At 69.2% G+C, this 56742-nt stretch carries 51 protein-coding genes, 2 tRNA genes and 1 other RNA gene (2 of these 54 running past the window's edge); 33 read left to right on the top strand and 21 right to left on the bottom strand.

The window, feature by feature from the left end; genetic code table 11:
- From ACTWQC_RS15975 to ACTWQC_RS15990, 4 genes are all read right to left on the bottom strand, one after another.
- Positions 1 to 425, bottom strand: the 5' portion of a protein-coding gene (locus tag ACTWQC_RS15975) for a MauE/DoxX family redox-associated membrane protein (protein ID WP_443316340.1). Its footprint begins 85 nt before the window's first position; only the first 425 of its 510 coding nucleotides appear in the window; the start codon lies at positions 423 to 425; its stop codon lies beyond the left edge, outside the window.
- A gap of 72 nt (positions 426 to 497) precedes the next feature.
- Positions 498 to 1067, bottom strand: coding sequence for an SRPBCC family protein (locus ACTWQC_RS15980; protein WP_443316341.1), 570 nt, complete (start codon positions 1065 to 1067; stop codon positions 498 to 500).
- A 390-nt stretch (positions 1068 to 1457) separates the two neighbouring features.
- Positions 1458 to 1739, bottom strand: coding sequence for a WHG domain-containing protein (locus ACTWQC_RS15985; RefSeq protein WP_443316342.1), 282 nt, complete (start codon positions 1737 to 1739; stop codon positions 1458 to 1460).
- A tRNA-Ser gene (locus ACTWQC_RS15990) sits at positions 1739 to 1826 on the bottom strand. Before ACTWQC_RS15990 ends, ACTWQC_RS15985 begins: the two co-directional genes overlap by 1 nt.
- A gap of 97 nt (positions 1827 to 1923) precedes the next feature.
- Here ACTWQC_RS15990 and ffs point away from each other — a divergent pair.
- The 10 genes from ffs to ACTWQC_RS16040 all read left to right on the top strand — a co-directional run bounded on the left by ffs (position 1924) and on the right by ACTWQC_RS16040 (position 12659).
- An RNA gene (gene ffs, locus ACTWQC_RS15995) (signal recognition particle sRNA small type) lies at positions 1924 to 2018 on the top strand.
- 69 nt (positions 2019 to 2087) lie between these two features.
- Entirely contained in the window at positions 2088 to 4622 is a 2535-nt protein-coding gene (locus tag ACTWQC_RS16000) for a DNA polymerase III subunit gamma and tau (RefSeq protein ID WP_443316343.1), read from the top strand.
- A 287-nt stretch (positions 4623 to 4909) separates the two neighbouring features.
- Positions 4910 to 5245, top strand: a complete 336-nt coding sequence (locus ACTWQC_RS16005) for a YbaB/EbfC family nucleoid-associated protein (RefSeq protein WP_443316344.1) — start codon at positions 4910 to 4912, stop codon at positions 5243 to 5245.
- 140 nt (positions 5246 to 5385) lie between these two features.
- Entirely contained in the window at positions 5386 to 5985 is a 600-nt protein-coding gene (recR, locus tag ACTWQC_RS16010) for a recombination mediator RecR (protein WP_443316345.1), read from the top strand.
- On the top strand, positions 5978 to 6649 hold the full coding sequence (locus ACTWQC_RS16015) for a DUF5063 domain-containing protein (protein ID WP_443316346.1): 672 nt from the start codon (positions 5978 to 5980) through the stop codon (positions 6647 to 6649). The genes recR and ACTWQC_RS16015 overlap by 8 nt, the downstream gene beginning before the upstream one ends.
- Positions 6650 to 6990: 341 nt before the next feature.
- Positions 6991 to 8277 carry an aspartate kinase gene (locus ACTWQC_RS16020; RefSeq protein WP_443316347.1) on the top strand — a complete coding sequence of 429 codons (1287 nt, stop codon included), beginning with the start codon at positions 6991 to 6993 and terminating at the stop codon, positions 8275 to 8277.
- A complete protein-coding gene (locus ACTWQC_RS16025) occupies positions 8274 to 9347 on the top strand; it encodes an aspartate-semialdehyde dehydrogenase (protein WP_443316348.1) in 1074 nt (357 codons plus the stop codon). The genes ACTWQC_RS16020 and ACTWQC_RS16025 overlap by 4 nt, the downstream gene beginning before the upstream one ends.
- Before the next feature lie 360 nt (positions 9348 to 9707).
- Positions 9708 to 10283 carry a SigE family RNA polymerase sigma factor gene (locus ACTWQC_RS16030; RefSeq protein ID WP_443316349.1) on the top strand — a complete coding sequence of 192 codons (576 nt, stop codon included), beginning with the start codon at positions 9708 to 9710 and terminating at the stop codon, positions 10281 to 10283.
- Positions 10280 to 11491, top strand: a complete 1212-nt coding sequence (locus ACTWQC_RS16035) for a hypothetical protein (RefSeq protein ID WP_443316350.1) — start codon at positions 10280 to 10282, stop codon at positions 11489 to 11491. The genes ACTWQC_RS16030 and ACTWQC_RS16035 overlap by 4 nt, the downstream gene beginning before the upstream one ends.
- Positions 11492 to 11798: 307 nt before the next feature.
- Positions 11799 to 12659: an SURF1 family protein gene (locus ACTWQC_RS16040; RefSeq protein WP_443316351.1), complete on the top strand. Its 861-nt coding sequence runs from the start codon at positions 11799 to 11801 to the stop codon at positions 12657 to 12659.
- A gap of 578 nt (positions 12660 to 13237) precedes the next feature.
- Here ACTWQC_RS16040 and ACTWQC_RS16045 read toward each other — a convergent pair.
- The gene (locus ACTWQC_RS16045; protein WP_443316352.1) at positions 13238 to 15058 is read right to left on the bottom strand and encodes a prolyl oligopeptidase family serine peptidase; all 1821 of its coding nucleotides are present in this window, start codon (positions 15056 to 15058) and stop codon (positions 13238 to 13240) included.
- Between the two features lie 209 nt (positions 15059 to 15267).
- On the opposite strand from ACTWQC_RS16045, the gene ACTWQC_RS16050 reads away from it, so the two are divergent.
- From ACTWQC_RS16050 to ACTWQC_RS16060, 3 genes are all read left to right on the top strand, one after another.
- Positions 15268 to 16050 carry a class I SAM-dependent methyltransferase gene (locus ACTWQC_RS16050; protein WP_443316409.1) on the top strand — a complete coding sequence of 261 codons (783 nt, stop codon included), beginning with the start codon at positions 15268 to 15270 and terminating at the stop codon, positions 16048 to 16050.
- A 154-nt stretch (positions 16051 to 16204) separates the two neighbouring features.
- On the top strand, positions 16205 to 16435 hold the full coding sequence (locus ACTWQC_RS16055) for a hypothetical protein (RefSeq protein ID WP_443316353.1): 231 nt from the start codon (positions 16205 to 16207) through the stop codon (positions 16433 to 16435).
- Between the two features lie 220 nt (positions 16436 to 16655).
- Complete coding sequence (locus ACTWQC_RS16060; protein WP_443316354.1) at positions 16656 to 17603, top strand: class I SAM-dependent methyltransferase; 948 nt, start codon at positions 16656 to 16658, stop codon at positions 17601 to 17603.
- Positions 17604 to 17684: 81 nt separating this feature from the next.
- On the opposite strand, the gene ACTWQC_RS16065 is transcribed toward ACTWQC_RS16060, so the two are convergent.
- A complete protein-coding gene (locus tag ACTWQC_RS16065) occupies positions 17685 to 18917 on the bottom strand; it encodes an amidase (RefSeq protein WP_443316355.1) in 1233 nt (410 codons plus the stop codon).
- Between the two features lie 595 nt (positions 18918 to 19512).
- On the opposite strand from ACTWQC_RS16065, the gene ACTWQC_RS16070 reads away from it, so the two are divergent.
- The 3 genes from ACTWQC_RS16070 (at position 19513) to ACTWQC_RS16080 (ending at position 22023) form a co-directional block, all read left to right on the top strand.
- Positions 19513 to 20304 (top strand): SDR family NAD(P)-dependent oxidoreductase, encoded by a 792-nt coding sequence (locus ACTWQC_RS16070; protein ID WP_443316356.1) that lies wholly within the window; start codon positions 19513 to 19515, stop codon positions 20302 to 20304.
- Positions 20305 to 20413: 109 nt separating this feature from the next.
- Positions 20414 to 20830 (top strand): GNAT family N-acetyltransferase, encoded by a 417-nt coding sequence (locus ACTWQC_RS16075; protein ID WP_443316357.1) that lies wholly within the window; start codon positions 20414 to 20416, stop codon positions 20828 to 20830.
- Between the two features lie 206 nt (positions 20831 to 21036).
- The gene (locus tag ACTWQC_RS16080; protein WP_443316358.1) at positions 21037 to 22023 is read left to right on the top strand and encodes an alpha/beta fold hydrolase; all 987 of its coding nucleotides are present in this window, start codon (positions 21037 to 21039) and stop codon (positions 22021 to 22023) included.
- A 33-nt stretch (positions 22024 to 22056) separates the two neighbouring features.
- Here ACTWQC_RS16080 and ACTWQC_RS16085 read toward each other — a convergent pair whose 3' ends face one another.
- A complete protein-coding gene (locus ACTWQC_RS16085) occupies positions 22057 to 22977 on the bottom strand; it encodes a LysR family transcriptional regulator (RefSeq protein WP_443316359.1) in 921 nt (306 codons plus the stop codon).
- A gap of 162 nt (positions 22978 to 23139) precedes the next feature.
- Between ACTWQC_RS16085 and ACTWQC_RS16090 the strand changes: the two genes are divergently transcribed.
- Positions 23140 to 24033, top strand: a complete 894-nt coding sequence (locus tag ACTWQC_RS16090) for an MBL fold metallo-hydrolase (protein WP_443316360.1) — start codon at positions 23140 to 23142, stop codon at positions 24031 to 24033.
- A 117-nt stretch (positions 24034 to 24150) separates the two neighbouring features.
- Here the strand turns inward: ACTWQC_RS16090 and ACTWQC_RS16095 are convergent, their stop codons facing one another.
- A complete protein-coding gene (locus ACTWQC_RS16095) occupies positions 24151 to 24354 on the bottom strand; it encodes an FAD-dependent oxidoreductase (protein ID WP_443316361.1) in 204 nt (67 codons plus the stop codon).
- Between the two features lie 93 nt (positions 24355 to 24447).
- Complete coding sequence (gene asnB / locus ACTWQC_RS16100; RefSeq protein WP_443316362.1) at positions 24448 to 25992, bottom strand: asparagine synthase (glutamine-hydrolyzing); 1545 nt, start codon at positions 25990 to 25992, stop codon at positions 24448 to 24450.
- 79 nt (positions 25993 to 26071) lie between these two features.
- Between asnB and ACTWQC_RS16105 the strand changes: the two genes are divergently transcribed.
- Complete coding sequence (locus tag ACTWQC_RS16105; RefSeq protein ID WP_443316363.1) at positions 26072 to 26833, top strand: IclR family transcriptional regulator; 762 nt, start codon at positions 26072 to 26074, stop codon at positions 26831 to 26833.
- Between the two features lie 76 nt (positions 26834 to 26909).
- Positions 26910 to 28232, top strand: a complete 1323-nt coding sequence (locus ACTWQC_RS16110; protein ID WP_443316364.1) for a hypothetical protein — start codon at positions 26910 to 26912, stop codon at positions 28230 to 28232.
- Between the two features lie 145 nt (positions 28233 to 28377).
- Here ACTWQC_RS16110 and ACTWQC_RS16115 read toward each other — a convergent pair whose 3' ends face one another.
- Both ACTWQC_RS16115 and ACTWQC_RS16120 read right to left on the bottom strand, forming a co-directional pair.
- Positions 28378 to 28947, bottom strand: coding sequence for a hypothetical protein (locus tag ACTWQC_RS16115; RefSeq protein WP_443316365.1), 570 nt, complete (start codon positions 28945 to 28947; stop codon positions 28378 to 28380).
- Positions 28948 to 29153: 206 nt separating this feature from the next.
- On the bottom strand, positions 29154 to 29819 hold the full coding sequence (locus tag ACTWQC_RS16120) for a TetR/AcrR family transcriptional regulator (RefSeq protein ID WP_443316366.1): 666 nt from the start codon (positions 29817 to 29819) through the stop codon (positions 29154 to 29156).
- Between the two features lie 134 nt (positions 29820 to 29953).
- On the opposite strand from ACTWQC_RS16120, the gene ACTWQC_RS16125 reads away from it, so the two are divergent.
- The gene (locus tag ACTWQC_RS16125) at positions 29954 to 30418 is read left to right on the top strand and encodes an ester cyclase (protein WP_443316367.1); all 465 of its coding nucleotides are present in this window, start codon (positions 29954 to 29956) and stop codon (positions 30416 to 30418) included.
- 64 nt (positions 30419 to 30482) lie between these two features.
- The gene (locus ACTWQC_RS16130; protein WP_443316368.1) at positions 30483 to 30977 is read left to right on the top strand and encodes a DUF3237 domain-containing protein; all 495 of its coding nucleotides are present in this window, start codon (positions 30483 to 30485) and stop codon (positions 30975 to 30977) included.
- A 98-nt stretch (positions 30978 to 31075) separates the two neighbouring features.
- On the opposite strand, the gene ACTWQC_RS16135 is transcribed toward ACTWQC_RS16130, so the two are convergent.
- Positions 31076 to 31531, bottom strand: coding sequence for a DoxX family membrane protein (locus ACTWQC_RS16135; protein WP_443316369.1), 456 nt, complete (start codon positions 31529 to 31531; stop codon positions 31076 to 31078).
- Positions 31532 to 31732: 201 nt separating this feature from the next.
- Between ACTWQC_RS16135 and ACTWQC_RS16140 the strand changes: the two genes are divergently transcribed.
- A complete protein-coding gene (locus ACTWQC_RS16140; RefSeq protein WP_443316370.1) occupies positions 31733 to 32968 on the top strand; it encodes an amidohydrolase family protein in 1236 nt (411 codons plus the stop codon).
- Between the two features lie 98 nt (positions 32969 to 33066).
- The gene (locus ACTWQC_RS16145; RefSeq protein ID WP_443316371.1) at positions 33067 to 33978 is read left to right on the top strand and encodes an FkbM family methyltransferase; all 912 of its coding nucleotides are present in this window, start codon (positions 33067 to 33069) and stop codon (positions 33976 to 33978) included.
- A gap of 84 nt (positions 33979 to 34062) precedes the next feature.
- Here the strand turns inward: ACTWQC_RS16145 and ACTWQC_RS16150 are convergent, their stop codons facing one another.
- From ACTWQC_RS16150 to ACTWQC_RS16170, 5 genes are all read right to left on the bottom strand, one after another.
- The gene (locus tag ACTWQC_RS16150) at positions 34063 to 34833 is read right to left on the bottom strand and encodes a glycosyltransferase family 2 protein (RefSeq protein ID WP_443316372.1); all 771 of its coding nucleotides are present in this window, start codon (positions 34831 to 34833) and stop codon (positions 34063 to 34065) included.
- Positions 34834 to 34838: 5 nt separating this feature from the next.
- Positions 34839 to 35627, bottom strand: a complete 789-nt coding sequence (locus ACTWQC_RS16155) for a GntR family transcriptional regulator (RefSeq protein WP_443316410.1) — start codon at positions 35625 to 35627, stop codon at positions 34839 to 34841.
- Between the two features lie 583 nt (positions 35628 to 36210).
- A complete protein-coding gene (locus ACTWQC_RS16160) occupies positions 36211 to 40233 on the bottom strand; it encodes an nSTAND1 domain-containing NTPase (protein WP_443316373.1) in 4023 nt (1340 codons plus the stop codon).
- 585 nt (positions 40234 to 40818) lie between these two features.
- Positions 40819 to 40892: transfer RNA gene (locus ACTWQC_RS16165), tRNA-Pro, on the bottom strand.
- A gap of 174 nt (positions 40893 to 41066) precedes the next feature.
- Positions 41067 to 41999: a metallophosphoesterase gene (locus ACTWQC_RS16170; RefSeq protein ID WP_443316374.1), complete on the bottom strand. Its 933-nt coding sequence runs from the start codon at positions 41997 to 41999 to the stop codon at positions 41067 to 41069.
- A gap of 274 nt (positions 42000 to 42273) precedes the next feature.
- Here ACTWQC_RS16170 and ACTWQC_RS16175 point away from each other — a divergent pair, with 274 nt between their 5' ends.
- Positions 42274 to 42837 (top strand): dihydrofolate reductase family protein, encoded by a 564-nt coding sequence (locus ACTWQC_RS16175; protein WP_443316375.1) that lies wholly within the window; start codon positions 42274 to 42276, stop codon positions 42835 to 42837.
- Between the two features lie 53 nt (positions 42838 to 42890).
- On the opposite strand, the gene ACTWQC_RS16180 is transcribed toward ACTWQC_RS16175, so the two are convergent.
- A complete protein-coding gene (locus ACTWQC_RS16180; RefSeq protein ID WP_443316376.1) occupies positions 42891 to 44243 on the bottom strand; it encodes a tetratricopeptide repeat protein in 1353 nt (450 codons plus the stop codon).
- Between the two features lie 172 nt (positions 44244 to 44415).
- Here ACTWQC_RS16180 and ACTWQC_RS16185 point away from each other — a divergent pair, with 172 nt between their 5' ends.
- From ACTWQC_RS16185 to ACTWQC_RS16200, 4 genes are all read left to right on the top strand, one after another.
- On the top strand, positions 44416 to 44997 hold the full coding sequence (locus ACTWQC_RS16185) for an ATP-binding protein (RefSeq protein ID WP_443316377.1): 582 nt from the start codon (positions 44416 to 44418) through the stop codon (positions 44995 to 44997).
- Positions 44998 to 45211: 214 nt separating this feature from the next.
- A complete protein-coding gene (locus ACTWQC_RS16190) occupies positions 45212 to 45448 on the top strand; it encodes a DUF7848 domain-containing protein (protein ID WP_443316378.1) in 237 nt (78 codons plus the stop codon).
- Between the two features lie 216 nt (positions 45449 to 45664).
- Positions 45665 to 45952, top strand: coding sequence for a hypothetical protein (locus tag ACTWQC_RS16195; protein ID WP_443316379.1), 288 nt, complete (start codon positions 45665 to 45667; stop codon positions 45950 to 45952).
- A 643-nt stretch (positions 45953 to 46595) separates the two neighbouring features.
- Positions 46596 to 48260 carry a hypothetical protein gene (locus ACTWQC_RS16200; RefSeq protein WP_443316380.1) on the top strand — a complete coding sequence of 555 codons (1665 nt, stop codon included), beginning with the start codon at positions 46596 to 46598 and terminating at the stop codon, positions 48258 to 48260.
- 58 nt (positions 48261 to 48318) lie between these two features.
- On the opposite strand, the gene ACTWQC_RS16205 is transcribed toward ACTWQC_RS16200, so the two are convergent.
- Positions 48319 to 49086, bottom strand: a complete 768-nt coding sequence (locus ACTWQC_RS16205) for a GntR family transcriptional regulator (protein WP_443316381.1) — start codon at positions 49084 to 49086, stop codon at positions 48319 to 48321.
- A gap of 158 nt (positions 49087 to 49244) precedes the next feature.
- Between ACTWQC_RS16205 and ACTWQC_RS16210 the strand changes: the two genes are divergently transcribed.
- The 4 genes from ACTWQC_RS16210 to ACTWQC_RS16225 all read left to right on the top strand — a co-directional run bounded on the left by ACTWQC_RS16210 (position 49245) and on the right by ACTWQC_RS16225 (position 52829).
- Positions 49245 to 49598 (top strand): SCO3933 family regulatory protein, encoded by a 354-nt coding sequence (locus ACTWQC_RS16210; RefSeq protein ID WP_443316382.1) that lies wholly within the window; start codon positions 49245 to 49247, stop codon positions 49596 to 49598.
- Positions 49598 to 50902 (top strand): FtsK/SpoIIIE domain-containing protein, encoded by a 1305-nt coding sequence (locus ACTWQC_RS16215; RefSeq protein WP_443316383.1) that lies wholly within the window; start codon positions 49598 to 49600, stop codon positions 50900 to 50902. Before ACTWQC_RS16210 ends, ACTWQC_RS16215 begins: the two co-directional genes overlap by 1 nt.
- Entirely contained in the window at positions 50899 to 51093 is a 195-nt protein-coding gene (locus ACTWQC_RS16220) for a hypothetical protein (RefSeq protein WP_443314036.1), read from the top strand. The genes ACTWQC_RS16215 and ACTWQC_RS16220 overlap by 4 nt, the downstream gene beginning before the upstream one ends.
- A 308-nt stretch (positions 51094 to 51401) precedes the next feature.
- Positions 51402 to 52829: a replication initiator gene (locus ACTWQC_RS16225; protein ID WP_443316411.1), complete on the top strand. Its 1428-nt coding sequence runs from the start codon at positions 51402 to 51404 to the stop codon at positions 52827 to 52829.
- 180 nt (positions 52830 to 53009) lie between these two features.
- Here the strand turns inward: ACTWQC_RS16225 and ACTWQC_RS16230 are convergent, their stop codons facing one another.
- Positions 53010 to 54515, bottom strand: a complete 1506-nt coding sequence (locus ACTWQC_RS16230) for a recombinase family protein (RefSeq protein WP_443316384.1) — start codon at positions 54513 to 54515, stop codon at positions 53010 to 53012.
- A 22-nt stretch (positions 54516 to 54537) separates the two neighbouring features.
- Here ACTWQC_RS16230 and ACTWQC_RS16235 point away from each other — a divergent pair, with 22 nt between their 5' ends.
- On the top strand, positions 54538 to 55002 hold the full coding sequence (locus ACTWQC_RS16235; protein ID WP_443316385.1) for a GatB/YqeY domain-containing protein: 465 nt from the start codon (positions 54538 to 54540) through the stop codon (positions 55000 to 55002).
- A gap of 247 nt (positions 55003 to 55249) precedes the next feature.
- Here the strand turns inward: ACTWQC_RS16235 and ACTWQC_RS16240 are convergent, their stop codons facing one another.
- Positions 55250 to 56742 carry the 3' portion of a transglycosylase domain-containing protein gene (locus ACTWQC_RS16240; RefSeq protein WP_443316386.1) on the bottom strand. It continues 757 nt past the right edge of the window, so only the last 1493 of its 2250 coding nucleotides appear in the window; its start codon lies beyond the right edge, outside the window; its stop codon occupies positions 55250 to 55252.

Raw genomic sequence — 56742 nt, forward strand, 5'->3', positions numbered from 1 at the left:
GCCATCGCGCGGTGCGGCCGGGACCGGTCGCGGCGGGCACCGTGCAGCAGTACGGCGGCGTAGAGCAGCACCAGCGCGTCCTGGACGAGGACGATCCAGCTCAGCGACTGCGACAGGTACACGCCGAAGCAGCCGCAGTTCTCGACGGTGAGCCCGCGGGCGTACGCCTGCACCGCCAGCGCGCTCCAGATCAACGACACCGCGGTGTACACCCACACCGGAGCGATCGCTCTCGAGCGCGGCCGGGTCAGGAACCAGGTGCCGCAGATCAGCTCCCCGATGATCAGCACCACGGCGAGGGCGGTCGCCGCACCGCCGGCCACCAGCCTGTAGGCGGCGAGGATGCCGGGCATCTCCTCGAAGGAGGCGAGCTGCCCGACCGCCATCGCCGTGAACACCGCGCCCAGCACGGTCCGCAGCACCATGCTCCGACGGTACGCGCCGGTCGGCAGGCTCTTACGTAAGCGCGCTCACCGGCTCCGACTCGCCTTGACCGGTCATCTGCGGGCCGCTCGCCGCTCCGCCTCGTCCTTGACCGACGCGAGCGAGGCCGCCACGGTCTCCTCCCAGCGGCGGGCCACGACCTGCCCCCACCGCTCGCCCAGGCTCCACAGGTCCGTGCCCATCTCGCCCCGGTACTCCAGCCGGGCGCCGGTCTCCTGATCGATGAGGACGAACGACTCGGTCACATGCGGCACGGGTCCGCGCACCAGACGGAAATCGACGCGCTCGGGCCGCGTGAACCGCACGGTCTCCACCGTCGTCGCCGTGATCCGGCCGCCCACGGGCGTGAAATGCGCGGCCAGCACCATGTCACCGCCGCGCTCCAGCACCTCGACCTTCTCGCGCAGCGCGTGGGTGGGGCGGCCCAGATACGGCTGTGCCACGACGTCGAAGACCAGCTCGCGTGGCGCCTGGATGTCGACCGCCCGGGGACCGAGCGGGCGCGTACGCCTGCCTACCCCAAGGTCGACCGGTACGGCTCCGGTCACCAGCCCGAGGTATCCCGCGGCCGCGACCCCGGCACCCGCGGTTGCCGCCACGCCAAGCCGTACCGGCCAGCCCATGTCCCGTCCCTTCCCTTGTCCCTTGAAGACGTGTCCCTTGAAGGTCCCATCCCTCCCTTGACCCGTTCGGCTCCGACGGTATGCCGCCCAGCCGTTACCCGCAGGGCGGGTTGTTCGGACTCGGTCCTCCGCCCCTCGGCCTGCTCGACCTACGCTGGAACAGAGGCCGAAGGGGAAGAGCGGCTATGTGCATCGAGAGGGGCCTGGACAGTGCCACGACCCGCGATGTCCTGACGGGGCAGGTCAGGCGGTTGGAAGCCCGTGCCTCCGAGGCGGAGGCCAGGGGGCAGGCGGGGAAGGCAGCCAGGCTGCGGGCCAAGGCCGAACGCTGCCGGGCCGCGACTCACTCGTCAGGGCGCCATCCACGTCCGGTGCGTCCCCGTGCGTGAGTCAGTGATGGGTCGCGAGGCCCAACGACCCGACCAACTGGGCCAGTTCCTCGCGGTAGAGCTTGTCCGGGTCGAGTGTCTGGGTGAGCAGGTGGCCGTAGATCTCCAGTGAGACCAGGCCGTGCAGGTGGCCCCATATGCGCAGGGCGAGCGCCACGGCGGCAGGCGGCAGGGCGTCGTTCGGCCAGGCTCGCCCGCGCCCGACCACGGCGACTGCAACCAGAGCACGACGAGGGCCCGGACCGTGGAACGGTCCGGGCCCTCGTTTTGGCTGGTCAGCCATGGCGGAGGATACGAGATTCGAACTCGTGAGGGGTTGCCCCCAACACGCTTTCCAAGCGTGCGCCCTAGGCCTCTAGGCGAATCCTCCGCCGGAAACAATACAAGACCGAAAGCAGTGCTCGCGAACCCGTTCCCAGGCCCCCACCCCTGGCCCGCCCACCCCCATCGATCCGCTAAGGTGGGGGTCAGCCCCTCACGCGGCGCTATATCACCGAACTCCCCCAGGGCCGGAAGGCAGCAAGGGTAAGTGAGCTCTGGCGGGTGCGTGGGGGGCCCTTGCGTGCCCGGGGGCCGCGGTGAGGGGTCGCGGCGCGGCCGGTTGTCGGCGGGGGCCGATATCGTCGTAGGCGTGTCGTCCCTTGCGCTGTACCGCCGCTATCGCCCCGAGACCTTCGCCGAGGTCATCGGGCAGGAGCACGTGACCGGTCCGCTGCAGCAGGCGCTGCGGAACAACCGGGTCAACCACGCGTATCTCTTCAGCGGGCCGCGCGGCTGCGGCAAGACGACAAGCGCCCGGATCCTGGCCCGCTGTCTGAACTGTGTGCAGGGGCCGACGCCCACGCCTTGCGGTGAGTGCCAGTCCTGCCGGGACCTGGCGCGGAACGGGCCCGGGTCGATCGATGTGATCGAGATCGACGCGGCGTCGCACGGCGGCGTGGACGACGCCCGGGAGCTGCGCGAGAAGGCCTTCTTCGGGCCCGCCTCCAGCCGCTACAAGATCTACATCATCGACGAGGCGCACATGGTCACCTCGGCGGGGTTCAACGCTCTGCTGAAGGTGGTCGAGGAGCCGCCGGAGCATCTGAAGTTCATCTTCGCGACGACCGAGCCCGAGAAGGTCATCGGGACGATCCGGTCGCGTACGCACCACTATCCCTTCCGCCTGGTGCCCCCCGGGACCCTGCGCGACTACCTCGCCGAGGTCTGCGAGCGCGAGGCGATCCCGGTCGAGGACGGCGTGCTGCCGCTGGTCGTACGGGCCGGGGCCGGGTCCGTACGTGACTCGATGTCCGTCATGGACCAGCTGCTGGCGGGCGCGGGCGAGGACGGCGTGACGTACGCCATGGCGACGGCGCTGCTGGGGTACACCGACGGGTCGCTGCTCGACGGAGTCGTCGACGCCTTCGCGGCGGGGGACGGCGGCGCGGCTTTCGAGGTCGTGGACCGGGTGATCGAGGGCGGGAACGACCCGCGGCGGTTCGTCGCCGACCTGCTCGAGCGGCTGCGCGACCTGGTGATCCTCGCTGCGGTGCCCGACGCGGCGGAGAAGGGGCTGATCGATGCCCCTGTGGACGTGATCGAGCGGATGCAGGCCCAGGCCTCGGTCTTCGGCGCGGCGGAGTTGAGCCGGGCGGCCGACCTGGTCAACGAGGGGCTGACCGAAATGCGTGGCGCGACGTCGCCGCGGCTGCAGCTGGAGCTGATCTGCGCGCGCGTGCTGCTGCCCGCGGCCTTCGACGACGAGCGCTCCGTACAGGCCAGGCTCGACCGCCTTGAGCGGGGCGCCGCGCTCGCGGGCGGCCTGTCAGGGGCGGGGGCCGGTCCCGCCATGGGGTACGTCCCGGGGCCGGACGCTCACGCCGCACCGCCCCAGGCGGCCGCCGGTCCTACGGGCCCGGCCGCGGCCCGCGCGGCTCTGCCACCGCGTGGCGGGGCGGCGGGCGGCGCGACAGCGGGCGGGGCGGCGGCTGCGGCGGGGGCGCAGCCTCCGGCCGGCCCGGAAGCACAGCCGCCTGTCGATGCCGGGGCGGCTGGTCAGGCCGCCCAGCGAGCCCAGGCCGGGGCCTGGCCCGCGGGCGCGCAGCCGGGGACTCCGGCGGCCGGGGCTTCTCCTGGTGCGGGGCAGCAACCCAGCGGCCAGGGCGGTGAGGGCGCTGAAGGCCCGGGCGGCCAACAGCCCGGCGCGTGGCCAGGCGCGGGGCCCGCTGACGGCCCCGCCGGGCACGGCGGTCCGAGCGGCGGTGCGGGGATGCGGCCCGGCGCGTGGCCTGCGCGTGCGCAGTCGGCCCCTGCACAGTCGGGCGGTGCGCCGGGCGGGGAGGCGTCGCAACAGGCAGGCGGTACTGGGGGCGACAACGCCGCAGCGCAGCCCGGCGCGTGGCCTGCCGGTGGGTCGCAGACTGCGGGGGCTCCGGCGGGCAGTGCTGCAGGAGCGGGCGGACAAAGGCCGGGCGCGTGGCCTGGTGGCAGTGGGGCATCATCGGGCGGTGCATCGGGGTCCGGTGCGCCCGCGGCCCAGTCGGGTCGGCCCGCCCAGCCGACTCAGCCCGCTCCCACCCCTTCTCCCGCTGCAGGCGGCCCCGCCCAGGGTGCCCTGCAGATCCGGCAGATGTGGCCCGACATCCTCGAGGCGGTCAAGAACCGGCGCCGCTTCACATGGATCCTGCTGAGCCAGAACGCCCAGGTCGCCGGGTTCGACGGCACCACCCTCCAGCTCGCCTTCTCCAATGCGGGCGCACGGGACAGCTTCGTCGGCGGCGGCAGCGAGGACGTGCTGCGGCAGGCCCTCAGCGAGTCGCTCGGCGTGCAGTGGAAGATCGAGGCGATCGTCGACCCGTCGGGCGGCGCGGCCGCGCAGGGCGGTGCGCCCGCGGGGCCGCGGCCCTCCGCTCCGGCCCCGCAGCCGCCCCCGTCCGCACGGCCCGCGGCGCCCCAGTCCACCCCCGCCCCCGCCGCGCGGCCCGCGGCTCAGGCTTCGGCCCCCGAGCCGAGGCCTCGCCCCGAGGCCAAGCCCCACCGCGAGCCGGAGCCCCCGCCGGTCGCGCCCGAGGACGACATGCCCGCCGAGGACGACCCGGACCTCGACGACACGGCCCTGAGCGGCCACGACCTGATCGTCCGCGAACTCGGCGCGACGGTCCTCGAGGAGTACACGAGCGAATAGGGGCCGCTATGCCGCTGCCCCGCTACGCCGCTGCCCCGTTACGCCACCGCCTCGCCACACCGCGTAACCGGCAGCCCGGCAACCCCTGAGAGCACGCCTCAGCCACCAAGGCCGCGGCCTCACGCACGCCCTCCGCACGCCCACACATACGCCCCCAACCCCCGCCCCATAGCAGGCGACCCCGCCGGGCCGACTCCTCCGCACGGCGTACGGCGCGGGGTCCCCGGAGCACGTAGGCTCGGGCTACCGAAGAAAGAAGAAAGTCGTCGAACGCCAGGAGCGAAGCCGTGATTCCCGGTGGTGGGCAGCCCGATATGCAGCAGTTGCTGCAGCAGGCCCAGAAGATGCAGCAAGACCTCGCCGCGGCCCAGCAGGAACTGGCCGAGACCCCAGTCGAGGGCTCCTCGGGCGGCGGCCTCGTCAAGGCCACAGTGACCGGTACCGGAGAGCTCCAGGGCCTGGTCATCGACCCGAAGGCCGTGGATCCTGAGGACACGGAGACCCTCGCGGATCTGGTTCTCGCGGCCGTACGGGACGCGACCGGCGCCGCGCAGGAACTCCAGGAGCAGAAGCTGGGCCCGCTCGCCCAGGGCCTCGGCGACATGCCGGGACTGCCCTTCTGAGCGTGAGCGCGAGGGCGCCAGAGCGTGTGAGCGCGGCGAGGGCGTGCGAGCGTGCCGAGCCCTGTGAGCCCGTACTGATCCGGTCCTTAGAACGGATCAACTAGCGTACGTAGCGGGAAAGAAGAAGGAGACGGCGTTCCGTGTACGAAGGCGTGGTCCAGGACCTCATCGACGAGTTGGGCAGGCTGCCCGGCGTCGGTCCCAAGAGCGCGCAGCGGATCGCCTTCCACATCCTCCAGGCCGAGCCCGCCGACGTCCGTCGGCTCGCCCACGCGCTGACCGAGGTGAAGGACAAGGTCAGGTTCTGCGCCGTCTGCGGAAACGTTGCGCAGGAGGAGCGGTGCCGGGTCTGCCAGGACCCGCGCCGCGACCCGGCGGTGATCTGTGTCGTCGAGGAGCCCAAGGACGTCGTCGCGATCGAGCGGACCCGTGAGTTCCGCGGTCGCTACCACGTACTCGGCGGGGCGATCAGCCCCATCGAGGGCGTGGGCCCGGACGACCTCCGGATAAGGGAGCTGCTGGCCCGGCTCGCCGACGGCACCGTCACCGAGCTCATCCTGGCCACCGACCCGAACCTCGAGGGGGAGGCCACGGCCACCTACCTCGCACGCATGGTCAAGCCCATGGGACTGAAGGTCACGCGACTGGCCAGCGGGCTCCCTGTCGGGGGAGACCTGGAGTATGCCGACGAGGTCACGCTGGGCCGTGCCTTCGAAGGGAGACGACTTCTCGATGTCTGACGCCACGCTCCACGACGCCAAACAGGACCCGGACGACTTCGCGGTGCAGATCGCCGACCAGGTCGAGAGCTTCATCGTCGCCGTCACGGAAGTGGCGAAGGGCGACGAGCCCGGCAGCGCGATCCCGTACCTCCTGCTCGAGGTGTCCCAGCTCCTCCTCGCGGGCGGCCGGCTGGGTGCGCACGAGGACATCGTCCCGGACGAGCGGTACGAGGCGGACACGGGCCCGGAGCCGGACGACGTCGACGAGCTGCGCGAGCGCTTCGCCGCCCTGCTCGACCCCGCGGACGTCTACTCCGAGGTCTTCGACCCGTACGTGCCGCGCAGCGCGCCCGTGGCCTGCCGGATCTCCGACGACCTGGCGGACATCATCACGGACCTGCGGCACGGCATGGCCCACTACCGGGCGGGCCGGGTCACCGAGGCCCTGTGGTGGTGGCAGTTCTCCTACTTCTCCAACTGGGGCCCCACCGCGTCGGCCGCGCTCCGCGCCCTCCAGTCGCTGCTGGCCCACATCCGTACGGACAGCCCGCTGGACGAGCTCGACGGCCTGGACACGGACGAGGCCGCGGCGGCGGACGACGGGTCGCTCGAGGAGGAGGCGGGCCGCGTGATGGCCGCCGAGATCGCCGCCCCGCTGGGGCTGAAGCCGGCTCGCCGGTAGCCAGCGGCCGTACCCACGGGCCGCAGCCACAGGCCGTACCCGTTGGTCGTACCCGCCCGCCTCCATCAGCGGCTCACCAGCACCGATCAGCACCCGTCAGCGCCCGCGGCGAGCACCCGGTCCGTGTGAACTGAATTACGTTCCCGTGTGCCTCGCCCGGCAGCGGGCAGGGGCCATCGCGGAGCGGGCACGGCGGTTGAGAGCTCTTTCGGTGATCACGTAGTGAGCATTGCGTCTCACGATGTGATACAGGGGTAGTTCATTCCGCCTGCTCGTTAGACTGAGCCGACCGAAGGATCCTGATTCGGGTCCCCGGAAAGACAGAGTTGCGAGGAGCGCACGTGGGCCTTGTCGTGCAGAAGTACGGCGGCTCCTCCGTTGCGGATGCCGAGGGCATCAAGCGCGTCGCCAAGCGGATCGTCGAAGCCAAGCGAACCGGCCACCAGGTGGTCGTCGTGGTCTCGGCGATGGGTGACACGACGGACGAGCTGATCGATCTCGCCCAGGAGGTATCTCCGATGCCTGCCGGGCGCGAGTTCGACATGCTGCTGACCGCCGGAGAGCGAATCTCCATGGCGCTGCTGGCGATGGCGATCAAAAACCTCGGACACGAGGCGCAGTCGTTCACCGGCAGCCAGGCGGGAGTCATCACCGACTCCGTCCACAACAAAGCGCGGATCATCGACGTCACGCCGGGCCGTATCAGGACCGCGTTGGACGAGGGCAACATCGCCATCGTCGCCGGCTTCCAGGGTGTGTCCCAGGACAAGAAGGACATCACCACCCTCGGACGGGGCGGGTCCGACACCACCGCGGTGGCGCTGGCCGCCGCGCTGGACGCCGAGGTGTGCGAGATCTACACCGACGTCGACGGGGTCTTCACCGCCGACCCGCGGGTCGTGAAGAAGGCCCGCAAGATCGACTGGATCTCGTTCGAGGACATGCTGGAGCTCGCCAGCTCCGGCTCCAAGGTGCTGCTGCACCGGTGCGTGGAGTACGCACGCCGATACACCATCCCGATCCACGTGCGGTCGTCGTTCTCCGGCCTCCGCGGCACGTGGGTCAGCAACGAGCCGCACGAATCGCACGGACAAGGGGACCAGCCGATGGAGCAGGCGATCATCTCGGGGGTTGCCCACGACACGTCCGAGGCCAAGGTCACGGTCGTCGGCGTCCCGGACAAGCCGGGCGAGGCAGCGACGATCTTCCGGGCCATCGCGGACGCCGAGATCAACATCGACATGGTGGTGCAGAACGTCTCGGCGGCCTCCACCGGCCTCACCGACATCTCCTTCACCCTCCCCAAGAACGAGGGCCGCAAGGCCATCGACGCGCTGGAGCGGGCGAAGAGCGCCATCGGCTTCGAGGCGCTGCGCTACGACGACCAGATCGCCAAGATCTCGCTCGTCGGCGCCGGCATGAAGACCAACCCGGGCGTCACCGCGACCTTCTTCGAGGCGCTGTCGAACGCCGGGGTCAACATCGAGCTGATCTCCACCTCGGAGATCCGGATCTCCGTCGTGACCCGCGCCGACGACGTCAACGAGGCCGTCCGCGCCGTGCACACGGCCTTCGGTCTCGACAGCGACTCCGACGAGGCCGTCGTGTACGGGGGTACGGGCCGGTGAGCGCCGCACCCGCGCCGGCGCCCAAGCCCACCCTCGCCGTCGTCGGCGCCACCGGCGCCGTCGGCACGGTCATGCTCGGCATCCTGTCGGAACGCGCCGACATCTGGGGCGAGATCCGGCTCATCGCCTCGCCGCGCTCGGCCGGCAAGAAGCTCACCGTGCGCGGTGAGGAGGTCGAGGTCATCGCGCTGAGCGAGGAGGCCTTCGAGGGCGTCGACGTCGCGATGTTCGACGTGCCGGACGAGGTCTCGGCGGAGTGGGGGCCGGTGGCCGCGGGCAAGGGCGCGGTCGTCGTCGACAACTCCGGCGCCTTCCGGATGGACCCGGACGTGCCGCTGGTCGTGCCCGAGGTGAACGCGCACGCCGCCCGGGTCCGCCCGCGCGGCATCATCTCCAACCCCAACTGCACGACGCTCTCGATGATCGTCGCGCTGGGCGCGCTGCACGCCGAGTTCGGGCTGAGCGAGCTGATCGTCTCCTCGTACCAGGCGGTCTCCGGCTCGGGCAAGGAGGGGGTCGACACCCTCCGCGAGCAGATCTCCAAGGTCGCCGGTACGGAGCTGGGCACGCAGCCCGGTGACGTGCGCCGTGTGGTCGGCGAGCTCGGCCCGTACCCGGCGCCGATCGCCTGCAACGTGGTTCCCTTCGCGGGCTCGCTGAAGGACGACGGCTGGTCCTCCGAGGAGCTGAAGGTCCGCAACGAGTCCCGCAAGATCCTGGGGCTGCCGGACCTGCGGGTCACCGCGACCTGCGTCCGGGTGCCCGTGATCACCACGCACTCGCTGACCGTGCACGCGCGGTTCGAGAACGAGGTCACGGTCGCCAAGGCGCACGAGATCCTCTCCACCGCGCCGGGCGTGGTGCTCTACGACAACCCGGCCGAGGGCGAGTTCCCGACGCCGGCGGACGTCGTCGGTACGGATCCGACCTGGGTGGGCCGGGTGCGGCGCTCCTTGGACGACCCGAACGCGCTCGAGCTCTTCGTGTGCGGCGACAACCTCCGCAAGGGGGCGGCGCTGAACACCGCCCAGATCGCGGAACTCGTCGCGTCCGAGTTCGCCGCGGCCTGAGAAGATCCGCGGCCGCTTCACCGCGTCTGTGAAGATTGTGTGAGCAAGTCGTTGGTCCGTACCACTTGATCTGCGGCCTTGGTCTGTTCGACTATTTCGCTCCCCGCCTACTGCAACCGGCAGTTGGGCGGGGAGCGTCTTTGCTGCCGTCGATCAGAGTCGCTGTGACAAATGGGGCATTCAAGAAAGAATGGTGCGCATGGGGGCATTTAATCCGTCGTCAAAAGCGGTGGCTCGCGCGTACAACCCTGACGGGGGGAAGTGTGTCCAACAGGCGTGGCAGAGGTTTTCGGCATTGCAGCGACTCATGGGGGCGGCGCGGCGGTTCTGCGTCCGATCCGTCCCCGCGCGACCGGTGGCATGCCGGTGATCGCGCCCATGCCCGCCGTGCCCCCCACCCGTATTCCGTCGCAGCGCGAGGGCTCTGACGACGCGATGACCGCGGGCACCACAGTCGACCACCTCACCGAGACCTACCGCGCCCACTACCGGTCGCTGCTCGGTCTCGCGGCCCTCCTCCTCGACGACACGGCCTCCTGCGAGGACGTCGTCCAAGAGGCGTTCATCCGCGTGCACTCCGCGCGCAAGAGGGTCCGCGAGCCCGAGAAGACCCTCGCCTATCTGCGGCAGACCGTCGTCAACCTCTCCCGCTCCGCGCTGCGCCGCCGCATCCTCGGGCTGAAGCTGCTCTCCAAGCCGATGCCCGACATGGCGAGCGCCGAGGAGGGGGCGTACGAACAGCTGGAGCGCGACGAATTGATCAAGGCAATGCGCGGTCTGCAGCGCAGGCAGCGCGAGGTCCTCGTGCTGCGCTACTTCGCCGACATGACCGAGGCGCAGGTCGCCGAGACGCTCGGCATATCGCTCGGCTCGGTCAAGGCGTACGGTTCGCGGGGGATCGCGGCGCTTCGCGTCGCCATGGAGGCCCCGGCATGAGCGAGAAGCACAACGGACCTGACGGCCCTGAGGGGCTGGACGGTCTGCTGCACGAACTGCGGGAGCTGAACGACCTGCGGGAACTGGGCGACCTGCAAGGTCAGTCCGGTCCGGCCGGTGAGTCCGGTCGTCAGTCCGGCTCGTCTGGTTCGGGTGGATCGTCTGGTTCGGACGAACGGCCGGACGAGGACTTGTACATGAACGGACCGGACGACGGATCGCGGGTGGACGAGGACGCGCTGCGGCGGCTGCTGCACACCGCCGTCGACGAACTCGAGCCCTCGCCCGCCGCCCTCGACCACCTGCGGCGCGCCATCCCGGCCCGGCGCGCCCGCAAAAGGCAAGCGCTGGTCGGCGCTGCGGCCGCCGTGCTGCTCGTCGGCACGGCCGTGCCCGCGCTGGTCCATGTCGCGCAGACCGGCGGCGTCACCGAGGACCGCCCTGCAAACGCCGGGCACGGCGAGCGGGCCCACGGAGGTGTCGCGGGCGGTGCCATGACCGACGAGGAGGACGGCGCGAAGGACCGGGAGCCGTCCGGGAAGGCCACCAAGGGCGGCGAGAAGGACGGCAAGAGCGGCAAGGAGGGCGGCACGTCCAAGCAGCCGGGCCGCAGCACGGCCGGGAGCGGGGCCGACCCGTCCGAGACCATGGCCGCCACCTCGCCCGTCTGCGCCCGCAGCCAGCTGACCAGCGGCGTCGCCTCACCCGGCACGATGGACGGCGCGAGCACGTTCTACGGCTCGTTCCGCGTCTCCAACACCTCGGGCGCGACGTGCGCGGTCGATGGCGGCGGGCTCGTCCTCGCGGCGGCGCAGGGGAGTGCCGACGGCAGCCGGATCAGCGTGGTCGACCACACGGCGGGAGACGCGGCCACCGGACTGCCCGACCCGGCCACCGCGCCGGAGCAGGTGATCCTGCAGCCGGGAGTGGCCTACGAGATCAAGTTCGCCTGGATACCGGCTGAGGAGGGCTCGGGCGGCTGCCCGAACCCTGGGGCTTCGCCGGACCCGGGCAGTTCGGGCAGCGCGGGCGAGCCGGGTGCGGAGCCCGCGGCGGAGACGGCCGACGACGACCCGGGTACCCAGCCCTCGGGCAGCGTCGAGCTCAGCCACACACCGCAGGCGGGCGACCCGGCTGCCGCGAGCGCCACGATCAACAACGCCTGTGCCGGCACGATCTACCGCACGGGAGCCCTGGAGGCGTCCTGAGCGGGGTGTGCCGAGCAGGGTTTCCTGAGTTCCTGAGCGCGGTTTCCTGATCGGGGTGTGCCGAGCGGCGGTGTCCTGAGCGCGGTGCGGCGCCCCGTGCGGCGGACCGACTCCGTGAGACCTCGGGAGGGGAGGAGCGCGGGGCGGGTCGGCCATCAAGGCCCGCCCCGCAGGCCGGGACTCCCCTCCATCCGTCCACCATCCGTGGCGGCGCGCCGTGTGCGCCCGCGGTACGCGGTGTGTCCCGGCCGCCCATGCGCCCACCCCCGGCGGGGGCCGCCCGGCCGGGGGCCCGTACCGTGGTGGTGTGTACCGGTTCCTGCTGACGCCCCGCTGGTGGGGGATCAATCTCTTCGTCGTGCTGGGCGTGCCCTTCTGCCTGTTCATGGGCAGCTGGCAGCTCGGGCGCTTCGAGGCGCGGGTGGACTCGCACCAGGAACAGCAGCGGGACGAGAGCGCCCACGCCACGGCGGCCGCCGAGCCGCTGGACGGCCTTCTGCCGGTCACCAAGGAGACATCGGGTCGGCTCGCCACCGCGACCGGTCACTACGACGACGAGCAACTTCTCGTCCCGGACCGCGAGTTGGACGACACGCGCGGCTTCTACGTCCTCACTCTGCTCCACACGGAGGGCGGCAAGGTGCTGCCCGTCGTACGCGGCTGGCTGCCCGGGGACGCCGATGTCGCGGCGGACCGCGCCCGCGTGCCCGCTCCGCCGCGCGGCGAGGTCACCGTGACCGGTTCCCTCCAGGCATCGGAGAACCAGGGCACCGACGGGGCCCACGCGGGTGGCGGCCTCCCCCAGGGCCAGGTCGGTCTGATCAGCGCCGCCTCCCTGGTCAACCTCGTGCCGTACCCCGTGCACGACGCCTGGGTCACCCTCCCCGAAGGCGAGACACCGGGTGCGCTGCGCGCGGTGCCCCCGGTCGCCGCCCAGGGCAGCGGCCTCGACCTCAAGGCCTTCCAGAACCTCGGCTACACCGGCGAGTGGTTCGTCTTCGCGGGCTTCGTCGTCTTCATGTGGTTCCGCCTCGTCCGCCGCGAGGCGGAGGCCCAGCGCGATCTCGCCCTGGGCCTGCCGGCCGATGGCGAGGCCATGCCCCCGGATGATCCGGCGTCGCCCCACTCCCCGGCGAAGCGCCCATCGGAGAGCAACCAACTCGCCTGAAGACAGGCCCCCGCAAACGCCCCAGGCCCGCAGGGGCCACACAGCGACCCGGCGGCAGGCCGCCCCCGCGGCGGCAGACCCGGGCCGGTTCACGACGCAGGCCCGGAGCACCACACGACGCGGGCGCTGCGGCTCACGACGCGGGCCCGGCGGTTCACGACGCCTGCGCGGTTTCACGACGCAGGCCCGGTCCGGTTCGCGGCGCGGGGCTGGGCCGGTTCGCGGCGCGGGGCTGGGCCGGTTCGCGATGCAGGTCGGGGGTGGCTCACGACGCGGGCCCGGTGGCTCACGACGCCGGGGCCGGTTCACGTCGCGGGTCCGGGCCGGTTCGCGTCCTGGGCCAGGCCGGTTCGCGACGCAGCCCGGGCCGGTTCACGTCCCAGGCCCGAGCCGGGTTCGCGATGCAGGTCGATGGCTCACGACGCCCGGTGGTTCACGTTGCGTGCCGGGGCCGCTCACGTCGCAGGCACGGGCCTGGGCCGGTTCGCGGCGCGGGCCCCGAGCGGCGCAGACGCGCGCGGCCGCCGCGCAGGGACGCGGCATCGGCCGCGCCCGGCGCGGGGCCGACGCCGCTCCCCCTACCGCGCCGGAGGCGAGAGGTGGCGCTCGGCGAAGTCGATCTCCAGTCGCAGCTGCTTGATGCGCTCCTCCACCACCAGCGACCCGTGCCCCGCGTCGTACCGGTACACCTCGTGCGGCACTCCCCTCTCCTCCAGCCTCCGGACGTAGTTCTCCACCTGGCGTATCGGGCAGCGCGGGTCGTTCACGCCCGCGGATATGTAGACCGGGGCCCGCACCTTGTCCACGTACGTCAGCGGTGACGACGCTTCGAACCGCTCCGGCACCTCCTCCGGCGTGCCGCCCAGCAGCGTGCGGTCCATCGCCTTCAGCGCTTCCATCTCGTCCTGGTACGCGGTGACGTAGTCCGCGACAGGTACGGCTGCCAGGCCCAGCGCCCAGGCGTCCGGCTGCGTGCCGAGCCCGAGCAGCGTCAGATAACCGCCCCACGAACCGCCCGCCAGCACCAGCCGCGCCGGGTCCGCGAGCCCCGACCCGACCGCCCACGCGCGCACCGCCGCGATGTCCTCGAGCTCGATGAGCCCGACCCGGTGCTTCAGCGCATCCGTCCATTCCCGGCCGTACCCGGTCGAGCCGCGGTAGTTGACCCGTATGACCGCGAAGCCGTGGTCCACCCAGGCCGCGGGCCCGGCGGCGAAGGCGTCGCTGTCGTGCCAGGTCGGTCCTCCGTGGATGTCGAACACCGTGGGGAAGGGCCCTTCGCCCTCCGGCTTCTGCACGAGCGCGTGCACCCGGCCGCCCGGTCCCTCCACCCACGCGTCCGTGACCGGCACGGACCCAGGGGCCTTGAAGCCGGGAGGGTCCAGGACCGTCCGTCCCGTCGTCGACCGGACGGCCGGAGGAAGTGCCGCCGAGGACCACAGGTACTCGACCGACCTGTCGGGGCGCGCCGCCGCGCCAGACACCGTCCCCGCCGGGGTCTCCAGCCGTATCAGCTCGGCGGTGGCGAGCTCGTACCGCCACAGCTCGCTGCGCGCCTGGTGGCTGTGCTCGATCAGCAGCGCCGAGCCGTCCGGATACCAGTCCGCGCCGACATCGCCCGGCAGGTCGATGGCCAGGGCGGTCTCCTCGCCCGTCACCGGGTCCCAGAGCATCGGCTCCCAGCGGCCGCCGCGCTGGTGCCCGACCAGCATCCGCGAGTCCCCGTCGACGGGCGCGAAGCCGAGGCAGGACAGCCCCAGCTCCTCGATGCCGCCCTTGGTGTCGTCCAGCTCGGCGACCGCCGTTCCGTCGAGCCGGACGACCCGCAGCGCCGAGTGCATGGCGTCGCCGTGCTCGGTGTGCTCGATCGCGATCAGCGCGGAGTCGTACGAGAGATCGCCCACCCCGGCCGACTGCCGGTGCCGGTAGATCTCCACCGGCCCGCCACCACCAGGCCGTATGACGTGGATCGTCGAACCTTCCTCGTCCGTGGACCTGCCGACGACTGCCGTGCCGTCCCGGCCGAGCGCGAGACCCGCCGGGTACGAGGGCTCGAGCCCGGGAGTTGCGGGCTCGTCCTGCCCGCCCTCGAAGGGCTGCCTCAGCCACACCCCGAACTCGTCACCGTCCGTGTCGCTGAACCACCAGATCCACGCGCCGTCCGGAGACAGCACGCCGTCCGTCGTGCCGTTCGGCCGGTCCGTCGCCTGTCGCTGCGCGCCCGTGGCGCGGTCCCACGCGTACAGCTCGTAGGTCCCCGTCGCATTCGACACGAACAGCGAGCGGTCGGGTGCGTCCTCCGCCCAGTCCGGCAGCCCCACCCGCGGTGCCCTGAAGCGCTTCTCCCAGTCCGGCATGGATCGCGTGGACCCCGCGGGCCCCGTGGTCTCGTCAGTCATGGATCCATTCTGCGGGGCCCGGCCGACAACGCGGTGGCGAGGCCCCCAGCCTGTGGATAACCTCCCGTCCCATGCACAGACCCGACGGCCCCGGCGCCGCCGACCACCCGGACACCCCAGACGGCCTCGACGCCTCCAACGCCTCCGGCGCCGCTGGCACCCCCGGCAGCGCCGACACCCTCGACGACTGGCGCGAGGCGAACCGCGCGATGTGGGACGAGCGGGTTCCCATACACGCGGCTAGCGACTTCTCCGACCTGGACGGCTTCCGCAAGGGCAGGGACACGATCCGCGACTTCGAGGCGGCCGAGGTCGGTGACGTCACCGGCAAGTCCCTCCTCCACCTCCAGTGCCACATCGGCCTGGACACCCTCTCCTGGGCGCGCCGGGGCGCCGGCCCGGTCGTCGGCCTCGACTTCTCCGAGTCGGCCGTCGACACCGCCCGCGAGCTCGCCGCCGACCTCGGTCTGTCACCGGACCGCGCCGCCTTCGTCGCCGCCGATGTCTACGACGCGGCCGAGGCCGCCCCCGACCCCTCGTACGACATCGTCTACACGGGCGTGGGAGCGCTGTGCCGGCTGCCCGACATCCCCCGCTGGGCCGAGGTCGCCGCCTCCCTCGTCGCCCCCGGCGGCTTCCTCTACCTCGCCGAGTTCCATCCGCTCACGGACGCCCTCGACGACGAGACCGGCTCACGCATCGCCTACGACTATTTCAGCCGTGACCCGTGGGTCGACGAGACCCCCGGCACGTACACCGACTTCAGCGCGCCGACCGTGAACAACCGCAGCGTCGAGTGGCAGCATCCGGTCGGCGAGGTCGTCTCGGCTCTCGCCGCGGCCGGGCTGCGCATCGAGTTCCTGCACGAGCACGACGTGACACTGTTCCAGCGCTTTCCCGCCATGCGGCGCGGTGAGGACGGCCTCTTCCGTCTCCCGCAGGACGGCCCGCGCATCCCCCTGATGTACTCCCTGCGCGCGACCCGCGCCTGAGGGGCCTGCGACCCGCGCCTGAGGGGCTTGCGGCCCGCCCTGCCAGGCGCTGCGCGGCAGCGGCTGACTCCATACGGTCACCTTCGCACGCGCCGAGGACCTCTCCAGGTGAGAACCTGAAACCAGGGGACTCGTCCGCCGGGGAGTGAGCCCGATGGGAACCAGCATGCACGTGGTCTGGAGCAAGAAGGAGCCCGGACAGGTCGTCTACGAGACGTACAAGATCGTGGCGACGGAGAAGGAGGACGGCCCTGAGCCAACGGTCAGGAGCCGCAGACACGAGGTGCCCGTGCGCAGCCGGGCGCATGCGGCCGAGATCGCGGCGGAGAAGGGCTACGAGCTGTTCGGAGAGGGTGAGGCGTGGGAGAGTCTGCCCGAGAAATAGCCCTCACAGCTCCCTGACAGCCCCTTCACAGTCACCCGATGGGCGACGCACAGCCGCCTGGCAACGCCTTGACAGAGCCTGCACGGTCCCCGCACAGAGTGCTTGGCCGAAAACGGGCACACAAAAGACACACGAGGTACGGCTGGCTGACGCTTTTCGACACCTAGGGTGGCGGCCGTTTACGCCCGAAGCCCCGCCCCGCCACCCGAGGACAGCACCCATGACGGCAACCCTCGCCAGTGCAGAGCAACAGCGCCCCCGCCAGTTCAACGACGTCAAGGGGTGGTTCCCCAGCCTCGACCAAGTGCTCTTCGCCTCGCTCCTTTCGCGCCAGGAGCACAGGGGCGAGCGCGGCGACCTCCTGGAGATGGGCGTCTATCTGGGCAAGAGCGCCATCTTCACCGGGAGCTTCGTACGCGAGGGCGAGCGCTTCACGGTCTGTGACCTCTTCGACGGCCCCGCGCCCGACGAGAACAACGCGGCCGAGTCCAGGAAGTCGTACTCCACCCTCACGCGCGTGGCCTTCGAGCAGAACTACCTGGCCTTCCACGACGAGCTGCCCGAGGTCATCCAGGGCCCCACCTCGGTGCTGACCGAGCGGATCGACGAGGACAGCTGCCGCTTCGTGCACATCGACGCCTCGCACCTGTACGAGCACGTGGCCGGGGACGTCGCCGTGGCCCGGCAGGCGCTCGTGCCGGGGGGCCTGGTCGTGATGGACGACTTCCGCTCCGAGCACACCCCGGGCGTGGCCGCCGCCACCTGGGAGGCCGTCTTCAACCGCGGACTGCGGCCCATCTGCCTCAGCACGCAGAAGCTGTACGGCACGTGGGACGACCCCGAGCCGGTGCAGGACGAGCTGCTCGCGGAGGCGCGCAGCCGCGGCGACATCAGCATCAGCATCCAGGAGATCGCCGGACAGCGGATCCTGCGCTTCTCGGGCCGCCCCAAGGCTCCGGCCGTCCCGCGGTCCCGGTTCGCCGACGATCCCGCGCCCGCGTCCACGCGCGCGTCCGACGGTGCCGCGGCGCCGACGGGCACCGCATCCGCTCCTGCGGCGGCCTCCTCGGGAACGCCGGCGCGCCGCCGCTCCCTCGCCCGCCGCGTGGCCGCCGACGTTCTGCCTCCGGTCGTCACGCGCGCCATACGGCGTAGCCGAAGGGGCTGAGGAGCCGGGGTCCTGCCCTTGGTGTCCGTTCGGTCGAAACCCCTGTCAGCCCTGTCAGCCCTGTCGTCCCTGTCAGCCCTGTCAGAGCTCCCCGGCAGGGGCGGGCGTGAGTGCGAGCTCGAGCAGGGCGCGGTCGCTGCCGCGCCCTGCTACCGCACACAGGCCCACGGGCAGCCCGTCGACCCACATCAGCGGCAGGGCAATGGACGGCAGACCCGCGAGGGAGGCCAGGCAGGTCAGCCGTACGGTCGCCGCGCGGGTGGCTGCCTTACGCGCGCTGTCGGCCTCGGGCAGTGGGGCGGGCCCACTCGCGGCGGGCAGGAGCAGCGCGGTGCCGGGCGGTACGGCGTCGCGCACGACGCGGGCCGCGTCGCGCAGGACTTCCTCGGCTGCGGCCCGGGCCTGCGGGGTGATCCCGGCGGCCCGCTCGAAGCGCTGCGCCACCCCGGGGCCGAGCGCGCCCGGGTGGCTGCTGACCCAGGCCCCGTCGCACTCCCAGGCCTGCGCGCCCTGAACCGTGGTGAACGCCGCGGCCCAGTTCCGCCGCTCGCCGGCCGGCGGACCACCCACCGGGTCGTTCAGCGAGGGCGTCTCCTCGAGCCGCAGCCCCGCGCGGTCGGCGAGCGCAGCGACCGCCGGGCGGAAGGCGTCGCATACGGCCTCGTCGGCGGGCCCGACCAGGTCCGTCGCCACGCGCGCGTGGCGGAGCGGGCGAAGGTCCGGCGGAGCGGGCGGCAGGAGTACGTCGCCGAGCCGGGCGAGCGTCACGGCGTCCCGCGCCAGCCACCCGACGGTGTCGAAGCGCGGGGCCAGCGGCAGCATGCCGGTGACGGGCACCGCCCCGTGGGTCGGCCGCATCCCGTACAGGCCGCAGTAGGAGGCGGGCACGCGGATGGATCCGGCGGTGTCGCTGCCGAGACCGGCGTCCGCCTGCCCGAGCGCGACCGCGCTCGCGGGGCCGCTGGAGGAGCCGCCGGGCACCCGGCCCGGGGCCGCGGGGTTGGGAGGCGTGCCGTAGTGCGCGTTCGTGCCGCCGAGGCTGTACGCGAACTCGTCGGCCTGCGCGATACCGGCGATGTCGGCGCCCGCCTCGAGCAGGGTCCGTACGGCCCAGGCGTGCTCGGTCGCCGGGGACGCCTCGGCCAGCCACGCGGGATTTCCCGCGCCCACCCGGTGACCGGCCACGGCGTACAAATCCTTGACCGCCACGCGTACGCCACGCAGCGGCCCGCCCGGTGCCCCGCCCACGAGGGGCCGGCCTCGCACTCGCCAGACCGCGTCCTGATCACCGGGATTCATCGGCTCACCCACCATGGCTCGCTCCCTCCGCCCGAGCGCCTGCTCATCACAGATTCCGGCCGGGGCCGAGGCGGGCCCCGGCCGCTGTGAGGATCTCGCCGAAAGGGGGCTGTGCAGGCATTGACTCTCGGCAAATCGGGAGGAAAATGGCAATACACCAGAAAACCGGAGCGAGCCGCACCGTCGGCGGAGACGTCCGTTGGCGCGCGAGTGACCCACTTCTCGGCTCTGGCTAGGCCCCCGGCAGATCCACTCGATCTCATAGCCCTCAGCGACGGCTGGGACCCATGAAATCGAGAAGGACTACCGGGGACTGCATGTCCGCACGCAGACGAGATGCAGGATGAGATCCGGAAGCCCGACGGCAGCACGGCGCCGCCGGGCTCTTGCATGCCCGCCCGGGCATGGCGCCCGTGATCGCCTACCACGCGAACGAGGCCCGTGGTGCCCGGCTGCGTCCGTCGTCCCGGGGGTCACAACCGCCCGCCTCCGCGTGCATCCGTACGCCCTCCGAACGGACGACGCCGCGAGCGCCCCTGATCAGTCAGGCAGGGAAAACACTCATATGAACCCAGGAGTGCACCATGGACATGCTCAAAGGGAGTTCACCATGGACATGCTCGAGGGCAAGATCGCCGTCATCACCGGAGGTGCCTCCGGCATCGGGGCGGCAACCGCTCGGCGCGTGGCCGCCGAGGGAGCACGGACCGTGGTAGCCGACCTCAACCTCCGAGGCGCTGAGGACGTCGCCCGGCTCATCGGGGAAGCCGGAGGGGAGGCGACGGCGCTCTATGCCGACTTAGGCGACATCGCTTCCGTACGCGCGATGGTGCAGACGACCGTGGACAGCTACGGAGGTCTGGACATCCTGCACAACAACGCCGCGGCCACCCGCCTCGCGGCCCGCAGTGACCTGCCCATCCTCAACGCCGATCCCCACGTGTGGGACCAGACCATGCGGATCAACCTCCGCGGAACCATGGTCGCCACTCAGGCCGCCATCCCGCACATGATCGCGCGCGGGGGCGGCTCCATCATCAACACCTCATCCGTCTCCGGCCTGGCCGGCGACCTGGGCAACCCCGCCTACGGCGCCTCCAAAGCCGCCGTCATCAGCCTGACCCAGTCGACCGCGACCCAGTACGGCAAGCAGGGCGTACGCTGCAACGCCATCACGCCCGGCTATGTCTCAACCCCGGCCGTCGACACGGCGGTTCGGGGCGCCGTACGGGAGGTCATGCTCCGCCACAGCCTCACCCCCCGGCTCGGAACCCCGGAGGACATCGCGGCCGCCGTGGTCTTCCTCGCCTCCGACGAGGCGGCCAACATCACCGGCCAAGTCCTCGGCATAGACGGTGGCCTGCTGGCCCATCAGCCCTACGTCGCCGACCTGCGCACCTGACCCGCGCCGTCGCACGGCGGCCATGTCGGCACACCACCGAACCCTGGGCCGGAGGGCTCCGGTGGTGAAATGACCGGCCCTCGATGCCGGAACCTGTCAGGCTCCCCGCATGGAGATCCGTCGCATCTCTCACGTCGAGGCCGTCAAAGCCGCCGGGCACCTGTTTGACACCAGCCCCCGGCAGGAGGCGACCGAACGGTTCCTGGCGGACGAGCGCCACCACCTCCTGATCGGCTACGTGGACGACGTCCCGGCAGGGATGGTCACCGGTGTCGAGATGACGCATCCGGACAAGGGGACCGAGATGTTCCTTTATGAGCTGGGCGTAGACGAGTCGTTCCGCGGGCGCGGTCTCGGCCGGGCCTTGGTGTCGGCGCTTGCGGACCTGGCGCGCGAACGCGGCTGCTACGGCGTGTGGACGATCACGGGCGAGGACAATGCGGCGGCACTGGCGACCTACCGCCGCGCCGGGGGCGTACCGGAAGAGGAGCAGGTTGTGCTCGTCTGGACCTTCGATCAGCCGTAGATCGACGGGAACCCGTCAGGCACAGGCCCGGATTCAAATAAACGCCCCTGAGATCCCAGAACAGCGTGCCGAATCAGCAACAGGACTCGCGGTGGCCTCTACGCCCGTCGGACGATCGTTGCCTGAGTCGTCGGCCTGCGGCCAACCCAGGACCGGCCGGTGGCGGACTCGGCGCACGGCCACCGATCGACCGCCCCGGAGGTTTCATGTCGCAACCCGCCCAGATCACAGACGTCACGCATCGTCTGGTCTCCTCACCCGCCGGCCGGATCCACCTGGTGGAACAGGGCACCGGACCGCTGGTACTGCTAGTGCACGGGTTCCCGGAGTTCTGGTACTCCTGGCGCCATCAGGTGCCGGTGCTGGCCGCAGCCGGATACCGCGCCGTCGCCATGGACGTTCGCGGCTATGGGCGTTCCTCCAAGCCCGAGGGTGTGGCCGCATACCGGATGCTCGACCTGGTCGAGGACAACGTCGCCGTGGTGCATGCGCTCGATGAGGAGACAGCGGTGATCGTCGGGCACGACTGGGGCTCGACCATCGCCGCGAACTCCGCCCTCGTCAGGCCGGATGTCTTCCGCGCGGTCGGACTGCTGAGCGTTCCCTACGCGCCGCCCGGTGGGCCGCGGCCCAGCGAGATTTTCGCGCAGATGGGTGGGGACGAGGAGATCTACGTCTCCTACTTCCAGGAGCCCGGCCGGGCCGAGGCCGAGATCGAACCGGACGTCCGCGGCTGGCTCGCGGGCTTCTACGGCGCCTTCTCCGCCGACACCATGCCCGCACCCGGCGCCCCGGACCCGCACTTCGCGAGCCGCGGCGGGACGCTGCGTGACCGGTTCCCCGCCGGTCGGCTGCCCGCCTGGCTCAGCGAGGACGACCTCGAGGCATACGCGGGGGAGTTCGAGCGGACCGGCATGAGCGGAGCGCTCAACCGCTACCGGAACATGGACCGGGACTGGGAGGAACTCGCCGACTTCCACGGCGCGCCCATCGCCCAGCCGTCCCTGTTCCTCGGCGGTGCCCTGGACGCCTCTACTACCTGGCTGGCCGGGGCGATCCAGGCGTACCCCACCACCTTGCCCGGTCTGGTCACCTCGCACATCCTCGACGGCTGCGGCCACTGGATTCAGCAGGAGCGCCGCGAGGAGGTCAACGAGATCCTGACCGGCTGGCTTGCCTCCCTGCCCACCTGAGCACCGCCCGGGGAATCCCCGGTCCCGGTGCCGTCAGCGCCTTCTGTCACCGGGAGCGGAGCGTTGGTACAGCTCGCGGTGGCTGGGCGGTAGAGGGCGGTAGAGGGCTGCAGCGATGTCGACCAGCGAGCGGATCAAGGGGCTGTGGTCGGTGGTGTTCCAAGCGATGACGAGGTGGCTGGGTGGCATGTCGGCCAGCGGGACGGTAACGAGGCCTTCGGGCAGGGCGTAGCCCCGTGGTGCCATGCCGACGGTGCCGTTCCACAGGACTGATTGCAGACATTCGTGGACGGTACGCACGATCGGGCCGTCGCGGTGGGGGCCGCCGGTTGTGGTGCCGTTCCAGTAGGCACGCCAGCGGGGATCGGTGCCGTCCGGCAGCTGGAACCATGCGCGGCCGGCGAGATCATCCAGGCGCAGGATGTCGCGGTGGGCGAGTGGGTCGTCGGCGCGCAGGACGGCACCGACCGGGTCCGAGCGCAGGATGCGGGTCTGGATGCCGGTGGTGTCAAAGGGTGCTCGGGTGAGGGCCACGTCTGCCAGGCCGGCGCGTAGCCCGGCGGTCGGGTCGGCGAGATCGGCCTCGCGGATGCGGATGTGGATGCCGGGGTGGTGTTCGCGGTAGGCGGCGGCGAGCCGGGTACCGGCTTGTTCGGCGCTGTCGGCGAGTGTGCCGATGGTGAGGGTGGCGGTCCCGACTGCGGCGGCGACCCGGTCGCGTACCTGGTCGGCCTGCGCGAGCAAGGTACGTGCCTCGTCATACAGGGCTGCCCCGGCGGCGGTGAGCGTCACGCCGGTGGGTGAGCGGTGCAACAGCACGGCTGCGAGGTCGGTTTCCAGCTGTTTGATGGCTCTGCTCAGCGGCGGCTGGGTCATGTGCAGCCGTGCGGCGGCCCGGCCGAAATGCAGTTCCTCGGCGACCGCCACAAAGTATTGGAGCCTGCGCAGGTCCATCAGCGGCAACGATACCGGCGGGATATCGGAGCAACCGCATCGGTGTTGGACGGCCAGGTGCAGGCGCGATGAGGTGGGCAAGAGGGCCTTTCCCCGACGGCCTGCCGAGCAGGAATGCCGCCGGACAGCCACTCGCCCATCTTGAGTTTTCAAGGAGTCCGCATGGCTGGGTACACGATGCCCGAGCCCGTGGTGCAAGCCACCGGGATACAGGAACTCGCCCGCGATCTGGTGGTCATTCCGGACCGGTGGGTGCAGCTCGTGCCGAACATCGGCATCATCGGCGGTCAGCATTCCGTCCTGGTCGTCGAGACCGGTATGGGCCCGCGTAACGCCGAAACCGTGCTCCGATTCGCATCCGACTATGCCCAAGGGCGCAAGCTGTACCTGACCACGACCCATTTCCATCCTGAGCACGCCTTCGGTGCCCAAGTATTCGCCGGTGCGGCGACCTTCCTGATCAACCGTGACCAGGCAGAGGATCTGAAGGTGAAGGGCCCGGGCTATATCGAGATGTTCAGAGGGCTTGGCGAACCGGTCGCACGTCAGCTTGCCGGTGTTGAGCTCGCGACGCCGGATGTCGTCTACGACCAGGCGTACGAACTCGATCTGGGCGGCCGGGTGGTGGAGTTGCGGGCCACCGGCCGGGCACACAGCAAGGGCGATCAGATCGTCACGGTGCCTGACGCGGGGGTCATGTTCACCGGGGACCTGGTAGAGGCCGGGCAGTTCGCCATCTTCCCGTGGTTCCCCCCGCATGACACCGACGTGTCGGGTACGCGCTGGCTTGCCGTCATGCAGCGGCTGGTCGCCGAGAGTCCGCGGGTCGTGGTGCCCGGCCACGGTGAGGTCGGCGGCCCGCAACTGCTGGCCGACGTCCGCGACTACCTTCAGCTGCTGCGCGACGAGACCTGGGTACGCCGGAACTCGGCGATGAGTGAGGAGACGATCGCCGCAGAGGTGTCGGCACTGATGATCGAACGGCACCCGGAATGGGCCGGGCAGGACTGGATCGAAAAAGGCGTCGGCTGTCTGTGTGCCGAACACGCCGACTGAACAGGGCCATTACGCGCTGCCATGCGCCCTGTCCGGGCAGACCCATGGTCCTGGGCCTGCCCGGACAGGGTGCAGGCCCCGCAGCGCGGCTTGCCGAGCTCACCCGGCTCGTGCTCGTCAACGGAGCACCGGAGCGGTCGCGATGGCTCGGATCGCGGCCAGGACTTCGCGGGCGGCCCGCTCGCCGGAGCGCACCGCCCCCTCCATCAGCCCGTGCATCAGTGTCGCCGACTCCGTACTCGCCCAGTGGACCCGGCCCGCCGGCTCGCGCAGCGCGCTGCCGTAGTTGGTCAGCGTGCCGGTCGGGAAATGGCCGATCATCCGTCCGGGTGACCCACGCGACGAGGCCGGGCCGAGACCGGGCGCGCGCGCCCGACATGCCAGCGTGGTGGGCGTTGGCACAAGGGCCCGAACTCACGCCGTGGCGAACCGCGTCAGCACCGCCTCCGGGCGTACGTCCGGCAGCGCTCGCCGGAACGCCCGGTAGTAGGCCAGCTCCTCGGCCGTCCGCAGTTCCACCTCCGGTGCCTCCGCGCGGAGTTCGGCCTCGCTCACCGGCTCGTCCAGCCGCGGGGTCAGCACATCCTGCGCGCCGCTGCCCGTGCCGAACTGCTCCTTGCGGCGCCACAGCAGATGCTCCGGGAGCCAGCCGGTGAACGCCCGGCGCAGGTGGCCCTTCTCCATGCCGTCGGGCTCAAGTCCCTTCAGCTCGGGCGGCAGCGACATGGCGTGCGCGATGACCTGCGCGTCCAGGAACGGCACCCGCGCCTCGAGGCCGTGCGCCATCGTGACGCGGTCGCAGCGCTGGAGGTTCAGCCCGTGGAGGTCGCCGATGGTGCGCGCCAGCTCGGCGTCCAGTTCGGCGGGGTCGGCGTGCGCGCTGTGGTAGTAGTCGTACCCGGCGAACAGTTCGTCCGCGCCCTCACCGGTCAGGACGGCCTTGACGTACCGGGAGGCCAGCTCCGAGAGGAACCAGTTGGGCACCGCGCTGCGGATGAGGCTGGCGTCGAAGGACTCGACGGACGCGACCACCTTGTCCAGTACGGCCGTTGCCTGCTCCGCATCGAAGACGGCCTCGTGGTGCTCGGTCCCGAGGAACGCCGCCGCCTCGCGGGCCGCGAGCAGATCGGGCGAGTCCTCGGTGCCCACGGCGAACGTCTTGAGCCGCTTGCCGGCCTTGGCGTACTCGCGGGCGGCGATGGCGGCCACGAGGCTGGAGTCCAGCCCGCCGGAGAGGAAGACGCCGACCTCGACGTCCGCCATGAGATGCCGGCGCACGGAGTCCACGAGAACCTCGTGGGTGGCCTTCTCGGCGATCTCGGGGACCAGGTCCTGCCAGCTCTCGACGGATTCGGCAGGACGCGTGACCGGCTCGGCGAACCGGACGACGCCGGTCTCCGGCGTCCAGTAGCAGCCGGGCGGGAACGCCTCGATCGCGGGCTGGACCTCACGCGGGAAGGCGCGCAGCTCGGACGCGAACCAGACGGTGCCGTCCTGGCGCGCCCAGTAGAGGGGCTTGATGCCGATCCGGTCGCGGGCGGCGATGAAGCGGCCGTCGGGGGTCGCGGCGCACAGCGCCCACATGCCGTGGAGGCGGTCCAGAGCGGACGGGCCGTGCAGCTTCAGCAGGGCCAGGGCCGACTCGCTGTCGGACGAGGTGGTGAAGGACGCCTCTCCGAGTTCGGCGCGGATGTCCGCGTGGTTGTAGATCTCGCCGTTGCAGACGAGCGCCCAGTCGCCACGGGTGTCGGGGGCGCCGAGGGGCTGGCGTCCGCCGTCGAGGTCGACGATCGACAGACGCGTATGGCCGAGCCAGGCGGAACGCCCGATGGACCAGTGGTCACTGTCGTCAGGGCCGCGGTGCCTGATGCCGTCCAGCATCAATCGGCCCGCGGCGCTTGTATGGAGGGGGTCGGAGTCCTTGGGGGACTGGTGATAAATCGCAGCGATGCCACACATGGGCATCGACCTTAAGCGGTGCAGGGCGCATACGACAACTCTTGTTGCGCTATACGCACGGCTGCGGGAAAGTGGGCCCATGAGCAACGACGGCCTCAGCAGCGTCCAGCGCGCCCTGGACGTCCTGCGCGCTCTCGGCCAGGGTCCGCTGCGCGTCCAGGAGGTGGCGAACGCGATCGGCAGGGAGAAGACGCAGGTCTCGCGCACGCTGAAGGTGCTGGCCGAGGAGGGCTTCGCCGTGCGCGACCCGCAGACGCTGGAGTACCGGCTGGGCTGGCAGTTCTTCGCCCTCGCCGCGGCGGCCGAGGACAACCCGCTGCGGCATGAGGCGCCCGGCGTGCTGCGCGCCCTCGTCCGTCAGCTCGGCGAGGCGGCGCACCTCACATCGCTGGCCGGGAACGCCGTGGTAACCGTGCTGTCGGAGCGCCCCGCCCGCACCCTCCAGGTCCACGAGCGCGTCGGCCAGACGTCCCCGCTCAACTGCACCTCCTCCGGGCGCGCCCTGCTGATGGGGCTCTCGGACGACGAGGTGACCGCCCTGCTCGCGACCGCGGGAGAAACCCTGCCCGGCAGCGAGCGCGCGCCCCGGACCGTCCCCGCCCTGCTGGAGCGTCTTCACGAGGAGCGCCGGGCCGGTTACGTGGTGTGCGCCGAGGAGCACGAGCCCGGCCTGACCGCGGTGGCGGCGCCGGTGCTGGACTTCCGCGGGACGCCCGTGGCCGCCGTCAACATCTCCGCGCCCACCGTCCGGCTGCCGCCCGAGGCGCTGCCGCCCGTGATCGACGCGGTGGTGGCGGCGGGCAAGCGGCTGTCGGGGACGCTGGGGTACGCGAATTCCTAGCTGAGGCCGATGTCAGAGCAGTCCGCGACCAGGGTGAAGGGTGCCGGGGCCGCTCCGCCGGACTTAGGGTTTTCGTGTGAAGGCCTTCGCACGGGAGGAGCGGCGGCACGATCTGGCGGGTGTCGTGTACGTGCCGACGCCGCAGGACCCCGACCGGCTGGGAGCTGCGCTCCGCGCCGAGGACGCGCTCGTCGCGCTGAAGGTGCGGTACGGCGGGTCCGATCCGGAGCGGGTGCCCTGGCTCGTTGCCGCGCGCCCTTTCCCGCTCGGTCCTGGTCTGACGCAGCGACTCGAACGGCTCGGTGCCGCCGTGTGCGCGCTCTGCGACACGGCGCGGGACCTGTACGCGGAGGGGGAGCCACATGTCCGGGCCGCCCTGGACATCGGGGTGCCCGAGGATCTGCGCGGGCGCGACCTGGGCCGTCGCATCGAGCTGTTCCGGCTCGATGTCGTCCTGAGCCAGGGCAGCCCCCGGGTGACCGAGATCGAGGAGGCGTTCGGCAACGTCGGCAAGATGCACGCCTTCGAGCGGGCGTACGGCGTGGGTGCGAGCGACCTGTTCCGGGCCTTCCACCAGCGCGGTATCGAGCGGATCTGGATGGACGACCAGTACCCCATGTACCGGCCCGAGAACGAGCTCGCCGCCAGCCGTATGCGGGAGCAGTTCGGCCGCCCGATGGAGGTGGAGTTCTTCTCCTCGTTCCGTGACGACGGGCGCAGGGGCTGGCGGTTCTGCTACGTCAAGGAGCTGCGGCAGTACGAGACGCGGCTCCGTCGGCAGATCCTCGCGGCGGCCGAGCGCCTGATCAACCCGCTCTTCCACGGCTACGGCACCAAAGCACTGCTCTCGCTCCTCTGGGACCAGGCCCTGGAGTGCCGGATCGCCCAGCGGCTTGGTGCGCAGACCTTGGTCGTGCTCCGCACGAGCGTGCCGCATGCACAGGTGCTGCCGGCCCGGCCCGACCCGGCATGGGTGGAGCAACTCAAGGCCTGTGGCCGCCAGAAGGTGCTGAAAGTGATCGATTCCGACGCCGCGGAGTTCACCTGGGGAAGCAGGGGAGTCTTCTTCGGCGATCACTCGGCGAGTCGCTGGCGCCGCGCCCTGGAGGCGGCCGCGGCCGGCCACGTCCCGGGGTGCCCCGAGGCGACGTCCGCCCGCTTCGTGATCAGCGACCTGGTGGAAAGCGATCGCTTCGACGTCGAGTTTCTCCACCCGGAGAGCAGGCAGCTGTGCCTGATGCCGAGGGCGCGGATCCGCCTGACCCCGATCTATGCCCGCGGCGAGCACGGCAGCGAACTCCTCGGCGGCCACGCCACGTTCGTCAACACCAGCCGCAAGGTCCACCTGGGCCATCACGCCATCTGCACGCCCTTCGTCCCGTCCTTCGCCCGGGCCTGACTACTCCGTGCCACAAGGCGGACGGCCCCGGCTCATGAGTGCGCCGGGGCCCCGGAGTCCACCCCTGCCGCAGCGCCTCCGCGGCGCGGGGGTCCTTCGGCGGTACGGGCGGAATGTCGCCTTCGACGGCCCGCACGTCGAGGCTTCAGGTGGCGGCGCTGTCACCTTCACGGCGAGACGGGGGGAGCAGCAGATCTCGCTCGGGGTGCTGTTCGCCGGTGACGTTGCCCTGAACGCCGAGGTCCTCCCGAGCAGCTTCATGGAAGTCGTTGATCGCCCGGAACACCGCTCGGTTCCGCACGCGCCACTCTTCCAAGGTGCCTGCCAGCTTGCCCACAGCCTGCCAATCCACTTGGAGGGCGGCTGCGTTCAGCTCGTGTGCCGCCTCAACGACGTGGTCACCAGCCAGCAGCATGATCCGCTCGAACGCCCGGCCCCGCAGACGAGCAGCCTCCGCCATCTCCGCGAGCATCTCTTTCTCGGCCATCTCGCTCTCGCGGAGCCCCTCCCTGTGCTCGTAGAGCTGGACGGCCAGGAAGATGCCCGCTCTCACCCTGTCGACGTAGCCCTCGTAGGCATCGAGCTTCCGGTCATCCCACCGCGTCAGCAGCTCGTATCGCTTGCGATTCCTCTCCATCAAGTAGTTGGTCAGATGCGAAGTTAACGAACCCAGCAGTACAGCAGCGATCGTCAGGAGCTGCTCGGTGGCTCCCAAGTCACCCCCCAGGCAAGGAACTCATACAGATATCCAGAGAATCCTAGGAGTAACCGGCCGCCTACCTCGTCCACGGGGTGCCCCCTTGGCTCATACCCGGCTGCCCCGCTGCTCGCCGAGGGCGCACGGGAGCGCTGAAACGGGGACGCAGGGCGGACGAAAGGCCTTCGTTCAGGTCAGTGCTGCCGCACACCGCCGACTGCGAGTCAGTGGCGAGGCGTGAGGAACCCGTCGACCACGCGGCGGACCTTGTTCACGGCGTCATTGTCGCCGAGGCGCACCGCGGTGTTCGCGGCGGTGAGCACGGCGTCGATCTGGAAGGCGACGAGGTCGATGTCCAGGTCGGCGATCTCCCCGGTGTCGATGGCGTGTTGCAGCTCGCCGGCGATGAGGGCGAGCCAGTCCTGATGGTGACGGGACAGCGCGTTACGGACCTTCCCGGGTCGGCTGTCGAAGTCGGGGAGGTTCGCCCCCCAGAAGCAGCCGCCGGCGAACACCGGTGTCTCGACATAGGAGATCCAGCGTTCTATCAGCGCGCGCAGTCGGGCAGCACCATGAGGCACGGCCTGTACGGGGTGGACGACCGCTTCGGTGAACTGCTCACCCGCCGACTCCACGGCGGCGAGCTGCAGGTTCTCCTTCGTTCCGAAGAGAGTCTGGATGCCGCTTTTGCTCAGCCCGAGGTCCGTGGCCAGCCGGCCGATGCTGAGCCCGTTGAGCCCCTCCAGCGACGCGACGTTGACGGCATGGCGGGCGATGGTCCGCCTGGCCCGCGCACCACGCAAGAGGCGCTGGTCGGATACCGCCGTATCCGTGCGCTCGGGCGAGCGGATGCCCGCATCCGAACCCGACTGCTGCGCTTGCTCGCTCATTGACTCCATCCTGCCACACCCTTGCCTAAACATACGATCGGTCGTACGTTAAGTTCTCACCGGATCGCTCGCGTGCTCCCCGGGAGGCTCGGACGTCCACGGTGCGGTGGAGTGCTCGGCTGGAGGAGGCGCGCATGAACGGCCATCGAATGTTCGAGCTGGCGCAAGCGCTGGCTATTGCCAAGAGCCGGCAGGACGTGCCCGCAGCCATGAAGCTTTTCCACCAGGACATGTTGCTCGTGACCCCAGCCTTCGGGTCGACGGCTCGAGGCCTGGCTCAGAATGAGAAGGCACTGACGCAGTTCTTCCTTTCGTTTCCGGACTACAACGTCGTCCTGCAAGGTCACGCCGGCAACGGCGACACCTTGATCTGCTGGGGGACGGTGCAGATGACCATGACGGGCGATCGGTTCGGCGTGGTCCCGAACGGCAGGCGCGCCGAGCTGCCGGTGTTCATTCAGTTTGCTTTCAAGGACGACCTGATTGCCGGCGAGCGGTTCTTCTTCGACCTGTCGGCGCTCTGCGCTCAATCGGGCGTCTCGACGGACGCGGTTCGGCGAAAATTGTTCGGAGATGCCGCGGGTCTGCGCAACCGATAGGCAGGCGTTCATGAAACGCGGCGCTTGCCTATGCCCCTCTCCTATCAACCGAAGGCGATGACACATGACGTCAGACTCACGGGTGAAGGCCGTCGGCGAGATCAAGACGGCGCATCTCTTCGACATGATCGTCGATTTGAATCCGCGGCTGAGCATGGGCAGTGGCCCGTTCGGTCAGCGGATTCTTTTCGGGGCTGCCGGCGGGTGGTTCGAAGGCCCGAGGCTACGCGGCGAAGTGCTACCGGGCGGTGGCGACTGGGCGCTCTTTCGTCCCGACGGAGCGATGGCGCTGGATGTCCGACTGACACTGCGCACGCACGACGCCGCCCTGGTACATATGACCTATGGCGGTCGCTGGATTACCCCACCCGACGTGCGATCCGACATGGCCGATCCCGTCATGAGATATCAGATCGACCCTGCCCGCTACTACTTCCGGACGACCCCGCTCTTCGAAACAGGGGCGGAGCAATACGCATGGCTGAACGACATTGTCTGCGTAGGGTCTGGGTACCTGGTCGAAGGCGGGATTGCCTACAAAGTCTCTCAGGTTGTCTGAACCGGCGCACATTCGCTCTGGGCTCTACTGGCTCGTGGCAGTCCACGCCGTCGTCCCGGGCTCGCCGCTCGTCTTCGGACACTGGACCAGACAGAACGCTACCCAGCCATGAAGAGGCCCAAGGCGTTGTCCAGGGACCATGTCTGCCAGCTCATTCCGAAGAACCCCACCAGCGAGATCAGCGCCATCATCGAGTTCTGACCCTGCTCCGCCACGTCGTGGATCATCAGGATGACGTAGAGAAGGTTCAGCAGAAGTCCGCCGATGAGTGCGACTGGAGTGAGGAAACCGAAGATCAGGCCGAGGCCGAGGGCCAGCTCTGCGTACGCGACCACGTAGGCCATGACCTTCGGACGCGGCTCAACGAAGCCCTTGAAGCCGCTGCGGACGAAGCTCCACCGGTGCTTGCGCGCGACGTCTGCCGCCCAGGTGATGCCGGAGCCGGTGAACCAGGTCTTCTTGTCCTTGTGTCGCCAGCTCTCCAGCCACCACAGCCCGAGGCCGATGCGCAACACCGCAAGCCACTCGGCTCCATCGAGCCAGATCGATTGCATCTCGAGAACCCTTCGGAAGATGAGCTGACGGTACGTCAGTTCAGCCCAGGTTGAGAGCTACGCGCAAGAGGCGCGCACCCCCTTCGCCATCAGGCGACCCCTTCGGTGCGCTTGTCGCCGGGCATCGCTCGCCATAGCATCGAGCTGACGGTTCGTCAGATAACTCAGGCCGCGGGATCGGCAGGCACCAGGGAGGGCCGCATGGCTGGCACGAGGAACGGCACCGATCTGCCCCGGGTCATCAGCGTGGATGACCACGTGATCGAGCCTGCGCACCTCTTCAAGACGTGGCTGCCAGGCAAGTACCAGGACAGGGGGCCGAAGCCCTTCACGGCCGGCATCGGCGAGTTGGAGTACATCGCCGGTAAGTACCGGTTCACGACCGATCCGGAGGGTCAGATCACCGACTGGTGGGAGTACGAGGGGGAGATCTTCCCGTACAAGCGGATCATTGCCGCCGTCGGATTCTCGCGGGACGAGATGACGCTTGACGGCATCACACGAGAGCAGATGCGGCGGGGCTGCTGGGATCCGAAATCCCGGCTCGAGGACATGGACCTGAACCATGTGGAGGCCTCGCTCTGCTTCCCGACCTTCCCGCGCTTCTGCGGGCAGACGTTCGCGGAGGCCAAGGACAAGGAGGTCGGGCTCGCGTGCGTCCGCGCGTACAACGACTGGATGGTGGAGGAGTGGTGCGGCGACAGCGGCGGCCGGCTGATCCCGCTGTGCCTGATCCCGCTGTGGGACGTTGAACTCGCGGTGGCTGAGATCAAGCGAAACGCCGCTCGTGGCGTGCGGGCGGTGACCTTCAGCGAGATCCCCACCTATCTGGGGCTGCCGTCGATCCACTCCGGCTACTGGGACCCCTTCTTCGCGGCGTGCGAGGAGACGGGGACCGTGGTGAACATGCACATCGGGTCGTCGTCGCAGATGCCCGCGGCCTCACCGGACGCGCCGCCGGCTGTGCAGGCGTCGTTGAGCTTCAACAACGCGATGGCGTCGATGATGGACTTCCTCTTCAGCGGGGTGCTGGTGAAGTTCCCGCGGCTGAAGCTGGCGTACAGCGAAGGGCAGATGGGCTGGATCCCGTACGCCCTGGAGCGCGCGGACGACGTGTGGGAGGAGCACCGGGCCTGGGGCGGGGTGCGCGATCTGATCCCCGAGCCCCCGTCCACGTACTACTACCGGCAGATCTTCTGCTGCTTCTTCCGCGACAAGCACGGCATCGACTCGATCGAGACCGTGGGCGTGAACAACGCGACCTTCGAGACCGACTACCCGCACGTCGACTCGACATGGCCGCACACGAAGCAGGTAGCGGCCGATCATGTGGCCGGCCTTCCCGAGGATGTCGCGTACAAGCTGCTGCGCGGGAACGCCATCCGAATGCTCGGCCTGCCGCTTGACCAGGACCTGACCGATTCGCCCATGGTCTGAGGCCGAACGCCGACCGTGGTGGAGCACGGGGGGGCGTCAGTGGCCCCGGTGTTACGGTTCGCATGGAACCTGCGGAGAGGCGGCGCATGAGGAGCCCCATGTCAGAGACCATGGTCACCCTCTGCCGCTGGTACGTACGCCATGCTCCCGGCTCGCTCGGCAAGGCATCGCTGGCCGCGCAGTACCTGAATCCCCGCCTGCGAGACCATCCCCGCCAGCGGGTCGCCGGCACCCGGTCCGGCACCAGGTTCGCCGTCGACACTCAGGACCTGATCCAGCGCTATCTCTACCTCTTCGGGGTGTGGGAGCCGCACCTGACCCGCTGGCTGGAGCGCCGACTGCGGCCCGGCGACGTGTTCGTGGACATCGGAGCCAACATCGGCTACTACAGCGTGCTGGCCTCGCGCCTTGTGGGCGCTGAGGGGCAGGTGGTGGCCGTTGAGGCATCACCGGCATTCCATGACAGGCTCCTCAGTAATGCCGGGATCAACGCCTGCGACAACGTCCGCGCGGTCAACACCGCCGTCTCCGACCGCGATGAGCTGCTGACGTTCATCCTTGTCAGCTCCCGCAATATGGGCGCCAACAGCATCGTGCCCTACGACGGGGCGGCCGAGTCCACCTTCGAAGCCGAAGCCCACCCCCTGCCCGAGGTCCTCACCGAGGACGAACTCACCCGGGCCCGTGTGATCAAAATCGACGTGGAGGGCGCGGAGGGCGCGGTTGTCCGAGGCCTTGCCCCGGCCCTTGACCGGCTCCGACCCGACGCCGAGCTGACGATAGAGGTCACTCCTCAGCGGATGGCCGACCTGGGAGACTCTGTCGACGAGCTCCTGGACGCGTTGAGCAAGCACGGTTTCCACACGTACCGCCTGGCCAACGACTACGCCGCGGCGAGCTACCCGACCGCCTTGCGCCGCGCACCACAGGTACCGGTGCGCTGGCGGGGGCCGGTCGTCGAGGAGAGCGATTTGATCTTCTCACGCATCGACGCTGAGACCCTCCCCTGACATGTACGGGGACGGACCGTTTCTACGATGCGGCCGTCACTGTCAATGGGGGTCGGCTGAGGGGTGCGGCAGGAGATTGCTCGATTACGGAGCCAGCTCATCCGTGAGGGGAAGGCTCCAGCCGAGCTCGGTCAGCGCCCGCGCCCTGGCTTCCACGACGGCCATGCGCGCCTCTCGTTCGTCCTTGTTGACGTGAGCGGCCTGGCTGGTGGCCTGGCCAGGCCACTTGCGGTAGAGGAGTCCGACCTCGCGGGTGAACCAACCACGGCTCACGGCGTTCAGCGCGAGCAAGAGACCGGTGTCCTCCGAGGCGGGCAGAGCCATCCACCCGCCGAGGGCGAGCAGCAGATCACGGCGTACGCAGAGAGTCGCCGGATGAACCTGCGCCCGGAAGTCGTGAGCTCGCCAGTGGTCGAGCACAGCCCCCCGCTCGATGGGCCCTTCGGGCGGATCCTGGTCGAACCCGACGGTGGAGCCGTCCGGCAGGGCATCCAGCACCCGCGAAGTCGTCCAGCCGAGGCTGGGATGGTTGGAGAAGACGGCCAGATCTCGCGCCAGGGCGCCCGGCGCCAGCATGTCATCGGAGTCCAGCACCTTGACGAACTCACCGTCGGCCCGCGCAAGTCCGATGGTCCGGGCGACCCCCGGGCCTCCTCGCCGACCTTGCTCGAAACTCACTCGCGGATCGTCCGGCACGCAGGGACTGACCTGGTCGGTTTCCCCGTCCTCCTGGATCACCCACTGCCAGTCCCAACCATCGGGAAGCTGCTGCTGGTTGAGGGACCGGTAGGCGTCGGGTAGGTGGTGGGCGGCCGGCGCGTGGACAGCAGTAATGACGACGATGCGCTGGCGCACGGCAGTCACCACCTTTCCAGTTGAGTGGTGAAGAGCATTTCCGTGCGGTCACCAGGCAGGGCGACGTCGGAGAGCTCCACAACGCGGTTGTCGATGTCGAATGACCTCTTCCGAAGAATCAGGACCGCTGTCCCGGGCGGTAGCTCCAGCTCCTCCGCCTCCTCCGCCGTGGGCGGGCGAGCGGTGACACGTTCTTCAATGCGGTCCAGCTCGATCCCCACCGTGTAGAGCTGATTCTGCGTACCTCCTGGCCACGGCTCCTTCCTGTCGTCCAAGAGGTCGGGATTCCCCGCGACCATGTCGCGAACGAGGTAGGACCGCACGAGGGTGAACGGGGCAGTCTCGGCGCGATACCGCGTCCGGTAGGTGCGCTCCAGGAAAGCTGTCCCTTCCGGGACGCCGAATGCGGCTGCGAGCTCCTCATCGGCCTTGATCTCGCGGTACGCCGCGTAGAAGACAAGGTCGTCTATTTCCAGGCCGGTGTCGTGCTCGGTTGCCCCGGTCCGCGATCGCTGGACGAACGACTCCCGTGCGCGGTCCTTCTCCCATTGGTGCCGGTCATTGGTGCGCTGCACGAGCTTGCGGGGCCGGCGTACGAAGTTTCCGCGGCCGTGTCTCTTCAAGATCAGCCCTTCGGCCTCCAGAAGGCCGAGGGCTTGCCGGATCGTCGGCAGGCTCTTCCCGTAGCGCCTCGCGAGATCCGACTCGGCGGGCAGCCGGTCGCCAGGCTTGAGCTGACCTGCGCGGATGGGTCTGCGGAGGTCGTCAGCGATCCGCTCGTACGCCTTTGCCACCGGCGCTCCCGTCCCGTCGTCCACGGCACTCAGCATACGAGTCCTCTAGAGCTCTTGATGAGTGGAGGACGGCTAGGTCATAGGCACTCATCCATGAAGCCTTCTTCAAACTCGCCTGCTGTCCGATCACTCACCGACAACTCAACTCATCGGGACAGCCGTTGCTCATGCGGGCCACCTGCCCCGCCGTATCGAAAGGCACTTCGCACGGAGATGCCAGGTAGTGGATGAGCCCACGGCAACCACCGGAGGGCGAGATCTTGCCACGTCAGGGTGTGTGATCAGGGTGTGTGACGAGCGCTTCCGCACACCCCTGTCCACGTGTGTTCATCTTCTCCGCAGGACATGGAAGCGCCCGATCGCTGGCGACGGGGGATGCACCAGCGATCGGGCTGCGACCAAGACTAACAAGGCTGTTTGTGCCGCAGGAGCCGACTGCGCAGCTGCAACGAGGAGTTGTGATCGGGATCACGCGACACGGTCCATCAGGGGTGGAAACAGAGAACCAAAAGCGCTGCAGAGCGGACCGTAGGCACCCCGCATGACGCTCGGGGAACATGCCGTTTGTTGCGCCTGGGCTCCGTTACTGACCGCACGGCGGTGCGTAGGAGAGGCGGGGTAGATACTCGTGCCAGTTTTCCGGCGTCAGAACGCCCCGAGTGGTCGAGCAAATGCGACGAACGGCCTCGCCGACGTCCAGGTTCCACAGCCGGACGGTATCGGAGCCGCTCGACACTCCGAGCATGTGGCTCTTGGGGCTGAACGACAGGAATTTGCCTGTCTTGGCGTTGGGGCTCATGGATTGACCGATGGGAGTGGCCTTGGAGGGGAGGGTGACGTTCCAGAGCCGGACCATGTTGTCGTTGCCGCCGCTCGCCAGGGTACGGCCGTCCTGGCTGAACGTCAGCGACACGATCGCGTCTGTGTGGCCAGTGAGGGGCGAGCCCAGCCGGGTTGCCCTGAGGGAGTCGGTGATGTTCCAGAGCCGGACCGTATTGTCGTCGCTGCCACTGGCCAATGTACGGCCGTCCGGACTGTAGGCGAGCGCGTTGATGGGTCCGAGGTGTCCCGTGAGAGGCGCGCCGCGTCGGGCGGCATGACGTGGGTCGGCCACATTCCACAGCCGGATGGTGCCGTCCGCGCTGCCGCTGGCGAGAGTTCGGCCATTCGGGCTGAAGACGAGGGAGTTGACGTAGCCCTTGTGGCCGGTGAGCGGCGCGCCAAGCGGACGAAGGCGGGATGGGTCGCTGACGTTCCACAACTGAAGGGTGCGGTCGTCATAGGCGGTTGCCAGCGTACGCCCGTCCGGGCTGAAGGCCAGCGCAGCCGCGAACCGTGTCCGCAGCGCGATGGTCGGCCCGTAGGCGACAGGCCGAGTCGGGTCGGTGACGTTCCACAGGCGCAGCGCGCGACTTCCGGCATCGACGTCCGACAGGAGCACCGCGAGTGTGTGGCCGTCGGGAGAGAAAGCCGGAAACGCACGCACCTCACCCTCACCAGGCGTGAACGGTTCGCCCAGCGCCACGGGCCGGTTGGGAGTCTCCACGTTCCACAATCGGATCCTTCTGTCGCGCGCGGCCGTGGCGAGCACCCGCCCGTCCTGGCGGAACGCTCCGATGCGGCCGATCATGTCGGACGTCGGTATCGACCACAGGCGGACCGTGTTGTCGCCACTCCCGGTGGCGAGGGTCCGGCCGTCGGGGCTGAAGCCCAGGGCGTACATCTCGCCTTTGCTCCCTGCGAGAGGCTCGCCGACCTGCGACGGGTATGCCGGATCACTGACGTTCCACAGGCTCGCCGTGCTGTCTGCGCTGCCGGCGGCGAGCATGGTTCCGTCGGGGCTGAAGGCCACGGACCATACGGGGCCGGTGTGGCCGGTGAGCGGCGCGCCGAGCGGTGTCGCGTGGCGTTGGTCGGCCACGTTCCAGAGCCGGATGGTGTCGTCCGCGCTGCCGCTGGCGAGAGTGCGGCCATCGGGGCTGAAGGCCACGGAGTGCACCGTGCCCGCGTGGCCGGTCAGCTCCGCGTCGATCGGTATCGGATGACGCGGATCGGCCAGGCCCCACAGCCTGATCGTGTCATCATCGCCACCGGCTGCCAGCGTCCGTCCGTCGGGGCTGAACGCCACGGAGCGCACAGCGGCGGTGTGCCCGGTCAAAGCACCGAGCGGCCGCGGCCGGCGGGGGTCGCCCACGTCCCACAGGCGAACGGTGCGATCTTCGCTGGCGGAGGCCAGAGTGTGTCCGTCCGGGCTGAAGGCAAGCAGGTAGATCGTGCCGTCATGGCCGGTCAAGGGCGCACCGAGCGGGCGCGGGTGTCTGGGATCCCGCACGTTCCACAGCCGAATCGTGCCGTCGTCCGAAGCGCTGGCGAGCGTACGGCCGTCCGGACTGAAGACCGCACTGCTCACCCAACTCTTGTGGCCGGTGAGGGGCTTGCCCAAGGGTTTGGGGCGAGTCGGGTCCGTCACGTCCCACAGTCGGATGGTCCGGTCGTAGCTGGCGGTGGCCAGGATCCGCCCGCTCGGGCTGAACGAGGTGAGGTAGACGGCGCCGGTGTGGCCGAGAAGCGGCGTGGCCAGCGGCGCGTTCACTATCGAGATCAACCGATTGCTCGCGCCATCGTCGTCTGGGCGCAAGCGGTGTGCCACCAGGTCGAGTTGAGCGGACAACGACGGATCCGTGTGCTGGACGCGATCGGCTTCGGCGAGCACCTGCTCGAACACGGCATCGTCCCGCTGCTGCCACGCGACCACGGCCGAACCGACAGCCAGCATCGCCAGGACGACCAGAGCCGACACCGCGCCGCGGCTGATCCAGACGGTGCGCTTGCGCAGCCTGACCGAAGCAGCCAGGAATTCCACCGCGCTCCGGGTCAGAAAGGTGTCACCGGCGCACTTTGCCCAGTTGTGGGCCTGTTCCAGACGGGAACCTCGGTAGAGCAGTGACGAGTCACGGTTCGAGCCCTCCCAGGCCCTGCCGTCCTCCTCCAGCCGCTGGCGCAGCAGGTTGCCGTTCCTGTCCTCGTCGATCCAGTCGCGCAGGCGTGGCCAGGCGTGGAGCAGCGCTTCATGGGTGATCTCCACGGTCTCCGCGTCGAGTGTCACCAATCGGGCGCGAACCAGTGCTTCGAGCGATTCCTCCGTCTTGTTGGGGTCCGTTGACTCCTTTGCCAGTTGGCGCCGCGTCCCCCGCCTACGGGTGGCCTGGGTGTCTTCGCCCAGCCGGACCAGCCTGAGGAGGAGCAGTCTGGCGGCCGTACGCGCTGCCGGGTCGAGGCCGGACCAGGCCCGCTCAGCGGTCGCCGCCACCGCTCCCTGGATTCCGCCCGCCGCGCGGTAGCCGGCCAGCGTCAGCCTTCGCGCCTTCCGTCGCTGCCAGGTGGCGAGCAGGGCGTGGGAGAGCAGCGGCAGCACCCCCGCGTCGTGTGCCCCGCGGGGGCCGTCAGCGCTCACTTCCCGGACGATCAGCTCCGCCAGCCCCGGTTCGAGTTCCAGGCCTACGGCCTTGGCCGGGCCGGTCACCGCTTCGCGCAGCTCCGTGGTGGTCAGCGGCCCGAGCACCATGTGCCGGTGTTGCAGCGCGTCAGCCAGTTCGGGATACCCGAGGCATTGCTCGTAGAAGTCGGCGCGTATGCCGAGGACTACGAGCACAGGGGCCGGGTCACTTGGGTCGGCGGGCGTGCACGCAGCGTGGAGGATCTGGATGAAAGTGCGTCTGTCCGCCTCGGTGGAGCAGAGGGTGAACGTCTCCTCGAACTGATCCACGATGACGACCGGACGGGCGGGGGAGGCGCGTTGCGCCCATGCCGTGACGGCCTCCCTCACCTCGTGCGCGAATTGCGGAGTACCGGGCTCCTTCGCCGCCGGTTCCTCCGCGGCAGAGACGACGTGTGCAAGATCGGGGATCCGGCGGGTCAGCTCCACGAGAGGATCGCCCCCCGGCACGAGTTGGACCACCTCCCTCGCCCGGCTGTCCTCCTCGCTCAGTGCGCAGTTCTGCAATGTGGGCACCAAGCCGGCGTTCAGCAGGGAGGATTTTCCCGCTCCTGAGGCGCCCACGAGCATGACCAGGCCACCCGCCTTCTCCGCTGCGCGGAGTTGAGCGATGAGGGCATCCGTGCTCCGCTCCCGGCCGAAGAACCACCGGGCGTCTTGCTGACGGTACGGAGCCAGCCCCCGGTATGGGCACACACCACCGGGGACGGTCAGGGCTTCGACCGGGGGTCGTTCCTTCTCTTCCGCGGATGACGTGGGGCGGTCGCCGACCGGGTCGGCCACCGCGCGCTCCCATAGGCGCTGCCACTGAGTCAGGTCGTACAGGCCCGTGGACACCGGCGCGGGCATCGAGCGCCGCGCTTCGGGGATCAGGATGTGCAGCACTGCTGCGAGGACGGCGAACTGGGCAGGCACGTTCTTGGCCCGTCGCCAGTCGCTGATCCGTTGAGCGGACACCCGAACGGGCCGCCCGCGTTCGTCGACCCGCCGAAGCCGGACGACTGCCTCGGCCACGCGCTGGAGGGGAGGGTTACCGGCTTCCTTGTACAGCAGCGCGAGACGTTCCGCGAAGGCCGTGCGTGCCCCTGAGTCGGAACTCAAGGTCTCCACCCCTTACTTCCCCCGCGTCTGGACATCCGGACCGGAAAACTCACTCTATCTGGCTGACCTGCGGCTACGTCATCGGCCCGGTACCGGAACACCCTCGGCGCGAGCTACAGCTGGCAGGATCATGGAGCGCGCATCAACCGCGCGTCGCCTCACTAGGCCACAAGCTCAGCGCACGGAGAGACAACCGATGGCACAGCACGTTCTCGGTCGGCTTCCGCCGGAGTTACGAGACGGTGGCGACGGTCTCGTCGCGTGAGCTTGAGAGATCCGTGGAGCCGGTCCCATTCGGACTGCTGTCGCGTCGACCACGGGTCCGGCCTTTCTTCGGTCCGCGCCGGTGCGGCGCGGACCGACGCGCCCCCACCGTTCGGCATCGGTCCCCACGAGGGGAGGGACCGGCGCCGAACGACGCGGCGTGTGGTGACCCTGATCGCGCCGCCTCTCATGCTCTTCTCATTCCTGCGCCACTCCGCGGGGAGTGAGATGTCCATGATCCGCTCTCCGCTCCCTCCCGAGGCGACCGAGAGAACGCATCAGGCCCGGCTTCCGTTTCCGGAAGCCGGGCCTGATCTGGTGTTTCTTCAGTCGGGGTGGCGGGATTTGAACCCACGACCTCTTCGTCCCGAACGAAGCGCGCTGCCAAGCTGCGCTACACCCCGAAGCAACGAGGACTACTGTAGCCGACCCGTCCCCGCACGCGAAATCGGTTATCGGAGGGCTCGCGCAGGCCGAAGCGGGGGCCTGAGCGGTGGCCGGAGTGGCGGCCGGAGCGGTGGATCCAGCCGCGGGCGACCCCGGCCGGGGCGGTCCGTCGGGGCAGCGGTCGGGCAGGGTCAGTCGCGTGCCGTCAGTGTCAGCAGCGTCGCCTCCGGGGGGCAGGCGAAGCGGACCGGGGTGTAGCGGTTTGTGCCACAGCCCGCCGAGACGTGGAGGTACGAGGTGTGGCCGCCCGCCGTGTGCGTCGACAGGCCCTTCACGCGCCGGGTGTCCAGGTCGCAGTTCGTGACCAGAGCCCCGTAGAAGGGGACGCAGAGCTGCCCGCCGTGCGTGTGGCCCGCGAGGATCAAGGGGTAGCCGTCGGCGGTGAAGGCGTCGAGGACCCGCAGGTACGGGGCGTGGACGAGAGCCAGGGAGAGGTCCGCGCCGTCCTCCGGCCCGCCCGCCACCCGCCCGTACCGGTCCCGTTTGATGTGCGGGTCGTCGAGTCCCGTGAGCGCGATCTCGGTGCCGTCGCTCAGCTTGAGGCGGCCCCGGGTGTTGCTGAGTCCGACCCAGCCCGCCGCGTCGAAGGCGTCCCGCATGCCCTCCCAGGGGTTGCGCTCGACGCCGATCGCGGGGTCGTTCTTGCCGTTGAGGCCGTGCTCGCCGCGGACCCTCTCCAGCAGGTAGCGGCCGGGGTTGCGGAGCTTGGGCGCGTAGTAGTCGTTCGAGCCGAAGACGTAGGCCCCCGGGAACTCGAGCAGCGGACCGAGCGCGTCCAGGACCTCCGGCACGGCGTTCTTGTCGGAGAGGTTGTCGCCCGTGTTCACGACGAAGTCGGGGCGCAGGCCCGCGAGGGACTGCAGCCAGCGCCGCTTCTTGCGCTGCCCGCCGACCATGTGGACGTCGGAGATCTGGAGTACGCGCAGCGGCCGCATGCCAGGGGGCAGCACCGGCACTGTGACCCGGCGGATCCGGAAGGAGCGGACCTCGAAGCCGGCCGCGTAACCGATCCCGGCCGCGCCGACTGCCGTGATTCCCAGCGGTACTGCGTATCGCGCGCGCATGGCATCCATCGTGGCAGAACCGGCCGCGGGGCCGTTAACCGCGGCCCTTCACCACGATCTTTTATTGCGCGGCGACCAGGGCGCGCAGGTGCGAAAATCAACGGCATGACCACTGTAAAGAATTCTTCAGATTCCATTACAGAAAGTGACTGAATGGTGATGCGGTGCGCTGGCCTCGGTGAGCTAGGCCTGCCCAGGGGATCCCGCGAGCCGCGATGAGTCCTGCGGCGTCCGGCGGTCGTACTGTCCAACCCGTTACCGAGGAGGACCTCTGATGCGCAGCGTGACCTATTCGATGAGCGTCTCACTTGACGGCTACATCGTCGGGCCGGACGGCGGCTTCGACTGGACGGCGCCCGACGAGGAGGTCTTTCGCTTCTGGATCGACGAGATTCGAGAGGTCGGCGTCCACCTGTTGGGGCGACGGCTGTACGAGACGATGCTGTACTGGGAGACCGTCGACCAGGATCCATCGCTCGACGACTCAATGCTCGAGTGGGCCGCGCTCTGGAAGCCGCTGCCAAAGGTGGTGTTCTCCACCACGCTGTCGGCGGTGCAGGGCCATGCCCGCCTGGCCTCCGGCGGCCTGGCGGAGGAGATCGAGCGGTTGCGAGCCGAGCCGGGGGAGGGCGACATCGCGATCGGCGGCGCGACTCTCGCCGCCGAGGCTGCCGCGTTGGGTCTGATCGACGAGTACCGGGCCATGGTCTACCCGGTGCTGGTTGGCGGTGGCATTCCGTTCTTTCCCCAGCGCGAGCGCCGGGTGGATCTCGAACTCGTCGAGACCCGCACCTTCAGCTCGAGAGTCGTCTACCTCCGCTACCGCGTGGCGCGCTAGCTGGTGCCAGTTGGACGAGGCTTACTGGGGTCTCGTTCTGAGACCTCCGCTGCTCAGAACGGAAGCTCTGGCGCGTCCGTGCCACGTGTGATGTTCAAGATCCGTTCGTGGAAGTCGCGCGTGGCGCTCTCGCGGGGGTAGCGGGAGCGGAGTTCCTTGTCCAGCTCATTGGCCACCAGGAGGAGGGAGGGCAGCGACCTCCGGTCGGCTTCGAGGGCCTTGGTGCCCATGCCTACGGCCTCCTCTATCTCCCCCTCCCGGGCGGCGGCGACTCCGAGGGTGAGGCGGGCTTCTGCCGCCCGCATGGGAGAGATCTCGGTGCCGTCAGGGCCGGTGCTGATCTGGATCACCGACCGGGCGTGGCTGGCGGCGCGCTCGTCGTCTCCGAGTAGACGGTAGGCGTCCATCTCGTAGAAGTCCCACTTGTCCGGGTCGATTATGAAGTGGTGCTCGGGATGATCCGGGCGGGGAAGGCGGTCCAGCCTCGCGCGTCCGGCGTCCAGGGAGTCGCGGACCAGGCGGGCGTCTCCCATCCGGGCAGCGGCGCGGGCCTTATGCGCGTAGAGCTGCACGCCGACGGAGTGCGTCTGGTCGGCGACGTGCCCCGCTTCCACCGCGTTGAGCATGTCCTGCCATCGGCTCTGGGTGAGGGCGAACCACGCCTCGATCTCCCACGCCCATGCCTTGATCTCGCCGTGCCCGGCCTCGTCACCGATTCGGAGCGCGGCGGCCTTGCTGAGGTTGGCGGCCTCGCGCTGGCCCCGGTCGTACTGGACGCACGCATTCAGCAGAAACAGCCATCCGGCGTCGACGAGAAGCTCCCGGTGCTGGCGCAGTGTCATCCGGCCCTCAAGCTGCTTGGTGACGTACTGCAAGCCGCTCCGGGTGCGCTGGTGCAGGTGGTCGGCGTTGGCGTAGGGGTAGGCGCGGGCCAACTGGTCAATGCCCTGTTCGATCGACTCCAGGGCCGCGCTATTGATGCTGGACATCTCCGTTCGCCGTAGCAGCTCGGCGATGTCCCACAGTCCCGTACCGCCCTGCGCGAGCAAGGTGCTCGGTTCGTCCGGCTGGGACGCGTTCGCCGACCGCTCCAGCTCCCATGGGCGCGGGGCGAGTCCAGCGAGGTGGCCGGGGATGCGCAGTCCGTCCACCACTTCAAGGATCTTGCGGTACTGGGTGATTCGAGGGCGAACACCCTTTCCTGCGGTTTCGTCCTTGGCCATCTTGCCGATGTGCTCGCGCTTATAGCCGATGGCCTCGGCGATCTTGGCGTAGCTGATCTTCCCGTGCAGCTTGGCGAGTCTGAAGACCTCACCGAAATCGTGATTGGCGATCGCTGACCGCACGTCGGCGCGTTCCAGCACATGCGGCGGCAGGGCTGCCGGTGTCGGAGCAGCTTCGGCCATCTCACTTCCCCGTCGTGATTGACCTCGTACGTCTCTTCGGTGTCCGTCTCGCGAGTGTACCCAGGAGGGGGGTCCCCAAGAGGGGGGAGCGACAGCCGGTGGAGGGTGTGCATCCTCGGTCCACCCTGCCGGGATCGTCCCGGCAGACGTGACCGAGGACGGTGGATCGTGCATGGGAACCGGAAGGGTCGTGAGCGGCTCGCTCCCGACAGCAGAGGGGGGAATCGTCGGGCGTGCTGAGGTAGCGGCAGCGGACCGCTTCCGAGCGCTCACGCTCTTTGCTGCCGCAGAGGACACCGCGTACGCCGCGCGGCACATGGCGGCCGGGACGCTGACGAGCTGGGACCTCAGCGGCCTGGCTGAGGACGTGGAACTGTGCGTCTCGGAGTTGGTCGGCAACGTGGTGCTCCACGCCATCAGTGACCGTCGCCGGACGGAACCCGGCCACCGCCCGATGATCACGCTCACTCTGCGGTCCTGGCCGCGGTGGCTGTTCGTGGACGTGGCCGACGAGGACGCCTCCCCGCCCACGCTGCCGATCGGTGACGGTTTCGGCCCGGACTTGGCCGAGGACCTGCCGGAAGCGTTGTTACCGGATCACGGGCGGGGGCTGCACATCGTGCGCACTCTGGCCGATGGCGTGTGGTGGACGCCTGGGGAGGGCGGCGGCAAGAGCGTCTTCTGTCGCTTCGATCTCGATGCCGGTTCTCGTAGAACGCCGTCCATGGCTGTTGAGGAGGGGCGGTGGACGTGATGGCGCGAGTGCTGGCGCTGCGAGTGCGGCGCGGAGACGTGGTGAGCGACCGGGGCCGACGGCGAGAGGTCAAGGCAGCCCGCTCGAACCGGCGTACGTCGGGGCGTCCGACGGTGGTGCTGGTCTTCAAGTCAGGGCGTGCTAGGCGGATGAATGCGACCGACATGGTGGAAGTGGAGCGCGGCGGACGTGGCTCGGGTGGGAAGGAGCGGCGATGACGCCGCGGGCTGTATGGCGCTACGCGGACTGGGTGTTGACCGCGGACACCTCCGGGAGTGGGCCGATCTACGTGGCGGAGTGCACGACGTGCGGGGATGCCTCAGAGGCCTCGGAGGAGACGGAGGGGCCGGAGGTCTGGAGCCTCAAGCACGCGGGGCGGACGGGTCACACGGGCTTCCGCAACATCATCACGAGCTTCTCGCGGGCCTCCTTGGCGGAGGGGCGGCGCTGATGTCACCCGCACCCCTCACGTAGAGCCGGATCACGTACGACAACCGCATACGAGACCGGACCACCCCTGAGCCCTGGTAAGCGCGGGGTGGTCCGGCGGGAGTCCTCGCTGAGAACCCCGGTGCCGAATGGTACCGGGGTCGATCGTCGTTCGCTGACGCGATGCGATCGCTCCGGACGAGAGATCAGCTACCCACACGCGGAAGGGACTTGAGTGGTGGACGACCCAAGGGAACCAGGTTTCGAGAGCGAAGCACTGGACCTTGACGCGATCCTGTGGGTCCGTGGCGTGGACTACGTCGCGGGCTGGCGGGAGGCGAAAGACGCGGCGGCGGAGCTTGCGGACGCGCTGACCGAGGCAGGGGTGAAGACGACCGGGGTTCAGGCGCGGGCGGATGCTGCTGCCGACGGCTCCGGTGTGGTCCACATGCGGCTGTCGGCGCCGACGGTACGCGATGTCGCGGCGGTGCTGCGGGACGTGGCGGCCTGGCGGAAGGCCAATTGATGAGGGCGCGCGGTGCCGGGGTGGTGCGCTGTGGGCACGTCGCCGGCCGGAGAGACTTTGGGCTGGAGCTGCCATGGGGCGAGAGATCGGGGGCCCTTACGCTGGCCCGCGGATCGGGCTGGCTCCTGGCCTGCCCGCAGTGCCCGATCTGGGCCCCCGATCTTAGAGGCTCGCCCCATGGTGGCTGCCTAAAGTCTCGGAGGCCGCCGACCCCCAGCCACAACGGCTGTGCCAAAGACTGGCGGAACGTCGGCCGCGCCGCTGCTCTGGGCTCGCTGCTGCGTGTGCGGGCGGTGGGCGCCCGGACGGGACCGGCCGCCAGGCCGCATGCCCGGCCGGGGCGGCCCAGCCGCCCGGCGCGCCGCAGGCGCGCCCTTGAGTAAGTAAAGCCAGGTTTCGACAGTAGTTCGCACCAGGCGAGCCTGGATCGGTCCGCAGGCGTGCAGGTAGGAACCGAACGATCAGTGTCAGCGCATGGGCATTGGGCTGATGGGCAGCGCACGGCCACTGACCTGAGGGATGAGGCAGGGCCGGGACCCTTGCCGTCACTTTCAACCAGCGACCCCGATTGGAGCAGCTGAGTGGCCACGTAGAGCGACCTCTGCCATATTTTCCTCGTCCGAGTAGGTTCTAAGAGTGAGACATGACTATGGCGGAGCGCTCTCATTTCGAAAATTACATCGGCATGAAAGTCGTCTCCTATGACGGTCAATATCTGGGAGAAATCGGCAGCGTGTTTGCTTCGTCTGCGGCGAGCGGGATTGATCGCTTCATTGCGGCGATTTCCCCCGAAAGGGAGCGAGGGAGGCGACTCACTCTGTGGAAAACTGTTCCGCTGAGTGGTGCAAGGGAGCGGGCAGGCGCTAGGGAAGTCGTGGTTCCTTACGGCGTAGACCGTGTAAAAACGGCCCCTGAATTTTCCGTAACCCCTAGGGAGTTGGACGCAGCAGCGGCGCGGGAGATTTCACTCCACTTTGATTTGTCAGCTCGTCTGCTCGAGGGGGCGGTCAATCTTCTCCTTCCCGAACCATCAACATCGCTCGGAGGTTATCTCCCGGGTGCGCACGACCGTAAGAGTGGTGCCGCTACAAGCATCAACGGAGCTGATCCCGAAATTGATCAACCCCTGCCGGGAAATCATGCTTGGTCAGATCGCAGCGAAATCGGGGCTTGGTCCCAGGCCGCTCAACTCGTCGGGCTTGGAATTCAGCTTACCGGGCATAGTAGCCTCCTTGGCGAATGGCAGGAAGAAGCCCGAATTCTTCTCCTACCTAATGTTGGGCCGTTCGATGGCCGCGGCACGGTCGTGGCTGCTCAGACAGCTTTCGATCGTTTGGGACTCTCGCTCACTGCCCGAGAATTCCTGGACAGTCCCGACTGTGTGCCCGAGGAGCACCGTTCCGAGATCCAAGAGATTCTATGGGTGGAGTCCCACCTAAACGATTATGGCGCGTCCAGGGAGGCTGCAATTGCTCTTCTACTCGTAAGCCTGAGTTCACCTCATGAGATCGTTCGTGCGGTCGTCGCGTCCGAGCTGTCTCGATTCTCTGAGGTTTCAAGCGGAGTCATTGATGTGTTGCTTGAAGGATGCCGAAGTCTGTCAACCACAGTATGTGATATCTCGGCAAACGCCCTGGCGCGTATCGGCGGTCATTGCAGACTGCTTAGCGATTTCCAGAATGAAGGAGAAGATATTGGGCCGGAAACATCTTCTCACACGAGCATTACGGTTCATGGTACGTGGGCACGCTTCAACGCATGGTGGCGCCCAGACAGCGAGCTCGCATCATATATCAGGGGCACGTGCAGTAGTGATCTCTGGAACCAGGCGAGTCCGTTCAGCTGGGGTGGCGGGTACAAAAATGACGCTCGGCAGCGTGCGGGAGGAAAGCTCAGGACTTGGACTGGAAGGAAGAGAATCAATTGCCTGGAAACTGTTTATGCGCACAGCCATGGGGCGAACGTGGCCTTCTACGCTGCACTTGAGGGTGTCAATATGCGGCTTCTGGTCTTGCTTCACCCTGCAATCGTCCGCCGGTCTCGCTTTGATGAGGACAGGATTCTAGAGAGCGTGGGTCGAGTTATCGCCTTCACGACATGCTGGGATCTAGTTGTTCTTGCTGACCGAGCTCACCGCTTCTTTCCATCTCTAGATCCTAGGCTTGAAGAAACGCGCTCAGGATGGTTTAGCCACCGCACCTTTACCAAGCAGAGTGTTTGGGAGTCAAAAGAACTTCCCGATGTTATTGACTTTGAACGGGGGCTAGTGGATCCCAATTTTCCCGTGCCCTCCGGATCGGTGGCATAGGTTTGCTTCTTTGTTGGGCTGTTTAGTTTCGCCAGAAAGATGAGCCCGCTACTGAGGCTCACCGAGCGCGATCAGGGCTATCGATTGTGATGCGGTAGGAGAGTTGGGCGTGGTCGCCACTGGCGCGCAGTTCTTCGAGCATGAGGGGTGCATCGTCGGTGCCGTGAGTGACCCGCAGCGTGTGCATGACCGGGGTGGCGTCGGGGAGATCCAGGGCGGTGCGCTCGTCGGGGAGCGGCATGCGGGCGCGGACGGTTTCGGACCACCACAGTTCGTGTCCGGCCTTGGTGAGCAGTGCGTAGATCTCTGTGGGTTCGGTGTCGGGGGCGTCGGCGAGCGGAGTGCCGTCGGCGGTGGCGTACGGGATCAGGGTGCGGTGCAGTAGCCGCGTTCCCGTGCCGGGGTCGATGAGCAGTCGGTCGCAGCCGAAGAGTGCTTCTCCTTTGTCGAGTTGGAGGAGTGGCCCGGTGATGGCCGTGGTCTGGGTTCGGTAGACGGCCGGTTCTTGTTCGTGGTCCCAGACGGTGCCGGTGTGGGTGGTGAAGCGGCCTGAGCCGTTGCGGGTGATGTTCCGCTCGATGGTCACGGCGGGTGCTGTGGTGGCGCGGACGAACGACCCCTTGCCGTGGCGGACTTCGATCAGTCCTTCTGAGCGGAGGGCGGCGATGGCGTTGCGGACGGTGGGGCGGGAGACCTTGTAGCGGTCGATGAGTTGGGTCTCGGAGGGGAGCGGGCTGCCGGGCGGGAACTCGCCTGCGGTGATGGCGTCGCGGATGGCGGTGGCGACCTGCTGGTAGAGCGCTCCGGGCCGCTGGATCTCTCCCATGGGTGGGTCTCCTGTCGTGTGTCGTCGGTCTCCTTAACGTCACTCGTCAGCATAAGCGCTTGACCTCTCCAACACTAGAGGCGCATAGTCGTCACTCGTCAGTACGAGTGACGACAGTGTGTGCTGTCGTCCTGGATGGCCAAGGAGGCCGACAACACATGCAGTCCATACCCGTGGACACATCCCGGCTTGGCGCGCTGATGTGCGTGGTCAAGCCGGAACCGAAGATCGCGGACTTCGAGAAGCAGGAGGTGAAGAAGGACCGGGACGGCAACACGATCTACACCGTCGCTGTGACGGTGCGGCAGGAGGGACGGCGGGTCTCCGTCATCGAGATCTCGGTGACCGGCGAGCCGAAAGGCATCGAAGAGGGCATGCCCGTTCGCGTGACTGGCCTGGAGGCGTTCTCTTGGTCGATGGGTGACCGGCACGGGATCAGCTTCCGCGCTGCTGCCATCACCCCCGTCCCGGCCGCCCCGCCCTCCGGCGGGGGTAAGGCGGGTGGTGCCTGATGGGGCCCATCGCTCTCGCCTTCGTCCTAGCGGCGCTGGCCTGGCTGGTGGTGGCCGGGGCCGCGCTGCGGCAGCGATTGCCGCACTGGCACTGGTACCTGACCGGCTACCCGGTCACCGTGGCGCGGGTGCTGGCCACCTGGCGCAAGGTCGCGCGGCTCAACGACCTGTCGGTGGCGCCGCAACCCACCCGGGCCGTGCTCGGCACCCTGGCGGTCAAGGGAGAGGCGCTGCGGCCGGTCGCGCCGCGGATCTCCTTCCCCCGCGCTAACCGCAACGGGCTGTCGCTGGTGGTCAGGTTGCACCCCGGGCAGACCCCGGCGCCGTTCATCGCGGCCGCCGACGCCCTTGCGCACGCCTGGCGGGTGCACGCGGTGCGGGTCACTTCGCCGGAACGCGGGGTGGTGCTGCTGGTCGCCACGGCCAGTGATCCCCTTCAGCGTCCGGGCATTGCCACGGCTCCGGCCGCGCTCCTCTCAGCTCTGGTGGGGGTGCTGGAGTCCGGTGGCGCGTGGGTGATGAACCTGCGTCAGGTGCCGCATTGGCTCATCGTCGGCGCCACCCAATCGGGGAAGTCGACCCTGCTTGCGCGCTTGGTGGCCCAACTCGCACCGCAGCCGGTGGCGCTGGTGGGGATCGACTGCAAGGGCGGCATGGAACTCGGACTGTTCGGCGCACGCCTGTCGGCGCTGACCACCTCACGCCGGGAGGCGGTGGCGGTGCTGGGCGCGCTGGTGGTCGAGGTCCAGGCACGCATGCACGCCTGCCGCGCCGCCCGGGCCCGATCGATCTGGGAACTTCCCGAGAAGGCCCGGCCGGTCCCGATCGTAGTCCTAGTCGACGAGCTGGCCGAGCTGTACCTCTCCGATGGCACCCGAGAGGGACGGGTGGAAGCCGAGCGGTGCTCCACCTCCCTGCTGCGCCTGGCCCAGCTCGGCGCCGCACTCGGGGTGCATCTGGTGGTCGCCGGGCAGCGAGTCGGCTCCGACCTGGGACCCGGGGTCACCGCACTGCGCGCCCAGCTCTCCGGCCGGATCTGTCACCGCGTCAACGATCCCGGCACAGCCGAAATGGCCCTCGGGGACCTGAACAAGGACGCCGTGGTCGTGGCTCAGTCGATCACCCCGGAGGAACAGGGTGTGGCTGTGTGCACGGCTGCTCACGGCGGCTGGGGCCGGGGCCGCTCCCATCTGACCACGACCGAAGAGGCTCGGCAGGTCGCCGAGGAGTACCGGGAGTTGACGCCCGAACTCCTCGGCGTGGCCCGCGCCCTGGAGGCGCCGACGGGAGGTGAGCGGGGGTGAGTGCATCGGCTGCGATGCCGCTGGTGGTGGTCTTCGGGATCATCACCGTCCTCCTGGTCCGCTCCCGCGATGTGAAGGCGTGGGAAGCCGTACTGATCGGCCTGTTCGGCTTCTACACCGCGCTCACGCCGATCGGCTGGGCCGTAGTCGGCGTCGTGAACTGGGTCCTCTCCGGCTTCACCCACACCTAAGCCACCAAAGGGAGGGACCTGCACCTTCATGCCCATGCGCCGTGTGCGCTGCCCCATCTGCAAGGGCGAGCGCTACCGCATCACCCGCAACGGACGTAAGCGGCGCTGCCGCTGCTGCCGCGGCAAGGGAACCATCCGCTGACCAACCGCACGACCGACCGACCCGACACAGGAGTGATCGCCATGGACGCACACCACCCACACCCATCCACCCGTGCCGCTACGGCGGCCCACCCTGGGAGGTCCCCACCATCACCACCGACGCAACATCGGCCGACAGGCGCGCCGCACTCGACCGCGCGGCGCGCCTGCGCCACCTCGCCGAAGCAGACCAAGACCTGATACACCGGGCCAACGATCCGCTCTGCGGCCGCTGGCTGGAGCAGATCACCGCCACCGGCGGCTGCGCCCAACCGATCCACCTGACCGGCTCCACGACCGTCTACGACGCAGCCACCGGCGCCGTGCTGCACCACTACGACACTGCCGCCGAACCCGGGGAACGGCTCCTGGTCCGCTGCCGCAACCGCCGCGCCACCGTCTGCCCGGCCTGCTCACGCCTCCACGCAGGCGACACCTACCACCTCGTGCGCGCCGGACTCACCGGCGGCAAGAACGTCCCTGAACACGTCCGGGACCGCCCCCGGCTGTTCCTCACCCTCACCGCGCCCTCGTTCGGACCGGTGCACCACGCTGCGGACGGTGAACGCTGTCGTCCTCGGCGCGCAGCAGGCGAGTGCGAACACGGGCGTCCGCTCGGCTGCCCTGCCGTCCACACCGAGGCTGATCCGCTCGTCGGCCAGCCGCTGTGCCCCGACTGCTACGACTACACCGGACACGTGCTCTGGCACGCGCACGCCGGGCGCCTGTGGAAAGCCTTCACCGACAACCTCTACAACCACCTCGCCGCACGCACCGGACGCACCCGAACCGGCCTGCGCCGCTCCGTGCGCATCTCCTACGCCAAGGTCGCCGAATACCAGAGCCGCGCAGCCGTCCACGTGCACGCCGTGGTGCGCCTCGACGGCGCGCGCGGCCCAGTCGATGAACCCCCGGCCTGCGTCGGTGCGGATCTGCTGGCCGACACCGTGCGCACCGCGGCGGCGGCCGTGCGCCTGCGTACTTCCTACAGCCGAGCCCTGGGCGAACACGAACTGACCTGGGGCACCCAGCTCGACGTCCAGCCGCTGCGGGCCTTCGGTGGCCCTGACGGAATGGCCGACGGAGCGGTAGCCACGTACGTCGCCAAGTACGTCACCAAGGGCGCGGGTGCTGCCGGATCCGCCGGCGGCACCGACCACCGCATCACCAGCCCCGACGACATCAACCACGTACCCGTATCCCCGCACGTCCGCACCCTCATGCACACCTGCTGGCGCCTCGGCAGCCTCCCCGAACTGGACCCGCTCCACCTGCGCGCCTGGGCCCACAGCCTCGGATACCGCGGCCACATCCTCACCAAATCCCGCCGCTACTCCACCACGTACACGGCCCTGCGAGCCGAACGCGCGGCGCACCAACGCCCCGAGGCGATACCCGCCGATGACCTCGGCACGGTCACCGAGGCCCACTGGCGGTACGTCGGCTCCGGCCACACCCCCGGCGCGGCCCTCATCGCCGCAGGCATCGCCGAAGACCTCACCCGCAACCGCCAAATCGCTCGGGAAGAACAGGCGCAGGGTCCGCATAGCTCCGGACGACGCTGCCTGGGCGGCCGGACGGAGGCGACGAGATGACCGGGAGGCGTGACTGGAAAGCGGAGCGCGCGCGGCACCTGGAACGTGTCTGTTCTCGCTTCCCGACCAAGATCAGTCCGGAAGGGGCGCGGCGGCTGGCTCGTCTGCTCCGGCCATCGGGTGACACGTTGCCCAGGTAGAGATGGGCCCCAGAGATCCGGGGCCCATCTTCGCGTTCGGCTAGAGCGGGTTGGGGTCGATGTCCACGCGCCCAAAGTCGAAGTGCTTGCCCTTGACCGCTGGTTTGTCGATGATCACAGCGGCGAACAGGAAGCGCAGAACGGCATTCAGGCGCTCGTACTCTTCGGCCTTCTCAAGTTGGGTCCAGATCTTCCGTGCGTCCGGCCCGACCAGTCCGCGGAGGACCTCGGCGGCGGGGCGGACGACCAGTTTGCGCTCGACCCTCGCGATTCGATCTTCGACGGTCTTCCGCATGGCCCGGTACTCGTGCGTCCTGAGTTCTCGTTTCTCCCACATGTCCCTGAGTTCAGCCAGTTCCTCGCGATCTGCCTCGATCGCGGCCTGGTCCTCCTCGGAGAGCGCGGTCGCCGTCTGTTGGCCCGTGACATCGAGGCGTTCGAGCAACTTGATCGCCGCATCCACCACGAACTGCTCCAGAGGTGCGGCGGAGACTGTGCAGTAACAGGTCTTCGAGTCGCTCCGAATGGCGCGGTTGCACACATACTTGCCGCCGCTGCCTCTCATGCGGCCGCTGCAAGCCTTGCAGACGGCCAACCCACGCAAGAGGTAGGGCCGCTTCGGTGCGTTCCTCCCCTTAGCCGCAGCCGCGCGAAGAGTTCGCCGCTCCCGCACCTCGTCCCACATGCCCCGGCTGATGATCGCGGGCCAGTCACCCTGGCCGATCTCTTCTCCGCGGAATACGCGCAACGCCGCAACGTGGTGGCTGTCAAGGACCGACAGGACGTTCACGCCGTTCCATTCCTGGCCGAGCGCAGTCGGCTCTTTCCGGTGGTTGAGGTCGCGTGCGATGGCCGTGACCGACTCACCATCGAGATAGCGAGTAAATATCTCGCGTACGATCTCGGCCTCCTCGGGGAGGATGACCGTCCCGCTCTTGTCGTACCCGTACCGTCGCTTTCCCGTATGGGGCTTGCCGTCCTGGGCCCGTTCGATGAGAGCAGCCTTCAGGCGTCGTGAGGTGTCATCGCTGGATCGGCAGGCGTGAGCTACCTCGATGCGCAGAAAGAACCGGTCGTCGGGGTCCGCGAGGTTCCGATGGTTGGCCTCCCCGTGAAGCGTGATGTCGTGGTCGTCCGCGATCTGCAGCAACTCTTCGAGATCGCGGGGCTGCCGCATTAGGCGGTCCGGGTGGTAGGTCAGGATGTGACGTATCCGGCCTTCGCGGGCGGCCTCGAGCAAGGCGTCCCACCCCTGGCGCTTTCGGTTGCGCTGCCAGGCGGAACGGTTGTTGTCCACGAACACCATCGGCTGTGCGATAGAGAGACCGAGTCGCTTGGCCATTTCCCGGCAGATGCGCTCCTGGCGCTCGACACCGGTCTGATCGTCGTCGTTCACGTGAGAGATGCGGCAGTAGATCGCTGCCGACTCCCCGGTCCAGTCGGCGCGGGCGCGTGGTACGCCCTTCGCCCCTGCCATTCGGGCAAGCTTCCGCGCGCGTACCGAGCTACCGTCCACCACCTGGGGTATTTCCTTGCCAGAGCGCATAGTTAGAGGATATGAAGAAGCCATGACCACCCTCAAGGACAGGCTTCAGGACGACCTCACCGCCGCGATCAAGGCGCGCGACGAGCTGCGTGCCTCCACGCTCCGGCTCACCCTCTCCGCGATCACCACGGAGGAGGTCGCGGGCAAGTCGGCGCGGCAGCTCTCCGACGACGAGGTGCAGAAGGTGATCGCCCGCGAGGCGAAGAAGCGCCGGGAAGCGGCGGAGGCCTTCGCGCAGGGAGGCCGGGCGGACCAGGCGGAGCGGGAGCGCGCCGAGGGCGAGGTCCTCGCCGGGTACCTGCCGAAGCCGCTGACCGACGAGGAGCTGAGCGCGATCGTCGCGGAGGCTGTGAAGGAGGCCGCGGCCGGCGGCGCGGAGGGGCCGCGGGCGATGGGGGCCGTCATGAAGATCGTCAACCCGAAGATCGCGGGTCGGGCCGAGGGCGGCCGCGTCGCCGCCGAGGTCAAGCGCCTGCTCGCGGGCTGACGCGGCGCCCCCACCTGCGGCCCGCTCCGTTCCGTACGACGCGCTGACCGTACGACGCGCTGACCGTACGAAGTGCTCACCGTGACCGTACGCGGTAGCTGACCGTGACCGTACGGGGTGCTGAGCCCGCATACGCAAGGAGGCGGCCGCAGATCCCGCCCGGACCGCCTCCTTCGCCTCCACCGCCTCCATGCCGTTCAGGCCAGGCGGCTGTCCATTCCTCTTGCGTCCTCTGCCCGCTCCGCTATCAGTTCTTCCTCCGGCCCGCGCCGCCGTTCCCGTTCCCGCCGTCGCTGTCCCAGCCCCCGTCCAGGCCGCCGATGAGATCCGGCGGGAGCGAGATGTCCGGCCACGGGTTTCCGCCGTTCCCCTGGCCGCCGTTGCGCCCGTGGTCGTCGTCCGGCCGGTCCGGCTTCGAGTCCGCGACCGGCGCCGTCGGCAGGCTGGGCGCCGGCTTGCCTGCGAGCGCTCCGGCCATCGCGTCACGCCAGATCGGCCCGGGGACACCGCCGCCGAAGACCTTGTCGTGGTACCGGCCGCCGATGGTGATGTTCTCCATCGGCACCTTCGTGGTCGGGCTGCCGACCCACACAGCACCGGCCATGTTGGGCGTGTAACCGACGAACCAGGCCGCCACGCGGTTGTCCGTCGTACCCGTCTTGCCCGCGCTGTCCCGGCCCTGGAGCCCGGCCTGCTTGCCCGTACCGTCCTCCACCACGCCCCGCAACAGGGTGTTCATCGTGTCGGCGGTCTTCTCCGACATGACCTTCCTGCACCTGGTCTCCGGGACTGCGAGGTCCTTGCCGTCGGCGTCCGTGACCGAGTCGATGGCGATCGGCGTGCAGTACGTGCCGCGGTTGGCGAAGGTCGCGTACGCGTTGGCCATGTTCAGGGGCGCGATCGTGGCGGCGCCGAGGGTGACGGCGGGGCCCTGCGGGAGCTTGCCACCATTGCCCATCAGCACGCCCATGTTCTGGGCGAGGTCGGTCACCGGGCAGACTCCGATGTCACTGATCATCGCCACGAAGTAGGTGTTGATCGACTTCGCGGTCGCCTCCTTGAGGCTGTACGGGCCGACCTCGTCGCGCTTCTCGTTCTGGACGGTGGCGCCCTCGGTATTCGTCCACGTGCCGTCGCAGGTCTGCACCGGGCTCGGGTAGGGCATCTTGTACGGCGACGGGTAGGCCTTGGAGGTCGGAGTTCCCTGCTCCAGGGCCGCCGCCGCGGTGAACGGCTTGAACGTGGAGCCGACCTGGAAGCCGTAGTTCGAGCCGCCCATCCGCTTCTCGACCGAGAGGTTGATCTGCGTCTCGTTGTCGCCGAAGCCGTACGGGCGGGACTGGCCCATCCCGCGGATCTTGCCCGAGCCCGGCTCGACGAGCGTCACGGCGGTCGCGACCTTGTCGTCCTGGTCGACGTGGTCGCTGATCGAGTCCTGCACCGACTCCTGCGCCTGCGGGTCGAGCGTCGTACGGATCGTCAGGCCGCCCTGGTTCCAGCGCTTGGCCCGGACCTCCTCGGTCTTGCCGAAGACCTCGTCCTGGAGGAAGACCTCTCTGACGTAGTCACAGAAGAAGCCGGCGCCGCTGGTGGCGGTGATGCAGCCGTTCCTGGGCTTGCTGATGTCCAGGCCCAGCGGCTTCGCCTTCGCCTTGTCGGCCTGCGCCTGCGTGATGTCGCCGAGGTCGGCCATCCGCTGCAGCACGGTGTTGCGGCGCCGGGTCGCCTCCTGCTCGTCGT

It is taken from the genome of Streptomyces sp. 8N616, assembly GCF_052246385.1.
Classification (GTDB): domain Bacteria; phylum Actinomycetota; class Actinomycetes; order Streptomycetales; family Streptomycetaceae; genus Streptomyces.

Bases quoted from the DNA above. Each gene is read 5' to 3' on its own strand.
- ACTWQC_RS16120 (WP_443316366.1), bottom strand. From the start codon at position 29,819: ATGAGCGAGCAAGCGCAGCAGTCGGGTTCGGATGCGGGCATCCGCTCG.
- ACTWQC_RS16140 (WP_443316370.1), top strand. From the start codon at position 31,733: ATGGCTGGCACGAGGAACGGCACCGATCTGCCCCGGGTCATCAGCGTG.
- ACTWQC_RS16135 (WP_443316369.1), bottom strand. From the start codon at position 31,531: ATGCAATCGATCTGGCTCGATGGAGCCGAGTGGCTTGCGGTGTTGCGC.
- ACTWQC_RS16235 (WP_443316385.1), top strand. From the start codon at position 54,538: ATGACCACCCTCAAGGACAGGCTTCAGGACGACCTCACCGCCGCGATC.
- ACTWQC_RS16065 (WP_443316355.1), bottom strand. From the start codon at position 18,917: ATGGTGGGTGAGCCGATGAATCCCGGTGATCAGGACGCGGTCTGGCGA.
- ACTWQC_RS16170 (WP_443316374.1), bottom strand. From the start codon at position 41,999: ATGCGCGCGCGATACGCAGTACCGCTGGGAATCACGGCAGTCGGCGCG.
- asnB (WP_443316362.1), bottom strand. From the start codon at position 25,992: ATGTGTGGCATCGCTGCGATTTATCACCAGTCCCCCAAGGACTCCGAC.
- ACTWQC_RS16085 (WP_443316359.1), bottom strand. From the start codon at position 22,977: ATGGACCTGCGCAGGCTCCAATACTTTGTGGCGGTCGCCGAGGAACTG.
- ACTWQC_RS16075 (WP_443316357.1), top strand. From the start codon at position 20,414: ATGGAGATCCGTCGCATCTCTCACGTCGAGGCCGTCAAAGCCGCCGGG.
- ACTWQC_RS16035 (WP_443316350.1), top strand. From the start codon at position 10,280: ATGAGCGAGAAGCACAACGGACCTGACGGCCCTGAGGGGCTGGACGGT.
- ACTWQC_RS16180 (WP_443316376.1), bottom strand. From the start codon at position 44,243: ATGGCCGAAGCTGCTCCGACACCGGCAGCCCTGCCGCCGCATGTGCTG.
- ACTWQC_RS16185 (WP_443316377.1), top strand. From the start codon at position 44,416: ATGGGAACCGGAAGGGTCGTGAGCGGCTCGCTCCCGACAGCAGAGGGG.
- ACTWQC_RS16060 (WP_443316354.1), top strand. From the start codon at position 16,656: ATGACGGCAACCCTCGCCAGTGCAGAGCAACAGCGCCCCCGCCAGTTC.
- ACTWQC_RS16210 (WP_443316382.1), top strand. From the start codon at position 49,245: ATGCAGTCCATACCCGTGGACACATCCCGGCTTGGCGCGCTGATGTGC.
- ACTWQC_RS16070 (WP_443316356.1), top strand. From the start codon at position 19,513: ATGGACATGCTCGAGGGCAAGATCGCCGTCATCACCGGAGGTGCCTCC.
- ACTWQC_RS16190 (WP_443316378.1), top strand. From the start codon at position 45,212: ATGACGCCGCGGGCTGTATGGCGCTACGCGGACTGGGTGTTGACCGCG.
- ACTWQC_RS15985 (WP_443316342.1), bottom strand. From the start codon at position 1,739: ATGGCTGACCAGCCAAAACGAGGGCCCGGACCGTTCCACGGTCCGGGC.
- ACTWQC_RS16080 (WP_443316358.1), top strand. From the start codon at position 21,037: ATGTCGCAACCCGCCCAGATCACAGACGTCACGCATCGTCTGGTCTCC.
- ACTWQC_RS15980 (WP_443316341.1), bottom strand. From the start codon at position 1,067: ATGGGCTGGCCGGTACGGCTTGGCGTGGCGGCAACCGCGGGTGCCGGG.
- ACTWQC_RS16130 (WP_443316368.1), top strand. From the start codon at position 30,483: ATGACGTCAGACTCACGGGTGAAGGCCGTCGGCGAGATCAAGACGGCG.
- ACTWQC_RS16145 (WP_443316371.1), top strand. From the start codon at position 33,067: ATGTCAGAGACCATGGTCACCCTCTGCCGCTGGTACGTACGCCATGCT.
- ACTWQC_RS16045 (WP_443316352.1), bottom strand. From the start codon at position 15,058: ATGACTGACGAGACCACGGGGCCCGCGGGGTCCACGCGATCCATGCCG.
- ACTWQC_RS16105 (WP_443316363.1), top strand. From the start codon at position 26,072: ATGAGCAACGACGGCCTCAGCAGCGTCCAGCGCGCCCTGGACGTCCTG.
- ACTWQC_RS16205 (WP_443316381.1), bottom strand. From the start codon at position 49,086: ATGGGAGAGATCCAGCGGCCCGGAGCGCTCTACCAGCAGGTCGCCACC.
- ACTWQC_RS16125 (WP_443316367.1), top strand. From the start codon at position 29,954: ATGAACGGCCATCGAATGTTCGAGCTGGCGCAAGCGCTGGCTATTGCC.
- ACTWQC_RS16175 (WP_443316375.1), top strand. From the start codon at position 42,274: ATGCGCAGCGTGACCTATTCGATGAGCGTCTCACTTGACGGCTACATC.
- ACTWQC_RS16050 (WP_443316409.1), top strand. From the start codon at position 15,268: ATGTGGGACGAGCGGGTTCCCATACACGCGGCTAGCGACTTCTCCGAC.
- ACTWQC_RS16230 (WP_443316384.1), bottom strand. From the start codon at position 54,515: ATGCGCTCTGGCAAGGAAATACCCCAGGTGGTGGACGGTAGCTCGGTA.
- ACTWQC_RS16090 (WP_443316360.1), top strand. From the start codon at position 23,140: ATGGCTGGGTACACGATGCCCGAGCCCGTGGTGCAAGCCACCGGGATA.
- ACTWQC_RS16030 (WP_443316349.1), top strand. From the start codon at position 9,708: ATGCCGGTGATCGCGCCCATGCCCGCCGTGCCCCCCACCCGTATTCCG.
- ACTWQC_RS16015 (WP_443316346.1), top strand. From the start codon at position 5,978: ATGTCTGACGCCACGCTCCACGACGCCAAACAGGACCCGGACGACTTC.
- ACTWQC_RS16200 (WP_443316380.1), top strand. From the start codon at position 46,596: ATGACTATGGCGGAGCGCTCTCATTTCGAAAATTACATCGGCATGAAA.
- ACTWQC_RS16055 (WP_443316353.1), top strand. From the start codon at position 16,205: ATGGGAACCAGCATGCACGTGGTCTGGAGCAAGAAGGAGCCCGGACAG.
- ACTWQC_RS16095 (WP_443316361.1), bottom strand. From the start codon at position 24,354: ATGATCGGCCATTTCCCGACCGGCACGCTGACCAACTACGGCAGCGCG.
- ACTWQC_RS16215 (WP_443316383.1), top strand. From the start codon at position 49,598: ATGGGGCCCATCGCTCTCGCCTTCGTCCTAGCGGCGCTGGCCTGGCTG.